Origin of the sequence: Micromonospora sp. NPDC047134 (assembly GCF_040643455.1) — a bacterium.
GTDB lineage: Bacteria > Actinomycetota > Actinomycetes > Mycobacteriales > Micromonosporaceae > Micromonospora.
On the sequence record NZ_JBEYUI010000020.1, the window covers coordinates 1 to 55998 of the forward strand.

The window sequence follows — 55998 nt, forward strand, 5'->3', positions numbered from 1 at the left end:
ATCTTTGTGTGAGAACTCAGATCATGGACAGGGTCCTCCCCATTCCGCTAGACCTCGACCACCACGAATCCCCCCCGATGGTCAAAACACGAGACGCGCCCGGCATCCGTACGGATGCCGGGCGCGAGGTTCGGGGCGGCTCAGACGGCGGCGATGAGCAACTCCGGCCGCTCGACACAGTCGGCGACGTGCCGCAGGAACCCACCGGCCACCCCACCGTCACAGACCCGGTGGTCGAAGGTGAGGCTGAGCTGGGTGACCTTGCGTACCGCCAGCTGACCGTCGACCACCCACGGCTTGTCGATGATCCGGCCCACCCCCAGCAAGGCCGCCTCCGGGTGGTTGATGATCGGCGTGGAGCCGTCGACACCGAACACCCCGTAGTTGTTCAGGGTGAAGGTGCCGCCGGTCAGTCGGGCCGGTGGCAGTTCACCGGCCCGGGCCGCCTTCGTGGTGGCGGCCAGTTCGGCGGCCAACTCGGCGGTGGTGAGCCGGTCGGCATCGCGGAGCACCGGGACCAGCAGCCCACGGTCGGTCTGGGCGGCGATGCCCAGATGCACCCCGGCGGACTGCACGATCCGCTGGCCCTCGGTGTCCACCCGGGCGTTGAGCTGCGGGTACCGACGCAGCCCGGAGAGGCAGATGCGGGCCAGCAGGGCCAGGATGCTCACCGGCTGCTCGGGCCGGGCGGCGTTGATCGCGGCCCGGGTCGCCAGCAGGGCGGTAGCGTCGGCGTCCACCCAGATGGTCACCTCGGGGATCTCCCGGCGGCTGCGGGAGAGCTTGTCGGCGATCGCCTTGCGGATGCCGGTCAGCGGGATGACCACGTCCCCGGCGCCGGTCGGGGACAGCCCGAGGTGCGCCGCCGGCTGCTCGCCGGTGCCGGTAGCCGAGGCCGTGCCGACGGGCGAGGCCGCAGCGATGGGCGAGGCCGCAGCGTCGGCGGCCGCCTCCACGTCCGCCCGCCGGATCACCCCGCCGGGCCCGCTGCCGCGTACCGTGGCCAGGTCCACCCCGCGCTCGCGGGCCAGCCGACGCACGATCGGCGAGATGACCAGGGCCGCGACCGACTGCGACGGCACGGGCGCGGCCACCGCAGCCGGGGCCGGAGCAACCGGTGCCGGGGCCACCGGGGCCGAAGCAGCCGGAGCCGGGGCGGCCGGAGTCGAAGCAGCCGGGGCGGAAGCCGGCGAGGCCAGCGACGCGACAGGGCGGGCCCGCCGACGGCGGCGTGCCCCGCCGTGGCCGGTGCCGTACCCGATGAGGACGTTGCCGGAACCGGCCCGCTCCTCCTCCCGGTAGACGGCGTGCCCGACGGGTTCGGCTGCGCCGTCCGCCGCCACGGTGATCAGCGGCTGGCCGACCGGGCGTACCTCGCCCTCCGCGCCGTGCAGGGCCACCACCCGGCCGGCGTACGGGCAGGGCACGTCCACGACGGCCTTGGCGGTCTCCACCTCGACCACGGTCTGGTCGACCGTGACCACGTCACCGACCGCTACCCGCCACTGCACGATCTCCGCCTCGGAGAGCCCCTCCCCCAGGTCGGGCAGAAGAAAGACCTGGTCGCTCATGCCGGCACCCCGTCGGTCAGCCACCGGGAGTCCGGCTGGTCGTCCCACTGGAGGCGGGCCACGGCGTCGAGCACCCGGTCGACCGAGGGCAGGTGGGTGTGCTCCAGCATCGGCGCGGGGTACGGGATGTCCAGCCCGGACACCCGCAGCACGGGCGCGTGCAGGGCGTGGAAGCAGCGCTCCTGCACCCGGGCGGCGATCTCCGCGCCCACCCCGGCGAAGCCCTGCGCCTCCTGCACCACCACACACCGGCCGGTCCGGCGCACCGAGGCGGCGATGGTGGCGTCGTCGAAGGGCACGATGGTGCGTACGTCGACCACCTCCAGGTCCCAGCCCTCCTCCTTGGCGGCCTCGGCGGCCTCCAGGGCGACCGGCACCGCCGGGCCGTAGGCGACCAGGGTGGCGTCGCGGCCGGGCCGGCGGACGACCGCCCGACCGAAGGGCTCGGTACGCGCCGAGAGGTCCGCCTCGCCGCTGGCGAAGTAGAGCTTCTTCGGCTCCATGAAGACCACCGGGTCCGGGTCGTCGATCGCCTCCCGCAGCAGGGAGTACGCGTCGGCGACCGTCGCCGGGGTGACCACCTTCAGACCCGGGGTGTGGGCGTAGTACGCCTCGGAGGAGTCACAGTGGTGCTCCACCCCACCGATGCCCCCGGCGTACGGCACCCGGATGACCATCGGCACGCTGAGCGCCCCCCGGGTGCGGTTGCGCATCTTCGCCACATGGGAGGCGATCTGCTCGAAGGCCGGGTAGGCGAAGGCGTCGAACTGCATCTCGACCACCGGGCGCAGCCCGGACATGGCCAGCCCGACGGCGAACCCGACGATGCCGGCCTCGGCCAGCGGGGTGTCGAAGCAGCGCTTGTCGCCGAAGCGGGCCTGGAGGCCGTCGGTGATCCGGAAGACCCCGCCCAACTGGCCGACGTCCTCGCCGAAGACGACTACCCGCTCGTCGTCGAGCATCGCGTCGGCCAGGGCGGCGTTGAGGGCCTTCGCCATCGTCATGGTGGCCATCAGGCGTCCTCCTCCTGGCTCGCGGCCAACTCGGCGCGGACCTGTTCCCGCTGCTCCACCAACTGTGGGGTGGGCTCGGCGTAGACGTGCTCGAAGAGGCTCAGCGGGTCGACCGTGGGCTGGGCGTTCATCCGCTCGCGCAGCCGTGCGGCGTACGCCTCGGCCTCCTCGGCGATCTCGGCGACGGCGGCGTCGTCGAGCGCCTTCCGGGCGCGCAGGTAGCTCTCCAGCCGGGCGATCGGGTCCCGGTCGCGCCAGGCCTCGACCTCCTCGGCGTCGCGGTAGCGGGTCTGGTCGTCGGCGTTGGTGTGCGGCTCCATCCGGTAGGTGTGCGCCTCCACCAGGTACGGGCCCTTGCCGGCCCGGGCGTGGGCGACCGCCCGGTTCAGCACGGCCAGCACCGCCACCGGGTCGTTGCCGTCGACCTGCTCGCTCGGCACCCCGTAGCCGACGCCCTTGTAGGCCAGGGTCGGGGCGGCGGTCTGCCGGGACAGCGGGACACTGATCGCGTACCGGTTGTTCTGCACGAAGTAGACGACCGGCGCCTTGAACACCGCGGCGAAGTTGACCCCCTCGTGGAAGTCGCCCTCGCTGGTGGCGCCGTCACCGATGTAGACGAACGCTACCGTGTCGCGACCCTGGTACGACTCGCCGTAGGCCAGGCCGGCGGCGTGCACGCACTGGGTGGCCAGGGGGGTGCACTGCGGGGCGGTACGCACCACGGTGGGGTCGTACCCGCAGTGCCAGTCGCCGCGCAGCAGGGTGAGCACCTCGACCGGGTCGATGCCCCGGGCGGTCAGCGCCATCGACTCGCGGTAGGTGGGGAACACCCAGTCGTCCTCGCGCAGGGCGAGGACCCCGCCGACCTGGCAGGCCTCCTGACCTCGGGAGGAGGGGTAGACGGCCAGCCGGCCCTGCTTGGTCAGCGCGGTGGCCTGCGCGTCGAAGCGTCGGCCGATCACCATCCGCCGGTACATCTCGCGCAGCGCCTCGACGGGCGGCTCGGGATAGTCGGGGTGGGCCGGCAGCGGGGTGCCGTCGGAGTTCAGCAGCCGGACCGGTTCGGCCTGCGGCATCAGGCCGGCGGACGGGTCCGGTGCGGCCGGGGTGGCCGGCCGGCGCTTTCGCGGGGATGCCCTGCGCGCCGTCTGGGGGGTCGTCGTCACGGCGGAACCTCCTGGACATGTGGTGGCCCTATGCTCCTGTGGTCGGATGATTGACTCAAGATCCCCGGAGAACGCGGGATGATTGGCACCTCAGGGAGGCTGGTGTGGGCCAGGAGACCGTCAAGGGCCCGGCCGTGACGAGCGCCACGGGACGTTCGGCACAACTGGACGAGGTGGACCGTCGGCTGCTGGACGAACTGACCCGCGACGGGCGGATCTCCATCCGTACCCTGGCCGAGCGGGTGCACGTGTCCCGGACCAACGCGTACGCCCGGGTGGAGCGGCTGGTCCGGGACGGGGTGATCACCGGGTTCACCGCTCGGGTAGCCCCCGAACCGGCCGGGTTGGGCACCTCGGCGTACATCGCCCTGACCATCCGGCAGAACACCTGGCGGGAGGTCTCCGCGGAGCTGGCCCGGGTGCGCTACGTCGAGCATGTGGCGCTGCTCAGCGGCGAGCACGACGTGCTGGCCCTGGTCCGTGCGCCGGACAACGCCACCCTGCGGGACGTGGTGCTGGACCGGGTGCAGCGCATCTCCGGGGTGCTGTCCACCCGCAGCTGGCTGGTCTTCGAGGAGTACGCCGGGGTCAACAGCCCCTGGTCGTAGCTCACCGCTGCGGTGGCGCCGCCAGCCCTTCCCGGTCGGCCAGTTCCAGCAGGGGTTCCAGACCGAATCGCCGGCCGTCCAACCCGGCGTGCGGGTCGCCGCGTTCGGCGAACCGGCCCGGCATGCTCAGCACGTCGAAGTCCTCCGGCCGGACCTGGTCCAACTCGGCCCAGTCCAGCGGCGCGGACACCAGGGCCTGCGGGGTCGGCCGGATCGAGTACGCCGAGGTCATGGTGTGATCCCGGGCCATCTGGTTGTAGTCGATGAAGATCGGCCGGTCCCGCTGCTCCCGCCACCAGGTGGTGGTGACCAGGTCGGGGCGGCGGCGCTGCATCTCGCGGCCCAGCGCCAGCACGGCTCGGCGGCAGTCGCCGAAGCTCCACCGGGGTTCGATGGAGAGGTAGACGTGCAGGCCACGCCCGCCGGTGGTCTTGGGGTAGCCGACCAGGCCCAACTCTTCCAGGAAGGCGCGTACCTCCTGGGCCACCGGCACCACCTGGTCGAACCCGATCCCGGGCATCGGGTCCAGGTCGATGCGCAACTGGTCGGGTCGCTCGACGTCGGCGCGGGTCACCGGCCACGGATGGAACCGCAGGGTGCCCAGGTTGACCGCCCAGATCACCACGGCCAACTCCCCCGGTGCCACCTCGTCCGCGGTCCGGCCGCTGGGGAAGGTCAGATGGGCGGTGCCCACCCAGTCGGGCGCCCCGGCGGGCACCCGCTTCTGATAGAAGGCGTCCCCCCGGTTGCTCTGCCGGGTGGCGACGGTCGCCCCCTCGAACACCCCCCGGGGCCACCGTTCCAGCATGGTCGGCCGGTCCCGCAACGCCCGCAGGATGCCCTCACCCACGGCCAGGAAGTAGCGCACCACGTCCAGCTTGGTCAGTCCCCGCTCCGGGAAGTACGGCTTGTCCGGGCTGGAGACGCGCACCACCCGCTGCCCCACCTGGATCTCCTCGGCCGCGCGTGCCATGGACCCCACCCTAGGGGCGGTGTCGGCCGGATGCGGCGCAACAGCACCTGGGCTGTAACGCCACAAATCGACAGGGCGCTTGTGGTCTTGAAGGGCGGGCAAGCCATCCGCCGCCGGGCCGCCTCCCACCAGGAGCCCGCCCGGCGGGTAACACCCTGGGGAGGGGAGTGAACATGCTCCGTCGTACGGCACTCGCCGTGGCGGCCGTCGTGGCCCTCGGTGCCGGTGTCACCGGCACCGCCACCGGCACGGCCACCGCCTCGGCCACCGACGCCGAGGCCACCTACCTGGTGCTCGCACCCCAGGGCGGCACAGTCGACCGGGCGCTGGCGCGGGTGGCCGCCGCCGACGGGCGGGTGGTGGCCGACTACCGGCAGATCGGGGTGCTGATCGTCCGCTCGGCCAACCGTGACTTCGTCGTCGACGCCGCCGGGGCGGGGATCGAGTCCGTGGCCCCCACCGCCGGGCTGGGTACCGTCCTGGACGAGGGCCACACCGTGGAGCTGACCGAGGCCGAGGCGGCGGCCCCGACGGCCGACCCGGGCGCCGAGCCCCTCTTCGACCGGCAGTGGGCCATGCCGATGATCGACCTGCCGCGGGCCCACACGGTCACCACCGGCAGCGTCGAGGTGGTGGTGGGGGTGTTGGACAGCGGCATCTCCAGCAGCCACCCCGACCTGGCCACCCAGATCGCCCGGGACAAGAGCGTCTCCTGCCTCGGTGGGGTGGCCGACCCCAGCGAGGCGGCCTGGAATCCCACCACCTCCGACCACGGCACCCATGTGGCCGGGATCATCGCCGCCGCCCGCAACGGGGTAGGGGTTACCGGGGTGGCCCCCGGGGTCAAGGTGGCCGCGGTGAAGGTCGTCGACAACGAGGGCTACATCTATCCGGAGGCCGCGGTCTGCGGCTTCATGTGGGCCGCCGAGCAGGGCATGCAGCTGACCAACAACAGCTACTACCTGGACCCGTGGGAGCTGAACTGCCGCAACGATCCCCGCCAGCGCCCGGTGTGGCAGGCCGTGCAGCGGGCCCTGCGCTACTCGCAGAGCAAGGGGGTGCTGCATGTGGCCTCCGCCGGCAACGCCAACTACGACCTGGCCCACCGGTTCGTCGACTCCGGCAGCCCGAACAACGGCATACCGGAGGTACGCCAGATCACCGGCGCCTGCCTCGTGCTGCCCGCCCAGGCCCCGGGGGTGGTGACCGTCGCCGCGGTCGGGCCGACCGGAGCCAAGAGCTACTACTCCTCGTACGGCCAGGGGGTCATCGATGTGACCGCCCCCGGCGGGGACAGCCGGATCCGTACCCAGGGCCTGGTCCCGACCACCACGGACGCCATCCTGTCGACCACCTACAATACGGTGACCCGGACCGACGGCTGGGGGTGGAAGCAGGGCACCTCGATGTCCGCTCCGCATGTCACCGGGGTGGCGGCCCTGGCCCGGTCGGTGCACCCCGGCCTGAACCCCGGGCAGTTGTCGGCGCTGCTGGAGCGCACCGCCGTGCCCCAGACCTGCCCGGCGGGCCGCTACGACCCGGTGCCGCTGCTGCCGAGCCAGGCCGACTACTCGGCCACCTGCCAGGGCGGTACCCGCAACGGCTTTCACGGTGCCGGCCTGGTCAACGCCGACCGGGCGGTGCGGTGACCTCGGGTGGGCTGCCGCACCCGGGACCGGACCCCACCGAGGGCCGACATCACACCGGGTAGGATCGGCGCGGGCCGTGACTGGCGCGTGGGGATGGAGCACCATCGGGAAGCGGTCCCGTCACAACGACGCACGCCGAGCGCCTGGGCCTTCCGCACCGTCGTCAGGAGGTCGCATGTCGCCCAACGCCGAGTCCACCGCCTTCCGCAGCGCCCTGGAGGTCATCCGCTCCGTGGAGCCGCGCGTCGCCGACGCGATCGGCGCGGAGCTGGCCGACCAGCGCGAGTCGCTCAAGCTGATCGCCAGCGAGAACTACGCCTCGCCGGCCACCCTGCTGGCGATGGGCAACTGGTTCAGCGACAAGTACGCCGAGGGCACGGTGGGCCGCCGGTTCTACGCCGGCTGCCAGAACGTCGACACGGTCGAGGCGCTGGCCGCCGAGCACGCCCGGGAGCTGTTCGGCGCGGCGCACGCCTACGTGCAGCCGCATTCGGGCATCGACGCCAACCTGGTGGCGTTCTGGGCGATCCTGGCCGACCGGGTGGAGGCCCCCGCGCTGAAGCGGGCCCAGGCCCGGCACGTCAACGACCTCACCGAGGCCGACTGGTTCGCCCTGCGCCGGGAGCTGGGCGACCAGCGGATGCTCGGCATGTCCCTGGACGCCGGTGGGCACCTCACCCACGGCTTCCGCCCGAACATCTCCGGCAAGATGTTCGACCAGCGCAGCTACGGCACCGACCCGGCGACCGGCCTGGTCGACTACGACAAGGTCGCCGAGGTGGCCCGGGAGTTCCGGCCGTTGGTGCTGGTGGCCGGCTACTCGGCGTACCCCCGGAAGGTCAACTTCCGGATCATGCGGGAGATCGCCGACTCCGTCGGGGCCACCTTCATGGTCGACATGGCCCACTTCGCCGGCCTGGTGGCGGGCAAGGTCTTCACCGGTGACTTCGACCCGGTGCCACACGCGCACATCGTCACCACCACCACCCACAAGTCGCTGCGGGGTCCGCGCGGTGGCATGGTGCTCTGCGGCCCGGAACTGGCCGAGCAGGTGGACCGGGGCTGCCCGATGGTGCTCGGCGGCCCGCTGCCGCACGTGATGGCCGCCAAGGCGGTCGCGCTGGCCGAGGCCCGCCGCCCCGACTTCGCCGACTACGCCCAGCGCATCGTCGACAACGCCCAGGCCCTGGCCGAGGGCCTGCTGCGCCGGGGCGCGAAGCTGGTCACCGGGGGCACGGACAACCACCTGGTGCTCATCGACGTCACCGGGTACGGGCTGACCGGCCGGCAGGCCGAGCAGGCCCTGCTGGACTCGGGCATCGTCACCAACCGCAACGCGGTGCCCCAGGACCCCAACGGGGCCTGGTACACCTCCGGCATCCGGATCGGCACCCCGGCCCTGACCACCCGTGGGCTCGGCACCGCGGAGATGGACGGCACCGCCGAGCTGATCCACACCGTGCTCAGCCAGACCAGCGCCGGGGCCAACCCGGACGGCACGGCCTCGAAGGCGAAGTACGTCCTCGACCCGGCCCTGGCGGACAAGGTCAGCCGGCAGGCCAGCGAGCTGCTCGCCGGTTTCCCGCTGTACCCCAGCGTCGACCTGGGCTGACCGACACATCTTTCCGGCCGGTCCGGCGCCCTGCGGCGCCGGGCCGGCCGCTCTGCACTGCCGCCTGCCGCTTACCCGCCGGGTCAGGGCACGGCTCAGTTCAGCGGGCGCTTGAGGTGGTAGCGGTGGACCTCGGTACTGCCCTGCACGTTGTTCACGTCCTCGGCGGCCGTGACGAGTTCCCAGCCCTCCCGGCCTACCCGGTTGAGATGGGCGACCGCGGTGTCACCGTAGGCGGTGACATCCTTGCGTGACCCGTCGGGGCCGTACCAGACGAACGTGACGTGAAAGTTCCGGCCCTGCCCCTGATAGCGGCGGACCAACAAGGCGTACTCCCAGGCAACCATGCGATCCATTATGACTGTCCATCCAGGACCAGAACACGGGGGCCGTCACAGGTTGCAAACAGGTGAACGCGCTACGTCAACCCTCCGGTGAGAATCCCGCTGACCGCTGGGCCGATCGGTCGACGTCATCGGCACACTCCCGATCCGTCCGCTCACCCTCCGATCGGGACCGGGGTCTGGGCGTGGACGTGGAACCGCAGGGAACGGGCGTCGGTGAAGCACTCGCGCATCGGCCGGACCAGATCCCGGTGCTCCGGGCTGCGTTCCCAGGCCTCGAAGTCGGCCAGGCTGGCCCACTCGCTGGTGATCAGCCACTGCTCCGGGTCGGTGGCCGAGCGGCACACCTGGTCTACCAGGTGCCCCGGCACCCCGTCGGCGACCAGGTGCCGTACCCCCTCGTAGGCCCGCAGGAAGTCCTCGGTGCGCTCGGTGGGCACCCGGACGAGGAAGACGACCCGTCCTCGTGTCATGGTTGGTCCTCTCCGGTCGGGCCGGTGCCGCGCAGCACCAGCGCGCTGTTGAAACCGTCGAAGCCCCGCGCGCAGACCAGGCCCACCCGGGTACGGGGACGACGGGGCTCACGCAGGAAGTCCAGTTCGCAGCCCTCGGCCACCTGCTCCGGGCCGGCCGAGGGAGGCAGGGTGTCCTGGGCGAAGGCGAGCAGGAGGGTGGCCACGTCCAGGGCCGAGCCGCCCTGGTGGGCCCGCCCGGTGAGGGTCTTGTGGGTGCTGACCGGTGGTGCCGTACCGGTGAAGACCGCGCGCAGTGCGGTGGCCTCGGCCCGGTCGTAGCGGGCCACCCCCAGGGCGTCCGGCACCACCAGGTCCACCTCGTGCGGCTCGACCCCGGCCCGGCCCAGGGCCAGCCGCATGGCGCGGGCGTACTGGTGGGGGTCACCGGCACTGTCGGCGGTGGTGTGGGCCGCGTCGTGGGTGGCACCCCAGCCGGTCACCTCGGCGTAGCCGCGCACCCCCCGGGCCCGGGCGTGCTCGTACTCCTCGACGACGAAGACGGCACCTCCCTCGGCGGGCAGGTAGCCGCTGGTCGCGGAGTCGAAGGGCAGGTAGGCCCGCCGCGGGTCGTCCGCCCCGCTGAGCAGGCCGGAGCGCAGTTGGCAGGCCAGGGCGTACGGGCTGAGCGGGCATTCGGTCGCCCCGGCCAGCACCACCCGGGCCCCCCGGCGGATGGTGCGTACCGCCTGGGCCAGGCTGTCCAGGCCGCCGGCCGACTCGGTCACCAGCACCCCGCAGGGACCCTTGGCCTGGTGCGCGATGGACAGTTGTCCCACGCTGGCCGCGTAGAACCAGGCGATCGACTGGTACGCCCCGACCGTGCGGCTCGGCGAGGACCAGAGCCGCTGCAACTCCCGCTGGCCGAACAGGTTCCCGCCGGAGGAACTGGCCAGGGTGACCGCCCAGCCGTACGGGTCCAGCGGACGCTCGGGCAGGCCGGCGTCCGCCAGGGCCAGTCGGGTGGCCACGAATCCCAGGTGGGTCCAGCGGTCGGTCTGCACCAGCACCCGGTTGTCGATGTAGCGGGCCGGTTCGAAGTCCGGCACCTCACCGGCCAGTCGGGTCGGGTACCCGGCGGCGTCGAACAGGGTGATCGGGCCGGTACGCCGTTGACCGGAGAGCACCGTACGCCAGTGGGCCTGCTTGCCGATCCCGCTGGGGGCGACCACCCCGATGCCGGTCACCACCGCCCGGCGACGCTGCTCGCTCACCGGGTCCCCTGCCGGGCCAGCCGACGGAACAGCATCGCCGACTGGAACCCGCCGAAGCCGCTGCCGACCGACAGGGCCACCTCCACCGGCACCTCCCGCGCCTCGTTGGGCACGTAGTCCAGGTCGCACTCCGGGTCCCGGGTGGTCCAGTTGGCGGTGGGGGGCACCACTCCGTACTCGATGGCCAGGGCGCAGGCGGCCATCTCGATGGAGCCGATCGCACCCAGGGAGTGTCCGACCATCGACTTGATGGAGCTGATCGGCACCCGGTACGCCGCCGACCCCAGGGCCCGTTTGAAGGCGGCCGTCTCGTGCCGGTCGTTCTGCCGGGTGCCGGAGCCGTGCGCGCTGATGTAGGAGACCTCCTGGGGGGCGATCGCGGCCTGACGCAGGGTGTCACCGATGGCCAGGGCCATCTCCACCCCGTCGGGGCGCAGCCCGGTCATGTGGTACCCGTTGCTGCGGCTGGCGTAGCCGGCCACCTCGCAGTAGATGTGCGCGCCGCGGCGCCGGGCGTGCCCGGCCTCCTCCAACACCAGCACGGCGGCCCCCTCGGCCAGCACGAAGCCGTGCCGGTCGGCGTCGAAGGGCCGGGAGGCGTGCGCCGGGTCGTCGTTGTCCGGGCTGGTGGCCCCGATGGCGTCGAAGGAGGCCACGGTGACCGGGGAGATGGGCGAGTCGGCGGCGCCGGCCAGCACGATGTCCGCCTCCCCGTCGACGATCAGCTGGTGGGCGTAGCCGATCGCGTCGATGCCGGAGGTGCAGCCGGTGGAGACCACCTGGGCCGGGCCGTGCAGGCCGTGGGCGCAGGCCACGTCGGCGGCCAGGCTGCTCGGCACCAGCGCCTGGTACAGGTACGGGCCGCCGAGGGCGGCGTCGACCAGCCAGTGTCGACCGCTGTCGCTGACGGTCACGTACTCCTGTTCCAGGGCCATGGTGCCGCCGACGGCGGTGCCGAGGACCACCCCGGCCCGGTCCCGCTGCGCGTCGGTGAGGGTCAGGCCGCTGTCGGCGACCCCCTCGGCGGCGCAGGCCAGCGCGAACTGCACGTACCGGTCGGCGCGTCCCCGCTGGGCCAGGGTGAGTCCGGCGGCGTCCGGATCGAAGTCGCACTCGGCGGCGATCTGCGAGCGGAAGGGGGTCGGGTCGAAGAAGCTGATCCGGCGGGTGGCGGTGCGCCCCTCGGTGATGGTCTTCCAGAACCGGTCCCGGGTCACCCCGCCGGGGGCCACCACCCCGATCCCGGTCACCACGGTCTGCCGGCCGGTCACGACCCGTCCCGCTGCTCGACCAGCTCGGTGTCGACATGGCCGAGTTCCGGGCGGGGGGCCAAGGGGCCCAGGTGGAAGACCACCTCGGCGGGGAGGTCACCGGTGTTGCGCAGCCGGTGACGGACGTTGCGGGCCACGAACAGGGCCTCACCGGCGGTCAGGGTTACCGGTTCGTCGTCGAGGTCGACCGTGATCGCACCCCGGACGACATAGAGGAACTCCTCGCTGTACGGGTGGTAGTGCTCCGCTATCCGCTCCCCCGGCGCCATGCTCGCCACCCCCATGAAGCCGGAGGTGGCCCCGACCGTACGCGGGCCCAGCAGCACCCGCAGTTCGCCACCGCGACGGCGGTCCGCGGGCACGTCCCGCGCGGCCACCAGGGCCAGGTCACGCATCGTCGCCTCCCGTGGACCGGGCCTCGGCCAGCCGTTCGATCCGCTCCTTGATGACGGCGAGCTGCACCTGGCTGTTGGCGTTGATCCGCTCGGTCATCCCGGCGTTGTCCAGCGGCGCGGTCGGCTTCATCGCGAAGTCCTGCACCCAGGTCATCCGTACCCCCTGCGGTTCCTCGGTGTAGATCCAGTGGATGCGCATGTACTCGAAGGGGCCGGTCTCCACCCGCTGGGCCCGCACCTGCCGGGTGGCCCGGTCGGGGGTGCGTTCGCTGACCCAGCTCCAGGCCACCCCGTTCTCGTCGGGGTGCATGGTCAGCCGGAACCGCACGGTGTCGCCCTCGGTGCCGAGGATCTCGGCCCGGGCGTACTCGGTGAACAGGTCGGGCCAGCCGGCCACGTCGTTGGTGACGGACCAGACCAGCTCCAGGGGGGCGGCGATGACGATGCTGTTCTCGGTGTGCCCGGGCGGGGCGGTGCCCCGGGAGACCAGGTCGGCCACGGCCGGAATACTCAGCCGGGCGGCCTGCTCGGGGATGCGTACCCGCCACCGGTCGGCGACGACGGCGGTCAGTTCCAGCAACGCGAGGGAGTCCATCCCCAGTTCCTCCAGGGAGGCGGCCGGCTCACGGGCGGCCGCCGCCGGATCCAGCCCGCAGTTGGTCACCAGGATGTCGGTGATCTCCTCGGTCAGCGAGCCGCCATCAGTGACGGTCATGGTCCCTCCTCGGTTCGGCGTCGAAGCGGTAGAAGCAGCGGGCCATCGCGTCCCGAGGCGAACGCCAGTCCGGCAGGTACGGCGTGACGTACGGGCGCAGTCGGGTGCTGATCCGGAGGAACTCCGGATGCTCCCGGGCCGCCTCGACCGCGCCGTCGCCCGGCGTGTCGGTCTCCAACAGGTGCACGTACAGGTCGTGCAGCCGGTACAGCGACCGGTGTGAGACCCCGATGAGGTGGGGCAGTTCGGTCGTGTCGGATTCGGCGAAGATCTCGGCGACCAGTTTCTCGGCGGTCGGGACCACCTTCGCCACGATCAGCGTTCGGTCCATGTCGGCTCCTCCCCCACCGCCCGGTGTCCCGGTCGACTGGGCACACCTTGCGGATCAGGCCGTCACCCCGGCGTCAACGGCACCCCCCACCGACCCCGGCCTTCGTGACGCTGCGTTGACGCATCCGATGGCCCTGACTGTGCAGCCTCAGCCCGAAGATCTCTGCGATTTGCCAGTTCAGAGCCATTCTCAGAGACGACCCATGAGTTGCCCGACCAACACAGTCATTGACCCAGAGTAACCGCTATTGATAGCCTTCACGACGGTCCGACCCGGCTTCGCGCAGGCCCGTGGCGCGATGTTCGCAGTCGACAGTGGCGTCGCGGCGGCCACGCCGGGGCAACGGCCAGACCCGCAGACCACCCGTTGTGCAGGGGGTGCCCGTGGCCGATTCGCCCACGCCGACCACCGGGAAGCCCCGGAACGCGCAGATCCGACTGCATCTGCTCGGCGGTTTCCGGCTGACCCACGACGGGTCCCCGGTGGTGGTGCCGCGTGGCCTGCAACGGGTGATCGCGCTGATCGGGCTGCGCCCCGCCACGACCCGCACCCATCTGGCCGGTCTGCTGTGGCCGGAGAACACGGAGGAGCGGGCTCTGTCCTCGTTGCGCACCGCGCTGTGGCGACTGCGCCAGGACCCGTACTGCCCGTTGACCACCAGCGCGGACACGGTGCGTCTCGATCCGGCCGTACAGGTCGATGTCGACCGACTGGTCGACGTCGCCGCCCGGGTACGCGACGGACAGACCCCGACCGACGCGGCGGACAGTCTCGCCGCCGGCCGGCACGACCTGCTGCCCGGCTGGTACGACGACTGGGTGTCGACCGACCGGGAACGGTTGCGCCAACTCAGACTGCACATGCTGGAGCAGGTGGCCGGCCACCACCTGCGGGCCGGACGACACGGGGAGGCGCTGGACGCGGCCCTGGAGGCGATGGCCGCGGAGCCCTTGCGGGAGACCCCGCACCGGCTCATCGTGCGGATCCACCTGGCCGAGGGCAACGCCTTCGAGGCGGTGCACGCCTACTACGTCTACCGGGACCTGCTGCTGCGCGAGCTGCGGCTGGAGCCCTCCCCGGCGATGAGCGCCCTGCTCGACGAGACCCTGGAACCGATCCGGCGGGCCAGTCAGGCGGCCTCGGGGCCCTGCCGGCACCCGGCCATCCGGCCGACCCACCGGGGTGGCTGATCAGATGGCCCGACGTCACCGGATCGACCGCCGACGTTGACGGCCAGGTGACAGTCCCACCGGCAATGTGGCAGCTGTGCCCGGCCAGGCGGTCGGTGCGCGACCACCGGTGAGAGGGGACCGATGAGCAGTCGACTCGTTATCGTCAGCAGGATAATCCCGGGCGCGGAGGGGCGGGTGGCCCAGATCTTCACCGAGTCCGACGCGACCGAACTGCCCGGCCTGACCGGGATACGCCATCGGTCCCTGTACTGCCTGCACGACCTGTGCGTACACCTGATGGAGACCGACGACGTGGGGGCCGACGCCCTGGCCACGGCCCGCAACCACCCCCTCTTCCGCCAGGTCAACGAGCGGCTGTCCGCGCACACCTCGCCGTACCTGCCGACCTGGCGCTCACCCCGCGACGCCATCGCCAACTGCTTCTACCGCTGGGACAGCGTGGAGGTCCCGGCTCCCCGCCCGGCCAGCTGACCGGGCGCCGCCATGACCAACCGGACACCGCATGTCCTGATCATCGGGGCGGGCACCGGCGGACTCTGCCTGGCGCACGGGCTCCGTCGCGCCGGCATCAGCGTCGAGGTGTACGAGCGCCACCGCACCCGGGCGGACGGGCTGCTCGGCTACCGGGTGGGGATCGGCCCTACCGGCAGCCGATCGCTCCGTGACTGCCTGCCCCCGGAGCTGTTCGCCGTCTACCTGGCCACCTGCGCCCGGTCCCCGCGCTACTTCAACGTGGTGGACCAGCGGTTGCGGCCCACGGCCTCCTTCCCGCTGCGCCCGGACACCCATCCGGTCGACACGGAACGGTCCGTGGCGCGGATGACCCTGCGCCAGGTGCTGCTGACCGGACTGGAGGACGTGGTGCGTTTCGACCGCACCTTCACCCGCTACGACCAGCACGACGACGGCCACGTCACCGCCCACTTCGCCGACGGCGGCAGCGCCACCGGTGACCTGCTGGTGGCCGCGGACGGCACCCATTCCGCGGTACGCCGGCAGTACCTGCCGCACGCGGTGATCCGGGACGCCGGCACCATCAACATCGCCACCCGGATTCCGCTGACGGACGACACCCGGGCCCTGCTGTCCCCGGCGGTACAGCGGGGCATCACCCTGATCTTCGGCTCCGGCGGGGTGATGGGGGTGCTGCACGTGATGGAGTTCAAGTGGGACGCCGAGGGTCGACTCAAGCCGGAGATCGACCCGGCCGACGCGGCGTTGCTGGCCGACTGGCCCGGACTGCGGCACGACAGCACCCGCGACAACATCAACCTGGTGGTCTGGAGCACGGCCCGACGCTTCCCGGAGGACGTGCTGGATCGCCGAGGGTCGGAGTTGATCCAGGTGGCCCTGGACCTGACCACCAACTGGCATCCCCACCTGCGCGAGTTGTTCAGTCGGGCCGACCCCGACAGCGCTCTGCCGATCCGGGTGTCCACCTCGGAACCGGTGCCGCCCTGGCACAGCAGCACGGTGACCCTGCTAGGAGATGCCATCCACACCATGACCCCGGGCCGGGGGGTGGGGGCCAACACCGCGCTGCGGGACGCCAACCTGCTGCGCCGTCAACTGATGCTGGCCGCCGCCGGGGAGAAGTCCCTGACCCAGGCGGTGGCCGACTACGAGGCGGCGATGGTGCCGTACGGCTTCGCCCGGGTGGCCGACTCGCTGGCCCGCAGCGGCACCAGCGGGGACGACCGGATGTACAAGCCGGTCTTCGGTCGGGTGGCCCTGCTCGGCGCGCGGGGATACTTCCGGGTCACCAGCCGGGTGCCCCGGCTGCGACGCAAGTTCGTCGACGACTTCTACAGCTATCGCGGCGAGGAGGACTGAGCGACACATCGACACGTACCCCCGGTGCCCGAGGACGGGCACCGGGGGTCGACCGCTTCTCCACCCTCAGTTCCTCCCTCGGTACCCCCGGTAGCCCACTGTGGACCGGTATACGGACTGTTACCTGGCCTGCCTGTCGCCCGCGTCGTTGGTATGCGAAGCTTCGGCGTGTTTTTCTCGCGACGATCCGGACATGAACTTCAGGGAGGTTTGCCGTGATCGACTCCTTCGGCAGGTGGCTGATACTGCTCGTGGTGCTGCTGGTCGGCCTGGCAGCGGGTTGGGTGGTGCTGCGGAACCGGCGTGACGAACCCCCCTCGGCGAGCCCCACGACCGACCCGGCCTCCGGCCAGCCTGCCGCGGCCGAGCAGTCCAGCCCGAGCGGACAGCTCGCGTCGTCGGAGCCACCACCCAGCGTGTCCGCCGACCCGGTGGCCACCACCGCGGCCGACACCTCCCCCGCGACCAGTGACGACTCGAAGGCCACCCCGGCCGACAGCACGGCCACGATCGCCGAGCCGATCGCCACGATCGACGCCCCCGAGCCGACCGCCACGATCGACATCCCGGCCCCCCGCGCCACGACGGATGCCCCGGAGTCCGCCGCCACCGAGGACACCCCCGACCCGGTCGCAGTCACGGACACCCCGGAATCCGCCGCCACCCCGGAACCGGAACCGGCCCCGGCCACGGACACCGCCGAACCGGTCACCGTCACGGACACCCCCGAACCGGCTCTCGCCAGCACGGACGGCACGGAGCCGGCCGCCCCGGCGGTCAGCACCGCCGTGGCCGCCCCGCCGCAGCGGCGCAAGGCCGCCACCAAGGCCAGCAGCCCGAGCCCTGAGGCCGCGGCACCGGTGGCCGGGGACGACTTCCGGCGCATCCAGGGGGTCGGGCCGAAGATGGCCGCCGCCCTGCACGACGCGGGCATCCGGACCTACCGGCAGTTGGCGGAGTTGGACGAGGACACGCTGCGGAACACCATCAAGGGGGCCGGGCTGCGGGCCACCGCAAGCCTGCCCACCTGGCCCCAGCAGGCGAAGATCCTGGCCGCCCAGTCCGAGCCGACCGCCTGAGGGCACCCGCTGCCCGGCGTTCCGCCCGGGAAGAAGGACCACACCGCCGGTGCGGCGGCGCTGAATCACGGCGCCGCCGCACCGGCTTTTCGCGTACCGACGCTGGCCTCGACGTGGTGGTCGCGGCCCGCCCTCGTTAGCCGGAGAGCGCGGTTGGGTACATGGGCCGACACCCTGGCCATCACCCCCGACCGTGGAGGAAGTCATGCGCGGCACGTCGATATTCGGAGTCCTCGTGGTGATCTGGCTCGTCATCGGTGCGATCGCGGCCGGCCAGCGTGGCTACTACAGCGACGAGGAGACCAACTGCGCCGAGGTCGGCACCATCCTGGTGACCATCGCCGCCGGTCCGCTGAACTACGTAGGTGCCAACCCGAAGGTCGACTGCGAGTTGCCCGAGCCCTCGCAGTGACCGGATACGACGACGCCGCGTCCGGCCTCGTACCCTCCGATCGTCACGGATCGGGGCGGCGGGAGGCCGGGCGCAGCGTCGTCGTGGGTGGCGCTCAGCGGAAGCAGGACGCCACGAGAACCTTGCTGCCCAGGCAGTTGGTGGGGCCGTTCTCGACGATGACACTGTCATCGTCGATCTTGATCCGGGCCCGCTCGGCCAGGATTCCACCGGCCTTGACGGTGGACCGGTTGTCGACCAGCAGGCTGCGGTACACCGAGCCGGAGCCGGCCGTGATGAAGAGGCCGGCACCCTGTGACTTCTTGCCGACCGCCTCGTTGCCCCTGACCTCCGTGCCGCGTACCAGCAGGTTGGACTTGGCGGCGTAGACCCCGCCGCCGTTGCCGCGGGTGATGTTGCCGGTGATCACGCTGTCGTCGATCGGCAGCAGCCCCTGCACGGAGGAGATGCCGCCCCCGGCGACGGTGGCCAGGTTGTCCCGCACGGTCAGTTGCCCGAGCACCAGCACCGCGTCGGAGTTGGCCAGGCCGCCGCCGGTCTCGGCGCTGTTGCCGGCGACCAGGCTGTCGAAGACCTTGGTACGCGCCGAGAAGCTGGCCAGCCCGCCGCCCTGGCCGGCGTTGTTGCGGACGAAGGTGGAGGAGTAGACGTCCCCGGCGGCCCGGAAGTTGGCCAGTCCGCCGCCGTAGCTGACCGCGCTGTTGCGCCGGAACTCGGTCCGGTGCATGGTCATCACCCCACCGTTGAGCAGGCCCCCGCCCTTGCCCTGGGCGCCGGCGGCCCGGTTGCCGACCAGGGTGCTGTCGCTGATGCGCAGGTTGCCGTCGTTGAAGATGCCCCCGCCGCCACCCTCGGCCGACAGGGAGGTGCTGTTGGCGACCGTGACCCCTTCGACCACGGCGGTGGCACCGTGCACGATGTGGATGGCACCCCCCTCCGCCTTGGACCGGCCGTTGAGCAAGGTCACGTCGCGCAGGGTGAGTTCGCCGCCGTCGCGGACGGTGAAGAAGCGGAAGTCCTTCGCCTGGGCCCCCCGGGTGATGGTCGCCCCGGAGCCCTCGATGGTGATCGCGTGGTAGATCACCGGCAGTCCGGCGGTGTCGTGGGCCGGGTTGCGGGGCGGGGCCTCGGCGTCGCCGGGGTTCTCCGCGGCGTCGGCCGCCTCGCGGGCGTCCCGGATCCCCCCGTCGTACTCGTCGGGCTGCGCGAAGGCGTGGGTCAGGGTGTAGGTGCACCGCTCGGTCAGCCGCAGCAGGCCGCCCCCCTCGGCGTTGACCCGGACCAGGGCGGCGATCAGCCGGGCGGAGTCACAGGGCACCTGCACCGGCTTGTGCCGCGCGGGCCGTCCGTTGGCGGCGGGTGGCCGGGCGCTGGGATCCTCGTTCCGGCCTTCGGGGGAGGCGTTGTCCGGGCGCTGCCACCTGCCTCCCCGCTCGGCCGGTTCGGTGTCCCGGTGCGGCCCCTGGTCGGCCGGTTCGGTGTCCCGGTGCGGCCCCTGGTCGGCCGTCAGGGCGGCCGGTCGGGCCAGGTCCGGGGCCGGTAGGGGCCGGTCGGGGGGCGAGGCGGCGGCGCCGCCGAGGCCCGCCACCGCGGCCACCAGGCTGCCGGCGGCCAGCCCACCGGCCAGGGACCAGTGCGATCGCCGCCCGCGGCGGGCCGGTTGTCGGCCCCCAAGGTACGTGGACATGAGGTTCCTGCCTCTCGTGTGTGCGAAACAGAGGCCGCACCGAATCGGGCGCGGAGTGGCTGACCTCGCGACAGCCACCAGAGGCAACGTACGACCCCAAAGGGTCGAAATCCGGCATAGGTGAATAAGTACTCCTTTCGTCTTCATATCCGCCGTCATCGGCCCGGACCCGGCCGGTCACCGAGCTGGACCAGCCGGTCAACCGCCGACGTGGATGCCGGGGCGGCGCGCCGGGTCCGGCTCGGACTTGCGCAGGATCTCCCGGACCACCGGCGGGGTGTCCCCGCGCCCCAGAATCAGATACCGCAGCAGGTGGGCGATCGGATTGCCCTCGGACCACTCGAAGTGCGCGTGCGGGCGTACCCCGGTGGCGTCGCGCAGCGCCAGCAGGATCGCGGCGATGGCGTTGGGCACCGCCGGGCTGCCGGCGCGCAGCACCCGGTAGCCACCCACCTCGACCCCCCGCACCCGCAGTACGTGCCGGAAATCGGAGGGGTCCACCACGTCGATCTCCAGGAACAGCACGTCGGTGGCGCCCGGCACCGGGTTCTGCCCCCGCTGGGCCCGCTCCTTGATGGTGTACTCCTTGACCGCCCCGCTGCGCCGCTTGTGGGCGATCACGTGCAGCCGACCGTCGTTGGCCACCGAGTCGGCGATGAACCGCCGCGCCGCCTCGTCGAACTCCACCCGCTCCGCCCGCAGCTCCGTGGTCCGGCTGACCCGCGACACCAGGGACACCGCGATGATGCCGAGGATGAACAGCCCCGAGATGGCGATCCCGTCCGGCTTGGTCAGCACGTTCTCGGCCAGCGCGTACAGCAGGACCAGGGTGAGCAGGGTGAAGCCGACGGCGACGGCCCGCTGTCGGCGACCGACCGCGGCGATCGCCACCGCCACCGCGGCGGAGACCATCATGGCCAGGATCCCGGTGGCGTACGCCCCCGCCTGGGCGTCCACGTCGGCCCGGAAGACGACCGTCAGGCCGATGCAGATCAGGGTGTAGACGATGACCACCGGCCGGACCGCCCGGGCCCAGTCCGGAGCCATCCCGTACGACGGCAGATAGCGCGGCACGATGTTGATCAGGCCGGCCATCGCCGAGGCCCCGGCGAACCACAGGATCAGCACGCTGCTGAAGTCGTACACCGTGCCGAAGGCCTCCCCGACCTGCTCGTGGGCCAGGTAGGCCAGCGCCCGCCCGTTGGCGGCCCCGCCCGGCGCGAACTCCTCGGGTGGGATCAGCAGGGTGGTGACGAAGGTGGTCGACAGCAGATACACCGACATGATCAGGGCGGCGGCGGTGAGCAGGCGCCGGGTGTTGCGGATCCGGGCGGCCAGCCGGGCCGCCGGGTCCGGCCCCTCCCCGGCGACCAGGGGCATCATGCTCACCCCGGTCTCGAAGCCGGAGAGCCCCAGCACCAGCAGCGGAAACGCCAACGCCGCGGTCAACAGGACCTGGCCCGGGCCACCCCCGGCGGTCACCGCCCCGGTCCACTCGGTCAGCACCTGGGGATCTGCGGCGATCTCGCCCAGGCTGACGACCACGATCACCGCGTTCAGCGCCAGGAAGACCGCGACCAGGGGTACGGCGACCGCCACCGCCTCCCGGAAGCCGAGCAGGAACACCCCGCCCAGGATCAGCAGCAGCACCACGGTCACCACGACCGCGACCGTGCTGCCGCTGAAGGCCTCCGGCAGGTAGGGGTTCTGCAGCATGTGCACGGTGGCGTCGGCCGAGGAGAGGGTGATCGTGATGATCCACGAGGTGGCCACAAAGCCGAGCAGGACCAGTACGAAGATCTTGCCCCGCCAGAACGGCAGCAACCGTTCCAGCATGGCCACCGAGCCTTGGCCGTGCGGGCTGTCCCCGGCCACCCGGCGGTACATCGGCAGCATGCCGAACAGGGTCAGCGCCACGATCAGCAGGGTCGCCACCGGGGACAGCGCCCCGGCGGCCAGCGCCGCGATGCCGGGCAGGTACGACAGGGTGGAGAAGTAGTCGACCCCGGTCAGGCACATCACCCGCCACCAGGAGTGCGCCCGGGCCTGCCCCTCGGCGGTCTCCGGGCCGATCGGCTGCACCCGGTGCACGAGCAGCCAGCGACGCAACCGGCTCTGCGGTACGGCGGAACCGGGCTGGCGGATCGCCACCTGCTCGGGCACGGCTACCCGTCGCCCGGCCCCCTCCCCCGGTCGGGTCGGGTCGCGGGCGGCCCGCAGGGCGGGCTCAGGGGTGCCGGCGGCGGCCCTGCCCCGACGTTCCCGGCCACCCCGCCCTCTGCTCCCGTCCCCCATGGCCCCGCCCGCCCTCTCCCCACTCGCTGCCCCGACCGTAGGCGGTCGTCGACCACCACCTCGCCGGAACGGTCAAAGCGGGTCGGTACCCCCCTCGGGTACCGGGGTGAGGGCCCGGGCCAGGGCCTGCGGATCCGCGACGGTCACCGTCACCGCCGGGTGCCGCAGCCACCGGCCCGGCAGCAGGGCCGGCACCGGTCGCCCGAACCGTACGCAGACCCCCTGGGCGGTGCTGCTGCCGAAGGTGACCCCGATGTCGGAGGCCGACAGGTGCGGGCCGATGGCCCGCCACCAGCGGTACGGGCCGGTCGTCCGGACCCCCCACACGTTGTCCCGGCTGGTCCGCAGCCGCCAGGGACCGAACCGCACCGTCAGGTTCTCCGGGTCGACCTGCACCCAGGCGGTCGAGGGTCGGACCCCGAGCAGCGCCAGCAGGGGTCGCCACAGCGGATCGAAGCGGAAGCCGAAGCGCTGCCCGATCATCCGCGTCCTCCCCGGCCGACTCGGTCCCCCGGGCGGGCGGGACGGTTCGGGGCGGCCGGGCGAGGCCTGGGCCGGGTCGCGGGACGGCGCCGAGAAGCAGGGGTCATGGTCGCGGCGTACCCGTGAGGGGCCGACCGACACCCCCCCCGGGCCGGTCGACCCCGCACGCCCCCGGTGGTCCCGGTGGCGGACCGCCCCCGCGCTCCGCCCCACCGGGCGGGCGCGGGGACCCCCGCCCCCCGGCTACTGCAGAAGCGCCCCCAGGGGCGACAGCAGCAACCGGCCGAGCGCGGCGGCCGTCTCGTCGAGCCGCTTGCGTTCGCGTTCGTGTTGGCGCGGATCGTGGCGGCACCGCCAGATCCGCTGCGCGTTGCGCCAGGCGACGTCCCGGGTGTAGCCGATCAGTTCGCCCTGGTACCAGTCGTCGATCTCCCCGTTGAGCATGTCGATCAGCAGTTGCCAGCGCTCCAGGTAGCCCCGACGCAGGCTGGGGATCTTGTCCGCGAAGATCTTGTTGATCTCCAGGTAGTCGCGGTGCTGGTCGCTACCGTCGACCGGCTCGGACTCCAGGTGGTCGAAGGTGGTGACCAGGGCGAACGGCAAGTCGAAGTTGATGTGGGCGTTGACTCCGGCCGCCGCCGAGGGCAGCGGGCGGGCGTCCGGGCCCTGCATCCGCTCGAACAGGCAGGACCAGGCCTTGGGCGTACCCGGACTGGACTCGGTCCACAGCCGCAGCGCGTCGAAGTACCGGGCGGCGAACTCCACGTCCAGCCGGGCCAGGAAGGCCGGGTCGACGAACCGGTCGGCGTACAGGCCGTCCAGCACGCTGGTGGTGATGGTCAGGTACAGCTTGTTGAAGTCGGCCAGCGGGCAACTGTCCAGCAGCGGAGGCATCCGGACCAGCAGATCCTGCAACTTGGTCAGGTGGTCGACCACCGCCGGCACGTCCGCCGGGTGGTCGGCGAGCAGGTCCACGATGTCCCCGTGCACCGGCCCCCAGACCCGCTCACTCATGTCCCCTCCGCCCTGCTCGCCGCCCTGGTGCCGTGCGGCGCCAGGCTCAGCCTTTCAGGCGGATCACCCCGGTCACATCAGTAGAACTACGTATCCGAGACCTGCCCGCGACTACGTAGGTAGCTGGTGCTCGCCTGCACCCGGGTCCGGACCTGGAGCTTGTCGAAGATGTGCGAGACGTGCACCCCGATGGTGCGTTCGCTGATGAACAGCCGCTGGCCGATCTCCCGGTTGGTCAGCCCCTCGGCCATCGCGGCCAGCACCTCCAGCTCGCGGGGGGTCAGGGCGGCCAGAGCCGCGTCGCCCGGCCCGGCCGGGGACGGGTCGGGATCCTCAAGGGTCACCCGGGCCCGACCGGCCAGGGTACGGATCTCCTCGGTCAACGGCACCGCGCCGAGCCCCTGGGCCATCTCGTACGCCTGCCGCAGCAGCTTGCCCGCGGTCGCGGTACGCCGCCGACGGGTCAGCAACGCATCCGCCTGACGCAGTCGGGCGTACGCCGCCGGATAGGGATGGTTGCGCTGGTCCCACTCCGCAGCGGCCCGGGCCCACAGGTCCGGATCGGCCACCTCCAGCCGGCTGATCTCGGCGGCGCAGAGCACCAGATAACCGGAGATCACGTCGCGTACCTGCTGGGCCGCGCGCTCGCTCCGCTCGGCCACCCGGTCGGCGATCTGCCGCAACCGGCGCACCGCCTCATCGTCGACCGGCACCCGGTCGACCTTCGCCTCCGCCTCGGCACGCAGGCCGTGCCAGACCAGCACGACGAGGATGACCAGGTCGTCGGAGCGGGTCTCGGTCAACCCCCGCTGCACCGCGTGCCGGGCGACATCATGGCGGCGCTGCCACATGGCCAGCCCGGCCCGCAGGGTGAGCAGCGGAAAGACGTGTCGGGCACCCCCACCGGCCAGCATGGTGGCCACCGCGTCCAGGTCCCGGTCGGCCGCCTCGATGTCGCCGCAGCCGACCGAGAGACGGCAGCGGGCCAGCAGCAACTCCACCGCGTCGGTCCCGCTGGGGCGGTGCCGCAGGGCCGCGGCGACCACCTCCGCCGCCTCGGCCCACTGCCCCACCCGGAACAGCCCGTTGGTGGCGATGGCCAGCAGCCGGGTCGCGTAGCTGCGCCCCAACCCCAGCTCGGCCACCCGCTCGGCGCCCCGGCGGGCCACCACCACCCCCTCCTCCAGGCGGTTCAGCGGCCCGGTGAGCAACTCCGCCAGATGCAGGTAGGCCAGGGCGACGTCCTCCGGACGGCCGGCGGTCTCGGCGGTCGCCAGGGCCCGGCGCAGCACCGCCAACCCGGCGTCCGGATCCTGGCGGTACGCCTCGGAGAAACCCAGCGCCATGCTGGCCAGCACCAGCTCGGTGGTGGCCTGACCGGCGTGCTCGGCCAGGCTCAACGCCTCCTTGGCCCACTGGCCGGCGTCGGCGTACCGGCCCAGTTGCAGCAGCAGCTCGGCCAGGCGCGCGGCGGCCGTGGCCCGCTGCCGAGGGCTGCAGTCGGCGGCGTCCAGGGCACGCTGGTACTCCGCCTCGGCCAACGCCGAGCGACCCGCTGCGGCCAGGTAACGGGCCCGACGGATGTGCAGCTCACACTCGGGACGGTCGGTGTCGATCTCGGCCAGTCGTTCGAGCAGGGTCAGCGCGCGGGCGTACTCACCGCAGTGGTGGGCCGCTTCCGCCGCGTGCCCCAACAGCACCGCCCGCTCGGCATCGGGCAGGTCCTGGGACAGTTCCACCGCTACCGACCAGTGCCGGTGCGCCTCCGCGTAGCCGTACAGCCGCTCCGCCTCCTGGGCCGCGGCCATGGCCGCCGGCAGGGCCCGCTGTGGCTCGCCGGCCAACCGCCAGTGGTGGGCCAGCCGGGCCTGGTGCAACTCCCCCGGCGCCCCGGTCAGGGCCTCCGCGTAGCGGCGGTGCAGCACGGCCCGCTCGGCGGGCAGCAACTCGTCCTCCAGCACCTCGGCCACGAGGCGGTGCCGCAGGCGGTAGCCGTCCTGGGAGCCGACCACCAACCGGTGGGCCACGGTGGCCCGGACCGCCTCCAACAGCTCCTCTTCGGGCAGTCCCAGCACCTGGGCCAGCAGCCAGTGCTCGACCGGCTCCACCCCGACGGACACCGCGTGCACGACCCGGTGCGCCGGCTGAGGCAGCGCGTCCACCCGGGCCAGGAAGACCTCCCGCAGGGTGTCGGAGAGCCCGTCGCGGCCGTCGCGCAGATCGCGGGCCAGTTCCTCGACGACGAAGGGGTTGCCGCCGCTGCGCCGACACAACCGCTCCACCGCCTCGGGGGGCAGCGGCCGGCCCACCACCGCGGCGGCCAGTTGCTCGGCGGCGGCCCGGTCCAGCGGGGCCAGGTCCAGCACCTGCACCGACCGCAGCCGACGCAGCTCGGTGAGCACCCGACGCAGCGGATGCGCACCCTGCAGGGACTCCGAACGCACCGCCGCCAGCACCGACAGCTGAAGGTCACCGAGACCGGCCAGCAGGTACAGCAGCAACTGCCGGGTGGTCCGGTCCACCCATTGCAGGTCGTCGAGGACCAGCACCACCGGTCGGCCGTCGGCGATCACGCTGAGCCCTCGGGCGACCCGCTCCAGCAGGGCCCCCGCGCCGTCCGGGCCCGCGGCCTCGTCGGCGAACATCGCCAGCAGCGCCCGGACCGAGGCGGCGGCGGCCGGGGACAGGTCGGCGTCGAGGCGGCGCAACGCCTGCCGGAGCGGGTGCAGGGGCGAGGCGTCGCCGATGTCCAGACAGGAGCCGGTGAGCACCAGGGCACCCGCCTCGCCCAGCCGTCGGCCGAGTTCGCGCAGCAGCCGGGTCTTGCCAACCCCACTCTCACCGGTGAGGAAGACGGCGGCCGTGCCGGCCGGCGGCACGTCGTCGAGCAGCGCGGCCCGGGTCGCCGCCACCAGGTCGGCCCGACCGACGAGCGGTGTGCTGTCCACGTCGCTGGCCATGGCTCGCAGCCTAGTCACAGCCGCCGGTCGCCCTCTACCACCGCGGGAGCCTGCTCACCGCCCGCCTCCACATTGCGACCGACCGGTTTACGCAGGTCGGACATACGTCGTTCTGCCGATCCGCCGGTCAGACCCGCGATGGCAGTCTCCCCGGCAACGTCGACCCACATCTGCAGGAGAGGCGGGTGCGTCTCGATGCCCATGTCCACCATCGTCCGCGTATGCGGGTCGACCAGCCGAAGGCCCTGGTCGACGACCGAGGAGCGGCGGATCGTCACCGTGCTCTTCGTCGACATCGTCGGCTCCACCGAGCTGGTCGGCCGACTTGATCCGGAGGAGATCCGCACCCTGCAACGGGTCTACTTCGGCACGGTCGCCCGGATACTGCGCCGCTGGGACGGCGCGGTCGAGAAGTACGTCGGCGACGCCGTGATGGCCCTGTTCGGGGCACGGCACGGGGACGGGTGGCAGGCGTACCGGGCGGTGCGGGCCGGCCTGGAGATCCAGCAGGCCCTGGACCGCCGTAGCTCCACCCTGGCCTCCGGCCTGCGGGTGCGGGTAGGGGTGGCCACCGGCGAGGCGGTGGTGGACCTGGGGATCCGGCACGACGGTGGGCACGGGGTGGCCAGTGGCGCGGTGACCACCCTGGCCGCGCGGTTGCAGGGGTACGCGCCTCCCGGTGGGGTGGCGCTCTGCCCGGCCACCCACCGGGCGGTGCACGGCCTGATCGCCCAGCAGCCGGCCCCGGCGGTGACCGTGGCCGGCCGGGCCGCCCCGATCGAGATCTGGCACGCCACCGGCACCCTGCGTCCCACCCCACCCCCGGCCGAGGTGCCCCTGTTGGGCCGGGTCCGGGAGCTGGCCACCGCCCAGGACCACCTGACCCGGGCGGTACGCGGACACGGCCCCCGGGGCCTGCTGCTGACCGGTGCGCGCGGGTCCGGCCGCAGCCGGTTGCTGGGTGAGCTGGTCCGCCGGGTCACCACGGTGGACGGCAGGCCGATCCGCTGGTGCGTGACGGCCTGTCCCCCGTACCCGGACGGTCCCCTGACCCCGGTGGTGGACCTGCTGCGCGGGCTGGCCGGGGTCCGGGACACCGACGACCCCGCGACCGTACGCCACCGCCTGTCCACCGCCCTGCACGGTCAGGTGTCGCCGCAGCGCCTGGCGGCTACGGCGGAGGCGGTGACCGGGGCAGCCGGCAGCACCGGGGCCCGGGCGGCGGCCTGCTGGCGGGAGGTGCTGCTGGACCTGGCCCGACGACAACCCGTGGTGGTGGCCGTCGACGATCTCGACCGGGCCGCACCGGCCCTGCGACACCAACTGGATCTGCTGCTGGACCAGGCCTCGGCCGGGGGTCTGCCGTTGGCGCTGGTGGCGACCGGCACCGAGCAGGTGACCGGGCGGGCCCGGGTGCGGTTGCGTGCCCTGGACCCGGTGACCACCGGCCGGCTGCTGCGTCGACTGCTGCGCCGGGCGGGACGGCCGATCGCCCTGGTCCCGCACCTGATCCCCCTGGTCGGCGGCAACCCCGGACACGCGGTCGCGTACGTGGAGGCCCTGGACTCCGACACCTCGGCCCCGGCCGTACCGGAGAGCGTGCGGAGGGTGGTCGACGCCCGGCTGGACCGGCTCGACGATCCCCTGCGGGTGGCCCTGCTGGCCGCCACCGTCTCGACCCACCGCTCGGCGGCCCGGCTGGCGCACACGGTGGGTTGGTCGGTGCGGCGGGCCCAGGGGGCGCTGTGTGCCCTGGCCGTGGCGGGGCTGCTCGTGGCCCTGCCGACCGGCGGGTACCGGTTGGCCGATCCCGTGCTGGGTGAGGTCGCCGCCGCCCGGCTGACCCGCAGGCTGCGGGCCACCTTCGCCCGCCGGGCCGCCACGGCCACCGTGGACCAGCCGGAGGAGGGGTACCGGCCGACACCCTCCTCGGTCGCCACCCCCGCCCGGCGGTGGCGGTCCGGCAGTGGTCCGCGGGCAGCCGGTGCCGCACCGGCCCGGCCGGGTGGATCAGCCTGGCTGGCCGGCGACCGCCCCGGCGCTGTCCTGCCTCGGCACCGACGCGTCGTCGCCGACCGCAGTCGGGCCCAGGGCTCGGCTGTGGCCCCGGAACTCGGCCACCACCTGCCCGTTCGCGCGGGTCACCGTGACGTCGTAGATCCCGCTGCGCCCGTACCGGGTGCGCTCGGTGGCACGGGCCAGCAGCAGGTCACCCTCGAAGGCCGGGCGGACGAAGGTGATCTCGCCACCGGCGGCCACGGTCACCGGTCCGTGACTGTTGCAGGCCAGGGCGAAGGCGGTGTCGGCGAGCAGGAACACGAAGCCGCCGTGGGCGATGCGGTGTCCATTGACCATCTCGGGGGTGATCCGCATCCGGGCCACCGCGGCACCCTGCGCCGCCGTGATCAACTCAATGCCGAGCCGGTTCGAGGCGACATCGGCTTCGAACATCTCATGCGCGGCGGTGCGCTGCGGTTCCACCTGACTCCTGAGGCCGTGCGGTCGGGCGGACCCCGCCCGGGGACGACCATGTTATCGCCGGTGGCAGGGGCCGCCGGCACCCGCCGACGGCCCCAGGATCAGCGCCCTGCCACCTGGCCGCCCTCTCCGCCGCCGACTTCACCGAGGTCGGCATCCTCTGGCGGGCCGGCCCCGACGCCGCCGTGGTCGCCGTCCGCTGACCCACCGATCCTGGTACGAAAGCGCCCCGGCAGCGGCGGTTTCGTACCAGGATCTCGACTCAGCGGGGCGGGCGGGCGGCGGGGACCAGGGCCAGGGTGGGCAGCAGGAGGATCGGCACGACCAGCAGGGCGTGCAGGGTGCCCACCCGGTCGCCGAGCAGGCCCAGCAGGGGTGGCCCGGCCAGGAAGGCGGTGTAGCCGATCACCGCCACCACACTGACCCGGACGTGGGCGTGTTCCTCCTCGTCGGCGGCGGCGCTCATGCCGACCGGGAAGCCCAGCGAGGCCCCCAGGCCCCACAGCAGCACCCCGAACACCGCGACCGGGCCGGAGCCGGCCAGCACCGCCAGGGCGGCCCCGACGATGGCGAGCCCGATGGTGGCGGTCAGCACCGGCCCTCGCCCCCACCGGTCCAGGGCCACCGTGCCGAGGGTGCGACCCACCGTCATGCCGACCACGAAGAGGCCGAAGACCGCCGCTCCGGCCGCCTCGCTGAAGCCGTACCCGTCGATGAAGGCCACCGCCAGCCAGTCGTTGGCGCTGCCCTCGGCGAAGGCCACCGCCAGCACCAGCAGACCGATGAGCAGGGTGCGGGGCTCCCGCCAGGCGGCGAACAGGCGGCGGCGACGGTCCGCCGGAGTGCTGGGCTGCGCCTCCGGCTCGACCGCCAGGAAGGCCCGCGCCCCGAACAGGGTGCCGACGAGCACCAGGGCGGCCAGGACGCTGAGGTGTGCCCCGATCGGCACCCCCAGCCGGGCCGCCAGCGCCCCGATCCCGGCACCGGCCACCCCACCCAGGCTCCAGGCGGCGTGGAAGCGGGGCAGCACCGTACGCCCCAGCCGCCGTTCGACGGCCGCGCCCTCGATGTTCATCGCCACATCGCAGCTGCCGGAGCCGTACCCGAGGCCGAACAGGCCCACGGCCACTCCGGCCAACGAACCGAGCACGCTTGCCGACACCCCGGCGATGGCCAACCCGACCGTCAGGATCAGGGTGGACAGCATCACCGCGCGGGCCGTGCCGAGGCGCTGGGTGACCAGGCCGGCGGTAGGCATGGCCACGATGGAGCCGGCGGACATGGCCAGCAGGAGCAACCCCAGGCGCCCGGGGGTCAGGTCCAGACCGTCGCGGACCGCCGGCACCCGGGCGAACCAGGTGGCCACGGCCAGCCCGTTGAGGGCGAACACCACGGCGACACCGTTGCGGGCGGCCAGCACGGCGCGGGACGGGCCGGAACCGACCGGCGGGGCCGTGGGGATGGCGCTGGGATCCACGTGTTCGCGTTCCTCTCCTGGTGCTGACCTTCGCCACGATCCCACACCTGGGAGCGCTACCAGAACAATCCTCCCCGGTCCTTACCGACCAGCCCTGCGGCGAGGCATGATGCGCTCGAGACACCAGCACGACACCAGCACGACGGCACCGGACAGGCAACGGGGAGCACATCATGACGACAACACGACGGCAGGCCACCCTGGAGGATGTCGCCCGTGCGGCCGGGGTGTCCCGGTCGACGGCCTCGCGGGTCCTCGCCGAGAGCGGCTTCGCCTCACCGATCGCCCGACAGCGGGTGCGCGACGCCGCCGACCGGCTCGGCTATGTGCCCAACCCGGCGGCCAGGGCGCTGGTCCGGGGTGCCGGCGTACGCCTGCTGGTGGCGGTGGCCGGCGCCTCGCCGACTGTGCTCGACGACAGCTACCTGGACCAGGTGGTCAGCAGCACCGCGCAGGTCTGCGCCCCGTACGGGCTGGGGGTGACGGTGGCGTGGGTGCCGCTGGACCAACCGGGACAGCTCGCCCGGCTGGCCGACGATCGTGCGGTGGCCGGTCTGCTGCTGGTCAACACCACGGAAGCGTTGCTCGATGTGGTGCCGCGCCGTCTGCACGGGCGGACCGCCTCGATCGGCATCGGTTCGACGGCCGTACCCTCGGTGGACATCGACAACGGCGGCGGCACCAGCGCGATCGTCCGCCACCTGTACGCCGCCGGCCGTCGGCGGATCGCGATGGTGACCGGCCCGGCCTGGCTGGCCTGTTCCCACCGCTCTGTAGAGGCTTACCGGGACGTGCTGCGGGCGGCCGGCCTGCCGATCCGGGAGGTGGCCGGGGACTTCAGCGTGGCGCGCGGCCGGCAGGCCGCCCGGGAGGTGCTGCACCGCTGGCCGGACACCGACGCGATCGTCGGGGTCAGCGACGCGACCGCGCTGGGGGTGATCGACCAGTTACGGGTCGACGGGGTACGGGTGCCCGCCGACATCGCGGTGACCGGGTTCGACGACATCCCGCTGGCCTCGGTGACCGCCCTGACCACGGCGAGCCATCCGGTGCGGCGGATCGCCAAGGCGGCCGCGAGCATGGTGCTGGAGCAGCGTCCGGCACCGCCGGTGACCCTGTTCCCGTCGTCGCTGGTGCTACGCGAAACCGCCTGAGCCTCGGCACACCGCTCAGCTGGTGAGGGCCCGCAGCAGGTCACGGACGGCGGCGCCGAGCTCGGCGCGGCTGGCCTCGGTACCCGGCGGGGGCGCGTCGAGCGCGCCGGCACCGACCAACCGGTCGAAGAGCAGCCCGTCGACGAACGCGACGAACTGACGGCCCTGCCGGCGTGGATCCGGGGCGCCGGCCCGGGTCAGCAGGTCCTCCGCCTGAGCCCGCAGCACCGTGCCGTGTCCCAGGATCGTCCGCAGCTTCGGCCGGTACCCGACCGGACGGCCCTGCGCAGCATGGCACGTCATGCCGACTGGCGACCTCCGGCGATCACCTGAGCCCCGAACCCTTCAGAATATCGATTCATGCGCCTTGCGCCCTCGGCTGAATGTGACTGACCATCGGTAAGATCGGCGACTTGCTTATGACTGATCGCTGACTGATGGCTCGGCCGGAAAGCGCACACACTGTGCCCATGAGAAGTAGGAGAGGGCGCAGCAGGACACTCCAGGGTGTCGCGTGCCTGGTCCTGCTGGCGGCCCTTTCCGGCTGCATGCAACTCAATATCGGGCTGACCGTCAAGGCGGACGACACGGTCAGCGGGCAACTCCTGCTGACCGCCGAGCGCAAGGTCCTGACCTGGAACAACCAGACCGTCGAGCAGGGGTTCGCCGACCTTCGGCAGAACATCCCCGCGCTGCCGCCCGGCCCCGAAACGCCGTATGCGACCGACACCCACTTCGGTTTTCAGATCAACTACCGGAATGTGCCGCTCGATCAATTCGACAGCGAAAGCCTGCGCATCGTCCGGGCGAACGACCGATACGTCTTCACCCTGCCGCTTGATCCGAAAAAGTACGGCGGGAAAGTGGCCGAGCAGGACCCGGAGAATCAAGCCAGATTCATGTCGTTGATGTCTTTCGAGATCGCCGTGACCTTCCCCGGCCGCGTTCTCGACGTCAACGCCGGCGGCCAGGTCAACGACCGGACGGTGACCTGGCGGGTCAACCCCAACGAGCCCAAGCCGGCCGAACTACGTGCCGTGGCCGAGGCGCCACCCCGACCCTCCGCCGCCGCGGACACCGACGCCACCGGCGGGCTGCCGTGGCTGCTCATCGCCGCCGGCGCGGTGGTGCTGCTGCTCGGCGCCCTGCTGGTCGTCCTGCTGCTGCGCCGCCGCGCAACCGGCGACTCGACCACGGCCACCGAAGCCACCCGCAGTGGGGCCGGCGAAGTGACCACGGCCACCGACGGCGGTGGGGCCGGTGACGCCACCACGGCCGTCGAACCCACTGACGGTGCGCCCGCAGCCACTCCGGCCGCGCCGCGCACCACGATTCCCGGTCCGCCGGGTGCCGGCTGACCTGGCCGGCTGCCGCCCGCCCGGACGGACGGACGGACACTCTCCTCCCCACCCCGCACCACCCGATCGAAGGGAGATCGGCGATGAACGATCTCTTCACCTGGGCCGCGCTGGGCAGCCTAACCGGCGCGAGCGCCGCTACCCTGCTCACCACGAACGTCATCGGGGGCCTGATCGGCCCCAGCGCCGACACAGCGCGCAAGTGGATAGCGCTGGGCATCGCGCTCGCGCTGTCGTACCTCACCGCGGCCTTCGCCACCGACGCAGGCTCGGAGAAGTGGATCATCGCGTTCTTCAACGGGCTGGTCATCTTCTCCGCCGCCCTCGGCATCAACCAGTTGCCCCCCGGCAACCGGCAGGCGACCCCGATCCAACTGGCGCAGGGCAACGAGCCCCGCTTCATCCGCTCCTGGGCCTGAACGGAGCAGGGTCATGGTCTTCGGCATCATCAGCGCCGCCGTGCACGTCGCCGCCGGGGCGGTGTTCGGTCACCTCGTCGGCGGCATCGTCGGGCTGCTCGTCGGCGCCACCCTGGGCCTGCTGGTCGGTGGGGTCTTCGGCTGGGCGATCGCGTCGGCCCAGGTCTACGGACCGGACCCGCGAGGGGTGTTCCTGTTCGTGGTCGACCACACCTGGAGCCTGCCGAACACCGGCGTCGGCGCGCTCTACCTCGCCGTACACCTGCTGTTCGGTCATTCCCTGGACCGCACCACCTCCGCGCACAGTTGCCGGGTGAACGTCCTGGAGGGGGTCTCCCCCCGGTACGCCACCACCCTCGGCACGGTCTGCGCCGGGTCCGGGCCGGGCATCCAGCGGCACGAGGACGTGCACATCTTCCAGGCCCGGCTGCTCGGGCCGCTCTACATCCCGCTGGTCGTGGCCAACTACGTGCTGTTCACCATCGCCCCGGTGTGGCTGCTCTACCACGACCACGCGGGCGCGCCGATCAACCGGTTCACCCGGTACTTCGAGATCGGGGTCTACCCGCACGTGTGGAACGAGGCCATCGCGTACCGCATTCAGGGGACCCCACCGCGATGAGCGGGCCCGGTCCGATCGAAGGCGCCACAGCCGACCTGGCGGGGTGGCTGACCGGGGCGGCGGGCGACGCCGTCGCGGTCGGCCCACCCGGGCCGGACAGCGACCCGACCGGGCTGACCCTCTGGCCGCTGGAGCTGCGACCGGCCCGGCAGACCCGGGGCACCGGTGCATCGGAGCCCTACCGGTTCACCGTCCGCTACCTGCTCGCTGCGGGTGGGCCGCAGGCCCTGGCGGCGCTGGACCGGGTGCTGGTGGCGACCACCACGAGCGGCCACACCCTGACACTGGAGGCCGGCGACCCGGCACTGTGGACGACCTTCGGTACCCCGCCCCGACCGGCGCTGCTGATCGACGTGCCGGTCCAGGTCACCCCGGAGCGCCGGCCGGCCGCGCCGGTCCTGCACCCCCTGCGGCTGCGCCAACTGGACATGCTGACCTTCGACGGCCGGGTGGTCGGCCCGGCCGCGCAGCCACTTGCGGCCATGCGGGTAGAGGTCGTCGGTCAGGCGTACGCGACCCGCACCGACTCCGCCGGCCGGTTCCGGATCGTCGGGGTACCCCACGACCCCGAGAGCCCCGGCCCGGTACGGCTGCGACTCACCGGCCGGGGTCAGGTGCTCACCGCCGAGGTCGACCCGACCGAACCCGACATCGTCATCGTCTGCGCCCCACCGGCCCACTGATCCACCGACACCCGATTCCGGGAGGACCGATGCCCACCTACTTCTCACCCGGCATCTACGTCGAGGAGGTGCCTGGTGCCGCGCGACCGATCGGACCGGTCGGTACCAGCACCGCCGCCTTCGTCGGTGTCGCGCCGCGCCGCACCGCACACCTCGGCGAGGCCCTCGCCGTGAACAACTGGACGGACTTCCTGCGCCTGTACGCCGACGGCGACGAGTTGGAGAGCACCCCGCTGGCCCGGGCCGTCTTCGGTTTCCTGGACAACGGCGGTACCCGCTGCTGGGTGGTCAACGTCGGGGAGGGTGGCGCGGTCACCGGCACCGGCCGCAAACGGGCCGGCCTGGACCTGCTGGAGGCCGTCGACGAGGTCTCCATCGTGGCCACACCCGGCTTCCACGACCCGGTGGCGTACGAGGCCCTGCTCAGCCTGGCCGAACGTACTCGCACCATGGTGGCCATCTGCGACCCCCCGCCGGACGTCGAGGACATCTCCACCCTGACCCGGGTCGCCACCCCCGGCTCCACCCGCCCGACCAAACCGAGCGACACCACCGACCCGGACACCCCGGCCGCCGGTGGGGACCCGGTGTCGCATCGTCCCCGGCAGTCGGACTACGCCGCCCTCTACTACCCCTGGCTGCGGGTACGCGATCCGCTCTCCGGTGAGCTGGTGCTCACCCCGCCGAGCGGGCACGTGGCCGGCATCTGGGCCCGCACGGACGCCCTGCGCGGGGTGCACAAGGCACCGGCCAACGAGCCGGTACGCGGCGCGGTCGACCTGGGTCACCTGGTCACCCGGGCCGAGCACGACGTGCTCAACCCCAAGGGGGTCAACGTGATCCGCTACTTCCCGGGCGAGGGCATCCGGGTCTGGGGCGCGCGTACCCTCGCCGCCGAGGCCAGCGAGTGGCGTTACCTGAACGTACGCCGACTCTCCATCGCCATCGAACAGGCCATCGCCAACGGCACCCGCTGGATGGTGTTCGAGCCGAACGACTTCACCCTGTGGCGCTCGATCCGTCGGGACATCGGCGCCTTCCTGACCCGGGTCTGGCGCGACGGGGCCCTGCTGGGCCGTACGCCGGAGGAGGCGTTCTTCGTCAAGTGCGACGAGGAGACCAACCCGGCCGACGTCCGCGACGCCGGGATGGTGGTAGCCCACATCGGCATCGCCGTGGTGAAGCCGGCCGAATTCGTGGTGTTCAAGCTCAGCCAGTGGGCCGGTGGCACCGAGACCGAGACGATTGGAGGCTGACATGCCGACCACGGCCACACCCCAGCCGGGCGCCCCGGTCGACCCGTACCGCGCCTACAACTTCAAGCTGCTGGTCAACGGGGTCACCAACGGCCACTTCACCGAGGTCAGCGGCCTGGAGGTGAACATCGCGGCGGTACCGTACCGGGAGCAGGGCAACGACCGGATCCGGATGATCCCCGGCCAGGTCGAGTACGGCCCGGTCACTCTGCACTTCGGCCTCACCTCCTCCCGGGAGTTGTGGGACTGGGTGCACGCGGTGGCCCGTGGCACCGTCAATCGCCGCAACGTCTCCGTGGTGCTGCTGGACTCCGCCGGCACCGCCGAGGTGCTGCGCTGGAACCTGATCAACGCCTGGCCGACGAACTGGCGCGGCGCCCACCTGAACACCCTCAGCCAGGAGATCGCCATCGCGGCACTGACCCTGCGCTACGAGAGCCTGGAACTGGAGGCCGGCGGTGCCGCGCCGACGACCGCTTAGCCGGCTGGCCGACCTGCTGCGGTCCGCCGCACAGGCCGTGGACCGCTTCGCCGCCCCAGCCTCCCCCGCGAGGGCCCGGCCGGCAGCCGATGCCACGGACCGCCGTCCGGGCCAGCCACCGGAGCACTGGCTGCGGGTGGTCGAAGCACACGCCCCGGGCCTGCTGCGCGACCTGGCCCTCGACGGCCCGCCGCCGGCCACGCCGGTGTCGGCCAACGGCAGGTCGAACGCCGGCGACACCATCGTCTCGCCCCACGATCCGACCACTCTGAACCATGCCCCACCCCCACCCCTGGCCTCGGTTCCGGCCCCGGTCTCGGCCCCGGATCAGGCGTCGGGCCCGCGTCCGGGTCAGGCCTCGGCCCCACCCGCGGTTCCCGGGCTTACCTCCACCGCCCCCTTTGCTCTGCTTCAACCGACGCAACGGCCACCGGGCATTGCGTGGAGTGAAGCAGAGCAAAGGGGGGTGGGAGGAGTAGGCCGGGCCGCTCAGGGCGCCGCGGGAGGACGCAAGCCGGCGAGGGCTGTCGTGAGTCCGGTCGAGTTCGGTCGGGTCGGGCCGGAGGGCATCGACATGACCATGGCCCGGGATGGTGAAGCGATGCCGAGGTACGGCACAGACAGCATCGCAGGGGGCAGCATCTCCGAGGGCGGCACCGCAGTGGGCGGCGGATCGGGGGGCAGGAGCGCGGAGGGCGCCGGGGCGGGCCGCAGCGACGAGGACCGGGGAGAGTCACCTCGGGCGCTCGGCGGGCTGGATGGCAGCGGGGCAGCTCCGATCCCACGGCTGCCGGTAACGGGGCGACGGGTGGATACGTCAGATCGGCCGTCGTCGGCGCGGGCTCCGTTGGGTGCCGCGATCAGCCCTCGGCCGGGGACTGTCGCGTCGACCGGGCGCGGCGGACCTGGCGGGTGGGGTGAGGGCACCTACCCGGCCCGGGTCGGCCGCTGGCTTCGGGCGGTCGATGATCTGAGCACCGCGCAGGACAGGCAGCAGGTCGCCGACCCGCCCGTGACCGGGGGCCGACCAGGCGGTCGTGTCGTGGTCGGGGACGGGCTGTGGCCGGGCGCTGGGACACCAGGTGGCCTCGCAGGGACAACCGACGTCACCCGGCAGGCGGACGTCACCGGGCGGAGGGATGTCACCGGGCCGGCGGATGTCGCAGGGCGGGCCGATGCCACCCGGCAGGCCGATGCCCCCGGACGGACCGATGGCATGCGGTGGGCCGACGTCACGGCGCGGGCTGACGTCACGCGCTTGACCAGGGAAAAGCGCGGCAACAGCGACGGGGAGGGGCGCAGAGCCGGTGCCGAGCGGTTGACCGGGGACGGAGGGCCGTGGCCGGACCTCGATCGGACGGATCAGGCGGATCGGCCAGGTCGGGCGGGTCAGCGGCGGGTGGTGGCCGGGCCGTGGCCGAGGTTGCCCGATGACGCTCCGCTGTGGTCGGTGCCGGAGCCGGCCGGGGACGAGGTCGCGCACCGGGGTCGGCTCGACCGGGAACAGGCGGGTGAGTGATGGAACGGGTGGCCTTCCTCATCGACGCCACCGGCGAGCGGATCGACTGCCTGCTCAACCCGGAGAGTGTCGAGGTGACCCGGCTCGCCGGGGTACGCCGTCGGGGCACCGGCGGCACCCAGCTCACCGGGGCCGGTCGGGCCGACGATTCGTTGGTCTTCACCGGCGGTGGGCGTACCGAACTGGTCCTCGATCTGCTGTTCGACACCGATTTCGCCGAGGGTCAGGTGCGCCCCGCCGACGTGCGGGAACTGACCCGGCCGTTGTGGCTGCTGGCGGAGAACTCGGCGGTGGAGCACGGCTGGGTGCGGCCCCCGCTGGTCCGGCTGGTCTGGGGCAAGACCTGGAACGTGCCCGGGGTGATCGTCGCCGTGGCGGAACGGTTCGACGCCTTCACCGCCACCGGATCACCGCGTCGGTCCTGGCTGCGACTCAAGCTGGTCCGGGTCACCGAGGACGCCGACCGAGCCCGGGAGGGCTTCGCGGAGGAGTTGGCCGCCGCACAGACCCCGGCCGTCGCGCCGGGCACCACCGTGGTCGCTGCCGGTGACGGCAGCGGCTCGGCCGACTCCTCCGGCGTACGTTTCGATCTGCTCGCCCACGACGCGCTGGGGTCTCCGCTGCGGTGGCGGCTGCTGGCCGAACACAACCGGATCACCGACCCCCTGACCCTGCCCCCTGGCACCCCCCTGGCCGTGCCGCCGCTGCCCGAGACCACGGTCGCCGGAGGTGGGCGATGACCGATGTGGCGTCCCGGGCGCTGATCATGCTGATCGACGGGGTCGCGTTGTCCGAGGCGTTGCCCGGTCAACTGCGTACCGTCCGGGTGGCCGCCCGACTGAACCGCCCCACCCAGTGCGAGGCGGTGTTGACGACCGCCCCCGGTCCGGCGGCCCTGACCGGCCCGGTACGCCTCGGGGCCAGCCTGCAGGTCCGGCTCGACGGGCACCCGGAGACCCTGTTCAGCGGCGAGGTCACCGCCGTCGAGGTGGAGTACCACCCCGACGGCGGCGCCACCCTGCGGGTCCGGGGGTACGACCTGCTGCACCGGCTGCGCAAGCGGCAACGGTTGCGGGTCTTCGAGTCGGTCACCGCCGCCGACCTGGCCGGTGAACTCTGCGCCGATCTGGGGCTGCGGGTCGAGGCGGAGTCCGAGGGGCCCCGGCTGGAACGGCTGACCCACCACCACGCCAACGACCTGGACCTGCTGCTGGCGGTGGCCGGCCGGGCCGGGCTGCACCTGACCGTCCACGAGGGTGTGCTGCACCTGATGACCCTGCGGGGTCAGGGCGAGCCGGTCCCCCTGGCCCTCGGCCACCGGGTGCACGACCTGCGGCTGTCCGTCAACGCCGACACCGCCGCCGGGGAGAGCACCGCTCTGGGCTGGCACCCCCAGCGGGCCGAACCGATCGCGCAGAGCACCGCCACCGCGCGCTGCGGACGCCGTACCCCGGTCGAACCGGATCCGGCCGTGGTCGGCGCGGAGGGCGCCCGTACCGCGTTGGACCAGCCGGGGCGCAGCGACGACGAGATCGCCGCCCTCGCCCAGGCCCGCCTGGACCTGCGGGCCGCCGCCCTGGTCACCGCCGAAGGTACGGCCGAGGGTGACCCGGCCCTGCGGCCGGGCCGCCGGGTGCTCCTGGCCGGGGTCGCCGAGGCGGTCGCGGGCAGCTACGTCCTCACCGAGGTGGTGCACACCCTGGACGCCGACGGACATCTGACCCGGTTCTCCACCGCTCCCCCGCCACCACCGCCGGCCGGGCCGCCCGCACCGGCGGTGGTCACCCTGGGCACGGTCACCGATGTGGCCGACCCCGCCGGGCTGGGTCGGGTACGGGTGGAGTTGCCCGCCTACGGCGGGGCCGACGCCGGCTGGCTGGGGGTGCTCTGCCCCGGAGCGGGCCCGGGAAAGGGCCTGGTGGCGCTGCCCGACCCGCAGGACCGGGTGCTGGTGGCGCTGCCCGGCGGCGAGCCGGCCTCCGGTGTCGTCCTGGGCTCCCTGTTCGGGGCGGTCGAGCCGTACGACACCGGGGTCGACGAGGGCCGGGCCCGGCGGTGGTCACTGCGGACCGCCGGTGGGCAGCAGGTGGTCATCGACGACGTGGCCCGCAGTCTGCGGTTGAGCACGGAGGCCGGCAGCTGGTTGGAGTTGGCCCCCGAACTGGCCACCCTGCACGCCACCACCGACCTGGTGCTCTCCGCCCCAGGGCGGGCCATGGTGGTGCGGGCCCGCAGTGTCGACTTCCTGCACGCCGAGGCGGTCGAGGACCCGGACACCGCCGCCGAGCAGGCCCGCTCACTCGCCCGTGCCCACCACGACGGAGGCCGCTGATGCGCTGGATAACCCGCGACTCCGTGATCAGGTGCGACCACGACGGCCGGGTCCGCAACCAGCCCTCGCAGCGGTGGGTGACCCTGGCCGAGGTCCCCGCCCTGGTGGCCGACGACCCGTTGGGTCGGCCGATCGCCGCCTGCCCCAACTACGGCGCCACCGTGAAACCCTGCACGAAGACCGAATCGGTGGCGGTCGGCTACAGCCACTGGATCCGGGTCGACGGTCGACCGGTCGTGCTGTCCCACCTCGAGGGGTTCACCGACGGTAGTCCCCCGGGTCAGGTCACCTACCGGGTCCGCGATCCTCGGCAGCGGTTCGTGGGGGCCGACCGATGAGGGCGATCAGGTTCGTCGGTGCCGGCTTCGACCCGGGGCGGGGCGGCGGGCTGGGGCTCACCGCGGCCGGTGGGCTGGCCATGACCGACGGCGACGAGACCGTACGCCAGGCGTTGTTCCTGCTGCTGTCCACCACCCCGGGTGAGCGGCTGATGCGACCCGGCTACGGCTCCCGGGTGCACCGGCTGGTCTTCGCGCCGAACGACGACACCACGGCCGGTCTGGCCATCCACTACGTGCGGGCGGCCATCGCCCGCTGGGAGCCCCGCATCGACGTACTCGATGTCGACGCCGGTCCCGACCCGGAGGACGCCTGGCGGCTGGTGATCCGGCTGGACTACCGGATCCGGGCCAGCCTGGCCCCCGGTCACCTGGTCTTCTCCGTGGACCTGCTGCCGGTCGACGAGGAACCTTCCGCCGTACCCGGCCCCGAGGAGGGGCGATGACCCTGCCCGTGCCGCACCTGGACGACCGCAGCTTCCTGGACCTGGTCACCGAGGCCCGGGAGCGGATCCAGCAGTCCTGTCCCGGCTGGACCGACCTGTCCGCGCACGACCCCGGCATCGCCCTGCTGGAGGCGTTCGCGCACCTGACCGAGGTGATGATCTACCGGCTGAACCAGTTGCCGGAGAAGGCGTACGTGGCCTTCCTGAACCTGCTCGGGGTGACCCGGCACGCGCCGAGCGCGGCCTGGGCGCAGGTGCGTTTCACCCGGACCGGGTCGGACGAGACGCCGCTGCGGATCCCGGCCGGTACCCGGGTGGCCGCCGCCCGAAGTGCGGACCCCAGGCCGGTCGTCTTCGTCACCTGTGAACCGGCCTCGCTGGGGGTCGGCGAGCAGGAGGTGACCGTACGGATGCACCACTGCGAACTCGTCGAGGCGGAACTGCTGGGGGTGGGCACCGGGGCACCGGGGCAGGTGCTGCGGGCGGCGCGGGCACCGTTGGCGCGTACCGCCGAGGCCTGGGATCTGCTGCTCGGGGTGGAGGTGCCGGCCGGGTCGGTGGAGCTGGGGGCGGCGGCCCGGGAACACCAGGGCCGCATCTTCGAGGTCTGGCGGCCGGTGGACAGCTTCGCCGGTCTGGGTCCCCAGGACAAGGCGTACCTGGTGGACCGCTGCTCCGGCACGATCACCTTCGCCCCCGCCCTGGACCTGCGGACCACCGAACCGGGGTCGCTGCGCTTCGGCGACGGCCCGGTCGCGGCCGTGCCACCGGCCGGGCGGCAGGTGCGGCTGTGGTACCGCGCCGGGGGCGGACCGACCGGCAACGTGGCAGCCGGCACCCTGACCAGTCTGCGGGATCCGCTGCCCGGGGTGAAGGTGGTCAACCCGCTGCCGGCGGTCGGCGGCCGGGAGATGGAGAGCATGGAGTCGGTGCTGCTGCGCGGGCCGTACGCCTTCTTCGCCCAGCAGCGGGCGGTGACCGCCCGCGACTTCGAGGTGCTGGCCACGGCCGCCGGTCGGGTGGCGCGGGCCCGGGCCTTCACCCGGGCCGCCGTCTACAGCTTCGCCCGCCCGGGTGAGGTGGAGACCGTGCTGGTGCCGTACGTGCCGCCGCAGGCCCGGCCGGGCGGTGGGCTGCCGGTGCAGGTGCTGCGTGAACACGAGGTGGAGGAGACCCGGCTGCGGGTCGAGGCGGATCTGGAGCGGCGTCGGTCCCTGGGCACCACCTGCCGGGCCAGTTGGGCCCGGTACAAGGCGGTGTCGATCCGGGCCCGGGTGGTGGTCCGCGGGGAGGAGGACGTCGAGGCGGTCCGTCGACGCATCCACGACCGGCTGCACCAGACCCTGAGCCCGTTGCCCACCGCCCTGAACCCGACCGGGTGGGCCTTCGGCGAGCCGCTGCGGGCCTCCAATGTGTACCGGCTGCTGGAGCACGCCGAGCCGGGGGTGCGCTACGTCGAGTCGGTGCGGTTCGTGGTGGACGAGGCCCCGGACAACCAGGTGCGTACGCTGGCCGCCGACCAGTACCAGCCGAACACCTGGTACGCCGGCAGCGCCGAGGTGCTGTTCCGCTCCACCAACGCCGGTGCCGGCTGGGAGCCGGTCGGCCGCTTCACCGGGGAGACCGTGCAGCGGGTGGCCCCCGCTCCCGCCCCGGTCCGACCGGGCATCGTCGCCCGCCCCGGCTCGGTGGCGGTGGCCACCGTACGCACCGGTGGTGGTTCCCGGGTGCACCTGAGCACCGACCTGGGGGAAACCTGGTCCCTGCTGGCCGACCTGGAGGCCCGGATCAGCGACCTGGCCTGGATCGACCGGGACGGCGCCGGTGCCCTGCTGGTCGCCACGGACACCGGCCTGTACGAGGTGTCCCTGCTGCCCGGCGCGGTGCCGTTGCAGATCCTGGTCGACCCGGCCGACGCCGATCGGGGCTTCTACGCGGTGCGGGCCTTCGTCTCCGAACGGGGCGCCCCCGGGGTGGCGGTGGCGGCCCAGGCCGGGTTCGGGGTGTACCTGTCGGGCAACGCCGGCCGTCCGGGCAGCTTCACCCACGTCGGGCTGGCCAATGTGGACAACCGGGTGCTGGCCGTGCAGTACGACGGCCCGGCCACCCTGCTGTGGAGCGGCGCCGGTGAGCCGGATCCGAAGAAGCCCGGACAGGGCTGTTTCCGGGCCCGGCTGTTCGAGTCCGACGTCAAGTGGCAGGCGATGCAGGGCGGGTGGATCGGCGGCACCTGCCGGGACCTGGCCTTCAGCGGCAGTGTGGCGTTGGCGGCCACCCAGAGCGGCGGGGTGCTGCGGCTGGACACCCTGGCCGGCCAGCCGCAGTGGGCCTCCGTGTCGGTCAACTGCGGGCTGCCGCTACGCGACCGGACCCGGTTCATGCCGGTGGACGCGGTGGCCGCCGCCTCCGGGACCCCGCGACTGATCCTGGCCGGCGGGGAACGGGGGGTGTTCCGCAGCACCGAGGCGGTGGACTGGTCGGCCAGCGCCAACCAGGCCACGGCCGACGTGGTGACCGTGCCGGACACCTGGCTGCTCTGCTCCGGCGAGCACGACATAGAGGTGGTGCGCCACGATGCGGCGAGCGGGCATTGAGCGGCTGCTGCCCGCGGCGTACCAGCGGGCCTGCGTACCGGGCAGCGTGCTGTGGGCGCTGCTGGAGGTGATGGAGGGGCTGCACGCCCCGGACGAGGCCGTACTGGCCGAGGTCGAGGCCCTGTTCACGCCCTACCAGGCGCCCGGGGAGATGGTGGCGTACCTGGCCCGGTGGGTGGCGATGGACCATCTGGTCGCCGCCCCCCGGCGGGACGCTCCCCTGCTGCTGCCGCTGAGCCGACTGCGGGACCTGGTGGCGCACGGCGCCCGTCTGGCGGCCTGGCGGGGCACCCCGTACGGGCTGCGCACCGCCCTGGAACTGGCCACCGGGGTCACCGGTTTCGTCCTGGACGAGCCGGCCGACCGGCCCTTCCACGTGGTGGTCCGGGTGCCGGCGGACGCCGCCGGGCAGTTGGCCCTGATCGGTCGCATCGTCGAGGCGGAGAAGCCGGCCGCGGTCACCGCCGAGATCGTGGTCACCGCCGCCCCCGCGCCCGGCCGGGCGGTCGGCCGGGCCACCGTCGGACCCAGCCCAGCCGTCGCTGACCTTGTCGATCCTGCTCCGGAGGAGCCGTCATGAGCACCGAATGGACCGTCGTCGCCGCTGCCGAGCAGTTCACCCTGGACGCCCGCAACGCCGGGGAGTTGACCTTCACCGTCTCCAACCCGGGGCTCGCCCCGGACACGGTGGTGTTCGACGTGGCCCCCGGCGAGGGGACCCAGCGGGCCTGGTTCACGGTCACCGAACCCCAGCGGGTGGTGCCCGCGCAGGGCTCGGTGTCCTTCCTGGTACGCCTGGTGGTGCCGGCCGGGACTCCGCCTCGGCGCTACGACATGACCGGGTTCGCCTACTCGGCGAACACCGCCCCGGAGGAGAGTTCCCGCTCCAGCGGCCGGGTCACCTACGAGGTACGGGCGGTGGCGCCGCCCAAGCGTACGCCCTGGCCCTGGATCGCCGCCGCGGCGGCCCTGGTGCTCGTCGTCTCGGCCACGGTGGTGTTCCTGGTGACCCGGGGTGAGGATGCCCCGCCGCTGCCGCCCCGGGTGGTGACCGTCGAGGCGGAGACTCTGGTGCCCACCGCCGTCGTGGGGTCCCCGTCGAACTCCCCGGCGAGCGTCATCGTGCAGACCAGCTGCTGCCAGGTGGTCTGGTCGCAGGACGCCCAGTTGTTCTTCCTGGGCCGGGCGATCAACGACCGGGTGACCGTGCGGGTGGAACTGCCCGCCGAGGCCACCTGGCAGTTCTCCGCCGTGATGACCACCGCCCCCGACTACGCCAACGTGGCGTTCCTGGTCGACGGCCGGCAGGTCGGTGACCCGTTCATTGGCTTCACCCCGAAGGTGCGGATCACCGACTGGCTCGACGTGGCCCAGGTCCGCCTGGCCGCAGGCCCGCACGAGATCACCCTGGTGGTGATCGGCAAGACCCAGAGCACGGACCGCTACTTCGCCGGCATAGACACCATCCGCTTCACCGAACTCCCCCCATCCCCCCTCTGACCCCCACCCCCGCCAGCCCCTGTCGATCAAGAGGTCTGCGTCAGAAATCAGCGCCACCCAGACGCGCACTCCTTGATCAACAGGGCGAAGGGCGGGCGCGGGAGAGGGCGGCGAGGGAGGGGTTTTGGGGTGAGGGTGACGGGCCGGGTGGGTGAGAGGAGGGGGTTGGGGTGGGGGGACGGCAGAAGGTGTTGGTGGTGGGGGTCGGGGTGTTGCTGGTGGTGCTGTTCGTGGGGGTGGTGGGGGTCGGGCGGCAGGAGGGGGGTGATCCGGTGGGGCGGCATTCGCTGGTGGAGTTGCTGGGGCGAGTCGGGGGTGGAGCGGGTGCGGTCGACCCCGACAGTGTCCAGGCGGAGTGCGCCGAGGCGCCCGGTCGGCTGGCGGTGGTCGGCGACTGCGCGGTACGGGTAGCCGATCCGGGCGGGCTGCGGCTGCTGATCCTGCGCAGCCCCAGCGGGTTCGCCGTCGAGGCACCGGCCCCCGGCGGTGCCGACTTCACCCTGACCGACACGGTAACCCCGGCCGAGGACGGCACCGACGCGGTGGCCCGGATCGCGGTGGACCGCCCGAGCATCGTCATGCTGCGCTGCCCCACGGGCTGCGTGGTCACCGTCAGCCGGCAGTGAATCCTGAGGAGGACGGTGATGGGCGCGTTACGCAGGCCCTTCCTGCTGCTGGCCATGCTCGCCCTGGTGCTGGCGGTCGGCGTAGAGGTCGGTGCCGGGCTGCTGGTGGGCGGTTCGGACGCCGGGCCGGCGCTGGCCGGCGGCGCCGCCGAGCTGGGTGTCGAGGTCGGGGAGGTACGCGGGGTCAGCGAGCCCTCCGGGCGGGGCACCGGCTACCTGGCCCTGGTCGACGCGGCGGCCCTGTGGACCACCGGGCTGTTCTGCCTGGGTCTGGTGCTCCCCGAACGGATCCAGGGGCGGGTGCAGGGCATCGCCACCCTGATCTTCTCGATCATCCTGATCATCGTGGGGTTCCTGGCCCTGATGCTCGCCTTCATCGAGCTGACGATCATGGTTTCCCTGTTCCTGGCACCACCGTTCGGCACCCTGGCCTATCTGGCCCTGTGGGGTTTCTTCCCGGTGGGGGACGCGGCCGTACTGCTCGGCCTGGTACTGCTGCTCAAGCTGACCTGGGCCGGGCTGCTGCTGCTCGCCCAGCCCAAGTTCCTGCAGAACAAGGGCCTGGTGCTGCTGATCGGGACCAGCCTGCTCTGCCCGGTGGTGCTGGAGTTCCTGCACCGGCTGGTGCCGGTGATCCTGGTCAGCATCCTCGACAGCCTCGGCGCCCTGGTCTTCGCCGTGATCGCGATCATCTGGGCGGTGGTGCTGCTGATCGGCGCGATCCCGGCGATCGTCAAGGCCATCCGCGCCACCGCCGCCCTGCGCGCCGAGACCGACCCGCACCGCTAGCCCGGATACCGCAGAGTCGACTCCGCAGCCGGCTGGCGGTGACGGCGGCCGGGGCAGTCTGGGCAGCCCGCCCGCCGCGACCTCCGCCGGTCGCGGCCGCCGGATATGGTTGTGACGTGATCGGGCTCGCCATGCTCTGGTACCTCGTCGGTGTTCTCGCCGACGCGGGCGCCGGTGGCATGGTCACCGGCACCGCCGCGGCGACCGGGGCACTGCTGGCGGTCGTGCTAGCCGCGGTGAACCTGCTGCTGCGGGTGGTCACCCCGGCCAACCTGCGGGTCACCGGCCGGATGATGCGCGAACGCTGCCGCCGCACCGGCGTACCCCGGCATCGTGATCCGGACGCGGCCGGCCGCTCCCGCCCCCGCGCCCCGACGGCGACCTTCGCGGTCGCCTGAGCCTCAACCGCAGCCTCACCCGCTGCCGCTCGACGGCGACCGCACCTGACTGGTTCCTGCCCGTCTCCGGTCATCGTTCGAGAGGTGCACCATGTCCACTTCGCTGATTCCTGCCGGGTTCTCCGGCCGCCCCCTGGCCACCGGAGCCCCCCGGTGAGCACCATCTTCAGCCCACTGATGGCGTTGATCTACGCAGGCATCTCCGCCATCCTGCTGTTCTGGCACCGCGCCTGGCAGTTGGTCTTCGCCGACACACCCCGGTGGGGCACCGACTGGTCCTGGGTGCTCGGCATCGTCTTCCTGGTGCTCACCGTCCGGGTGGTCCTCTTCCCGATCTTCGTCAAGCAGATCAAGGCACAGCGGGCGATGCAGGCCCTCCAGCCCCAGATCAAGGCGCTTCAGGACAAACACCGGGACGACCGGGAGACCCTCCAGAAGGAGATCGTCGAGCTCTACCGGACCGAGCGGGCCAACCCCCTGACGGGCTGCCTGCCCATGCTGGTCCAGATCCCGGTCTTCCTGGGGCTGTTCCATGTGCTGCGGCACCTCAAGCCCTCCATGCCGGAGCACCTGAAGACCCTGTACGGCTGGACGGTCACCCAGTTCGACAGCGCCTCCTCGGCGACCCTGTTCGGCGCGCCCGTAGCGGCCAGTTTCCGCTCAGGCGCAGCGGAGTTGGCCGGGCTCGGGGCGGACGGGGTGACCGTCCGGGTGGTGGCGCTGATCCTGATCGCGATGATGGTCGTGACCACCTATCTGAGCAGTCGGCAGATGATCCTGCGGACCGGGTGGGCCGAGGAGCCGCAGCAGCGGCTGATGCAGCGGTTGATGCTCTACGGCATCCCGGCCTCGCTGCTCGTCTCCGGGCTGATCTTCCCGATCGGCGTGATCATCTACTGGGTCACCACGAACCTGTTCTCCCTGGGCCAGCAGACCTGGATGCTGCGCCGGTACCCACCCCCGCCCGCCACCGGCGCCGGATCGGCGCCGGCCGCCGGGACACCGAACGCCACCGCCGCCGAAACGGCACCGACCACCGCGACACCGGCCACCGGCGCCGCCGGGTCAACTCCGCCGACGGCCGGGCGCAGGCCGAACAAGCGCCGCTGACACGCCGGGGCCTGGTGCGGCCCGACCCTCGCGAGGGCGGTGCCGCACCAGGCTCCGAAGGACGGTCAGTGCAGGCGGGTGGTGGTCCAGCGGGGGGAGTCGTTGGTCACCGGGACGAGGTCACCGACCAGGGTGGTACGGGCCTGGGCGGCACGGTGGGCGCTGTTGCCGACCCAGATGTCGACCTCACCGGGCTCCACGACCCGGGTGAGGGTGCGGTCGGAGAAGGCCAGGCGGGTGGTGGGCACGGACAGCTCGACCGTGACGGACTCCCCCGGCTCCAGGTGGACCCGGCGGTACCCGAGCAGCTGCGCCACCGGCCGGGTGATCGAGGCCACCAGGTCGTGGCCGTAGAGCTGGACGACCTCCTCGCCGGCCACCGTGCCGGTGTTGGTGACCCGGACGCTCGCCCGGATCGTGCCGTCGGTGGGCACCGTGTCGGACACGGTCAGATCGGCGTACCCGAAGGTGGTGTACGACAGACCGTGGCCGAACGGGGCCACCGGCGCGGCCGACAGGTTCGTCACCTCGTTGCCCTCCCCCAGGGTGGGGTGCAGGTACGAGTACGGCTGCGCCCCGGCCGAGCCGGTCAGGCTCACCGGCAGGCGTCCCGAGGGGTTGACCCGCCCGGAGAGCACCCCGGCGATCGCCGAGGCCCCCTCCTCGCCCGGGAAGAAGGCCTGCACCACGGCCGCGCACCGGTCCATCGCCCACCCGAGGGCGTACGGCCGTCCGGTGAGCAGCACCAGCACGACCGGGGTGCCGGTGTCCAGCACCGCCTCGACGAGTTCCCGCTGCACCCCGGGCAGCTCCAGGTCGTCGCGGTCACAGCCCTCCCCGACGGTGCCGCGACCGAACAGGCCGGCGTGGTCACCGACGACCAGTACGGCGACCTCCGCCGCCGAGGCCGTGGCGACGGCCTCGGCGAACCCGGACCGGTCCTCGGTGTCCACCGCACAGCCCACCGCCGAAGTGACCTGCTCGGCGCCGAACTCCCCCCGCAGGGCCTGGAGCACGGTGGGCACCTCGATGCCGGTCTCCACCCCCGGGTGCTGGGCGAGGACGTGGTTGAGGAAGGAGTAGCAGCCGAACAGGGCCGCCTCCCGGTCGGCGTTCGGGCCGATCACCGCCACCCGGCGCCCGGCCGGCAGCGGCAGCACCCCCTGGTTGGCGACCAGGATGATGGACTTCTCCGCCAACCGGCGGGCGATCGCCCGATGCTCCGGCGAGTCCAGGTCGACCGGCTCGACCGGCTCGTCGTCGAAGGTGGCGTCGAGTAGACCGAGTTCCAGCTTCTGCCGCAGCACCCGCAGCACCGACCGGTCGATCAGGGCCTCGTCGATCCGGCCGGACCGCACCGACTCGATCAGGGTCAGGTAGGCGTCCCCGGTCGGCAGCTCGACGTCGACCCCGGCGGTGAGGGCCAGCACGGCGGCCTCCGCGTGGTCGGAGGCGACATGGTGCAGCAGGTTCAGGAAGGCCACCCCGAAGTAGTCGGCCACCACCGTGCCGTCGAAGCCCCACCGGTCCCGGAGCAGTTCGGTGAGCAGGGTGGGGTCGGCGGCGACCGGCACGCCGTCGATCTCGGCGTACGAGTGCATGACCGACCGCACGTCGCCGTCCAGGACGGCCATCTCGAACGGCGGGAGGAACACGTCGGCGATCTCCCGGGGACCGGCGTGCACCGGGGCGAAGTTACGTCCGGCCCGGGAGCCGGAGTAGCCGACGAAGTGCTTCAGGGTGGCGTGCACCCCCTGGGACTGCAGACCCCGCACGTACGAGGTGCCGATGGTGCCGACCAGGTACGGGTCCTCGGCGATGCACTCGTCGACCCGGCCCCACCGCGCGTCCCGGATCACGTCCAGCACCGGGGAGAGGCCCTGATGGATGCCGAGGGTACGCATCACCGTCCCGACGGCCGCGGCCATCTCGGTGACCAGGTCGGGATCGAAGGCTGCGCCCCAGGCCAAGGGGGTGGGGAAGGTGGCCGCCTTCCAGGCCGACAACCCGGTCAGGCACTCCTCGTGCACGATCGCCGGAATGCCGAGCCGGGTGCCGGTGACCAGTTCCGACTGGAACTTCCGCAGCCAGGAGGCGCGGGCTACGGGGTCGACCGGACGGGTGCCGTAGGGCCGGGTCAGGTGACCCAGCCCGTGCCGGGAGAAGCTCTCCAGCCTGCCGACCTCGCCGAACTCGCCCTGCAAGGGGGCGACCGCCTCACCGTCCTCCTTCTCCCAGAACCCGACGAGCTGCGCGACCTTCTCCTCGATCGTCATCCGACCGAGCAGCTCGCGGATCCGCGACTCGCCGTCCGGCCCGTCCGGCCGATCGTGGCGTGGACCTGTTTGAGTCGGCGCCGACGCGCCCCCCACCTGACGGACCTCAGTCATGCTGTGCCTTCCGTTTCTGGTGCTCGTGCGGCTGCCGCTCAGCCCTTGACCGCACCTTGCAGGCCTCCGACGATCTGTTTCTCGGCGAAGGTGAAGAACAGGAGGGCGGGCAGCATCGCCAGGGAGGTGAAGGCGAGGATGCCGGCCGTGTCGGAGCTGTACTGGCTGGAGAACTGCTGCACGCCAAGCGGCAGGGTGTGCAGGTTGGCGTCACCGAGGACGAGCAGCGGCAGGAGGAAGGCGTTCCAACTGGTGACGAACGCCAGGATCCCGACGGTGACCAGGGCCGGCCGCGACAGCGGCAACATGATGCGCCAGAGGAAACCGAGCCGCCCGGTGCCGTCGATGGCCGCCGCGTCCTCCAGTTCACGCGGGATGGCCGTCAGGAACGGGCGCAGGATGACGATCGTCAGCGGCAGCGAGAAGGCCACCTGCGGCAGGATCACCGCGTAGTACGAGTTGATCAGGTTGAGGTCGCGCAGCATGAGGTACAGCGGCAGGATCGCCGCCCCGGCCGGGAACAGCAGGCCCAGGGTGAAGAAGGTGTAGAGCACCTCACGACCCCGGAAGGTGTACCGGGCCAGCACGAACGCGGCGGAGACCCCCAGGGCCACCACCCCGAGGGTGGTGCCCAGGGACACCACCGCGCTGTTGAAGGCCTGACGCCAGAAGTTGCTCTGGGTCAGCACCCGGACGTAGTTGTCGATGACCCATGGGTCGGGCATGCCGGCCGGGTTCGCGACGATCTGCGGGGTGGTCCGGAAACCACCGATCACCACGTAGATCACCGGCGTGATCGACACAGCCGCGACCGCCAGCGCCAAGGCGTAGGTCAGGGGGTTGCCCCAGGACACCGGCCGGCGCTTGGCGGGCGTCAGAACGGTGTTCGCGGTCGTCACGTCACTTTGCCCTTCTGGTGGTGATGGCGCCCTCGATGTCTCGCCGGAGCAGGAAGCGCTGGAAAATGATCGCCGCCACGAACGAGATGACGAACAGGATCACCGCGATCGCGTTGCCGTAGCCCCAGAGCCGAGCGAAGAATCCATTGTCCACCATGTATGTAGCCATGGTTGCCGATGCACCAAGCGAGCGTACCGCCGGCACCGAGGTCACCCAGATCACGTCGAAGACCTGCAACGAGCCGATCATGGACAGGAACATCCAGATGCGGATCGTCGGGCCCAGCAACGGCAGGGTGACATGACGCTGGATCTGCCACCAGCTCGCCCCGTCGATCTCGGCGGCCTCGTTCAATTCCTGCGGCACATTGGACAGACCGGCCAGCAGCAGGATGATGGCGAAGCCGACATACTTCCAGGTCAGGACGAACAGCAGGGTCCAGATAACGATATCGAGATCGGCAAGCCAAGCCTGGACCAGACCGCCCAACCCGAGTGAGCGCAGCAGCGCGTCGAAGCTGCCGTTCTCCGTCAGGATCAGCTTCCACATGATGCCGACGGTGACCTCGGCCAGCACGTACGGCACGAAGGCCAGCAGGCGGAACACCGTACGGCCCCGGAAGTGGCGGTTGAGCAACAGGGCCACGCCCAACGCGATGGGGCCCTGGATGATCAGGGACCCGAACACGATGAGGGCGTTGTTGCGCAACGCGTCCAGGAAGATCGGGTCCTGGAAGGCCATCACGTAGTTGTCGAAGCCGATGTACTCCGTGGGCGGTCCTACTCCACGCCAGCGGAACAGGCTGTAGTAGAAGGCGAAGCCCATCGGCACCAGGACGAACATCACGTACACGATGATCGCCGGGGTGGTGAGACCGATGATCTCGTACCACTTGCGTCGCGTCTCGGCGGCCCGGCTGGACTTGCGGTTGGCGGGCCGGAGCCCCGCCGGCGGCGCGGACACGCCGCCGGCGGGGTTCAGGGTCTGGTTCGTGGACGTCACTTGCGAGCGGCCGACTTCATCGCGTCGACGACCTGCTGCGGCGTCCCGTTGCCCGCGAAGATGGCGACGATCGCGTCGTTCATCGCGTTGCCGACGGTGCTACCGAAGGCGGTGTCCAGCCAGAGCTGAACGTAGGTCGCGCCGGTGGTGGCCTCCAGGATGGAGCGCAGCGCCGGATCGGTCACGCCGGCCTCGGAGCCCTTGGCCACCGGCAGACCGGTGCCGGTCTCCGCGTAACCCTTCTGGACCTCGGGGCTGACGATGTACTTCAGGAACTCGACACACTCCGCCGGGGCGTTCTTGGCGCAGGCGAACCCGTCACCGCCACCGAGGGCGGCCTTCGGGTCACCGGGCGAACCACTGATCGCCGGAACCGGGAACCAGCCGATGAACTTGTTCAACGCCTCCTTGTCCTCGGCGACGTTGTCCAGGGTGCCCTTGTTCCAGTCACCCATCAGCTCCATCGCGGCCTTGCCGTTGGCCAGCATGCCGTTGGCGCTGGTCGGGTCGTTCTGCCCCGGGGTGGCGATGAAGTTGTTCTGGAACGGCTTGGTGTCGATGAAGGACTTCAGGTCCTCGCCGGCCTTGACGAAGCAAGGGTCCTCGAAGTCCAGGTCCTTGGCGGCCTTCTTCAGGGTGTCGACGGAGCAGGCCCGCAGCGCGAAGTTGTACCACCAGTGGGCGGCCGGCCACTTGTCACCGGCGCCGACCGCGATCGGCACGACGTTGATCGCCTTGAGCTTGGTGACGGCCTCGTTGAGTTCCTCGAACGTGGTCGGCGGAGCCGCGATGCCGGCCCGGGCGAACATGTCCTTGTTGTACCAGATGCCCTCGATACCCATCCGGTACGGCAGCCCGTACTGCCTGCCGTTCACCGCCCAGATCTCGGCGGAGCTGCCGATGTTGGCGACCTCGTCCTTGACCTGGTCGGTGATGTCCTTGAGGTAGTCGGCCTCGACCTGCTCGCGCATCTCACCGCCACCCCAGGCCTGGAAGATGTCCGGCGGGTCGTTGCTCAGCAGCGCGGCGGGCAGCCGGGTGCGCTGGAGTTGGTTGGTCTCGATCGCCTCGATCTCGATCGTCACCGTGGGGTGCAGGGCGTTGAAGTCCTTGGCGACCTTCGCCCAGTACTCCTTTCCGACCCCGTCCTCGCTGGCGTTGTGCCACCAGGTCAGGGTTACCGGGTTCTTGAACAGCTCGCTCTCGGCGGGCTCCTCGGACTCGCCCCCACTGCATCCGGTGGCGAGTAGTGCGGTGGTGATGGACAGCGCTAGGGCGGTTCGTACGCGGCGCTTTATAGCCATCGGTATCTCCTCGACTAGTCAGTCGCGGTGCTCGGCCTGCGGGGGAGTTTTACAGCCGTGTAACCGAGTGTCAATCGGTGTCGATAACGTTTTCGATACGCCACTCATCGAACCCCGTCCGCCCTCTATCATCGTCGGCGTGGCGTTCCCGCAGCGTGTCAACATGTCGGACGTGGCCCGCGCGGCCGGCGTCTCCGTGGCAACTGTATCCAAGGTGGTGAATGGCAGGTACGGCGTGGCGCAGGCTACCGTCGAGCGGGTTCAGCAGGTCATCCATCAACTCGGGTACGAGGCCAGCCTCGGCGCGCAGAGCCTGCGCAGCCACCGGACGAACGTCCTGGGCATCCTGGTCGCGGAGTTCGAACCCTTCTCCACCGAACTGCTCAAGGGGGCCTCGGCGGGGGTGACCGGCACCGGCTACCAGTTGCTCGCCTACTCCAGCGGCGATGTCGCCGGTACGGCCGTCGGTTGGGAGCGGCGATCGCTGGCGCGGCTGTCCGGAACCCTGATCGACGGGGCCGTGATCGTCACCCCGACGGTGGTGGAGACCAAACAGGGTTTCCATGTCGTGGCCGTCGACCCGCACACCGGCCCCTCGGGTCTGCCCACGGTCGACTCCGACAACTTCGCCGGGGCCGTACTGGCTACCAACTACCTGCTCTCCCTGGGGCATCGTCGGATCGGGCACATCAGTGGACGGGCCGATCTGGAGTCCTCCCGGCTGCGTGAGGCGGGCTTCCGGCAGGCCATGGCCGATGCGGGCGTGACAGTGGACGAGCGGCTGGTACGGGTCGGTGGGTTCCGCATCGAGAGCGCCGCCGGGACGGCCGCCGAACTGCTCGCCCTGCCGGACCGACCGACTGCGGTCTTCGCCGGTAACGACCTGTCCGCGATCTCCACGATCGATGTCGCCCGGAGCATGGGGCTGTCGGTCCCGGACGACCTGTCCGTGATCGGCTTCGACAACGTTCCGGAGTCCGCCCTGGTCAACCCGCCGCTGACCACGATCATGCAGCCGATACAACGGATGGGTGCCGAGGCGCTGCGCCTGCTGGTGGATCTGATCGCCGGGGTGGAGCGCGACATCCACATCCGGCTGCCCACCGAGCTCGTCGTCCGCGCCTCCTGCCGATCCCTGCCGGACTGAAAACGGGGGCGATCCGCCGGTTCTCACACCATCTGAGGGGACGTATTTCCGGGTCGGTCACCGGCTCTTGAAGGACGTCACGGCGCCGACACAGCACCGCAACGCGCTTGTCGGCGCACGCTCCGTCGATGGGAGAAACCCTGTCATGAGCAGTCTAGGAACACGGGTCCGCCGGGCCGCGATGGTCGGGCTGACCGCTGCGGCGTTGACCGGCCTGCTGGGCGCCAGCGCGGCGGCCGCGCCGTTCGAGGCGACCGCGCCCGCCGCGCTGACCAGCACCACCGACGTCTACATCAAGGACGTCACCGCCGATGTCGGGGTCCAACCGCACAACCTCAACCCGTTGTGGGCCAGCCCGGACATCAAGGTCTGCCCGAACCCCACCGAGTGTGCCGTCAGTCAGAACCCCGTCGTCGGGGTGACCAACTACATCTTCGTCAAGCTGCGTAACCCCGGGCCCTACGGCTCCGGGGTGGGTACCGGGACGCTGCAGGTCTACCGGACGACCCCCGGTGGTGGTGCGGTCTGGCCGACCCACTGGACCCAGATCGGGGCGGCCTACGTGACCGTGAACCCGGGGGTCACCACGGTCATCATCCCGTGGACCGGGGTACCCGGGCCGGGCCACTTCTGCCTGCTGGCCCGCTGGGTGTCCGCCACCGACCCGATGACCATCGATGGCCCGGACATCAGCCTCAACACCCGATACAACAACAACGTCGCGTGGCGCAATGTCGACTCGGTGCAGCTCGGCGCGGGTCAGACGACTCCGGCCGGGCGGCCCTTCGCCATCGGCAACTCGTTGCGGGTGCCCTCGCGCAACGAGGTGGTCTTCAACGCGGCCGAGCCGTTGCAGGCCATCGGCGGCCGGGTGGTCGTCGACCTCGGACCGGAGCTGTTCGAGCGGTGGCGGGCCGGTGGCGCGGTCGGCAACGGCGTACGGCCGATCGGCCGGACCCAGGTGGAGATCGTCGAGCCGACCCGGGCCAGCCTGGGCAACCTGCTGCTCAACCCCGGTGAGCGGGTGCAGTTCTCGCTGCTCTTCACGGCCGAGGTGGCCAGTGACCGGGAGATCGCGTTCAACGTGACCCAGTTCGGCCCGGACACCAGCGGGGCCAAGTCGACCGACCTGGGTGGTGTGCAGTACCTGATCAGCGCCGCCAAGCGCTGACTCCGGGGGTGTAGCGGGGGTCGTGGGCCGAACCGGCCCACGACCCCCGTGGCCCTGTCCGGCCGCGGCCCTTGTGGCCTCAGCGCAGACAGACCCAGTCGGTGACCACGGTGAACCCGCCGGCCTCGGCCCGCAGTCGGACCGGCCCGGGCGGCGGTACGCCGAGGGAGAAGA

Annotated in this window: 53 protein-coding genes, 2 pseudogenes and 1 riboswitch (1 of these 56 only partly in view); of the genes and pseudogenes, 30 read left to right on the forward strand and 25 right to left on the reverse strand. The window is 72.2% G+C overall.

The window, feature by feature from the left end; translation table 11 throughout:
* Nucleotides 1-140: 140 nt before the first annotated feature.
* Genes ABZ795_RS21985 through pdhA form a run of 3 tightly spaced genes read right to left on the reverse strand, consistent with a single transcriptional unit; the run spans nucleotide 141 to nucleotide 3750 of the window.
* Nucleotides 141-1571 carry a dihydrolipoamide acetyltransferase family protein gene (locus ABZ795_RS21985; RefSeq protein WP_357531675.1) on the reverse strand — a complete coding sequence of 477 codons (1431 nt, stop codon included), beginning with the start codon at nucleotides 1569-1571 and terminating at the stop codon, nucleotides 141-143.
* On the reverse strand, nucleotides 1568-2584 hold the full coding sequence (locus ABZ795_RS21990; protein WP_357531676.1) for an alpha-ketoacid dehydrogenase subunit beta: 1017 nt from the start codon (nucleotides 2582-2584) through the stop codon (nucleotides 1568-1570). Before ABZ795_RS21990 ends, ABZ795_RS21985 begins: the two co-directional genes overlap by 4 nt.
* Nucleotides 2584-3750: a pyruvate dehydrogenase (acetyl-transferring) E1 component subunit alpha gene (gene pdhA, locus ABZ795_RS21995; protein ID WP_327025405.1), complete on the reverse strand. Its 1167-nt coding sequence runs from the start codon at nucleotides 3748-3750 to the stop codon at nucleotides 2584-2586. Before pdhA ends, ABZ795_RS21990 begins: the two co-directional genes overlap by 1 nt.
* Nucleotides 3751-3923: 173 nt before the next feature.
* Here pdhA and ABZ795_RS22000 point away from each other — a divergent pair, with 173 nt between their 5' ends.
* Nucleotides 3924-4358 (forward strand): Lrp/AsnC family transcriptional regulator, encoded by a 435-nt coding sequence (locus ABZ795_RS22000; RefSeq protein WP_327027089.1) that lies wholly within the window; start codon nucleotides 3924-3926, stop codon nucleotides 4356-4358.
* 1 nt (nucleotide 4359) lies between these two features.
* Here the strand turns inward: ABZ795_RS22000 and ABZ795_RS22005 are convergent, their stop codons facing one another.
* Nucleotides 4360-5331, reverse strand: coding sequence for a DNA primase small subunit domain-containing protein (locus tag ABZ795_RS22005; RefSeq protein ID WP_357531677.1), 972 nt, complete (start codon nucleotides 5329-5331; stop codon nucleotides 4360-4362).
* A gap of 173 nt (nucleotides 5332-5504) precedes the next feature.
* Here ABZ795_RS22005 and ABZ795_RS22010 point away from each other — a divergent pair, with 173 nt between their 5' ends.
* Both ABZ795_RS22010 and ABZ795_RS22015 read left to right on the forward strand, forming a co-directional pair.
* Nucleotides 5505-6980 (forward strand): S8 family serine peptidase, encoded by a 1476-nt coding sequence (locus ABZ795_RS22010; RefSeq protein ID WP_357531678.1) that lies wholly within the window; start codon nucleotides 5505-5507, stop codon nucleotides 6978-6980.
* A 66-nt stretch (nucleotides 6981-7046) separates the two neighbouring features.
* Nucleotides 7047-7136: riboswitch (ZMP/ZTP riboswitch) on the forward strand.
* A 19-nt stretch (nucleotides 7137-7155) separates the two neighbouring features.
* Nucleotides 7156-8592 (forward strand): glycine hydroxymethyltransferase, encoded by a 1437-nt coding sequence (locus ABZ795_RS22015; protein ID WP_357531679.1) that lies wholly within the window; start codon nucleotides 7156-7158, stop codon nucleotides 8590-8592.
* A 95-nt stretch (nucleotides 8593-8687) separates the two neighbouring features.
* On the opposite strand, the gene ABZ795_RS22020 is transcribed toward ABZ795_RS22015, so the two are convergent.
* The 7 genes from ABZ795_RS22020 to ABZ795_RS22050 form a co-directional block, all read right to left on the reverse strand.
* On the reverse strand, nucleotides 8688-8948 hold the full coding sequence (locus tag ABZ795_RS22020; RefSeq protein WP_013734497.1) for a hypothetical protein: 261 nt from the start codon (nucleotides 8946-8948) through the stop codon (nucleotides 8688-8690).
* 143 nt (nucleotides 8949-9091) lie between these two features.
* Complete coding sequence (locus ABZ795_RS22025) at nucleotides 9092-9409, reverse strand: antibiotic biosynthesis monooxygenase family protein (RefSeq protein ID WP_357531680.1); 318 nt, start codon at nucleotides 9407-9409, stop codon at nucleotides 9092-9094.
* Nucleotides 9406-10662 carry a beta-ketoacyl synthase N-terminal-like domain-containing protein gene (locus ABZ795_RS22030; RefSeq protein WP_357531681.1) on the reverse strand — a complete coding sequence of 419 codons (1257 nt, stop codon included), beginning with the start codon at nucleotides 10660-10662 and terminating at the stop codon, nucleotides 9406-9408. The genes ABZ795_RS22025 and ABZ795_RS22030 overlap by 4 nt, the downstream gene beginning before the upstream one ends.
* Nucleotides 10659-11933: a beta-ketoacyl-[acyl-carrier-protein] synthase family protein gene (locus ABZ795_RS22035; protein ID WP_357531682.1), complete on the reverse strand. Its 1275-nt coding sequence runs from the start codon at nucleotides 11931-11933 to the stop codon at nucleotides 10659-10661. Before ABZ795_RS22035 ends, ABZ795_RS22030 begins: the two co-directional genes overlap by 4 nt.
* Nucleotides 11930-12328: a cupin domain-containing protein gene (locus ABZ795_RS22040; protein ID WP_327025398.1), complete on the reverse strand. Its 399-nt coding sequence runs from the start codon at nucleotides 12326-12328 to the stop codon at nucleotides 11930-11932. The genes ABZ795_RS22035 and ABZ795_RS22040 overlap by 4 nt, the downstream gene beginning before the upstream one ends.
* On the reverse strand, nucleotides 12321-13043 hold the full coding sequence (locus tag ABZ795_RS22045; RefSeq protein ID WP_327025397.1) for an SRPBCC family protein: 723 nt from the start codon (nucleotides 13041-13043) through the stop codon (nucleotides 12321-12323). Before ABZ795_RS22045 ends, ABZ795_RS22040 begins: the two co-directional genes overlap by 8 nt.
* Complete coding sequence (locus ABZ795_RS22050; protein WP_357531683.1) at nucleotides 13030-13374, reverse strand: TcmI family type II polyketide cyclase; 345 nt, start codon at nucleotides 13372-13374, stop codon at nucleotides 13030-13032. The genes ABZ795_RS22045 and ABZ795_RS22050 overlap by 14 nt, the downstream gene beginning before the upstream one ends.
* Nucleotides 13375-13757: 383 nt before the next feature.
* Here ABZ795_RS22050 and ABZ795_RS22055 point away from each other — a divergent pair, with 383 nt between their 5' ends.
* The 5 genes from ABZ795_RS22055 to ABZ795_RS22075 all read left to right on the forward strand — a co-directional run bounded on the left by ABZ795_RS22055 (nucleotide 13758) and on the right by ABZ795_RS22075 (nucleotide 17891).
* Entirely contained in the window at nucleotides 13758-14564 is an 807-nt protein-coding gene (locus ABZ795_RS22055) for a BTAD domain-containing putative transcriptional regulator (protein ID WP_357531684.1), read from the forward strand.
* Nucleotides 14565-14687: 123 nt separating this feature from the next.
* Entirely contained in the window at nucleotides 14688-15038 is a 351-nt protein-coding gene (locus ABZ795_RS22060; RefSeq protein WP_357531685.1) for a TcmI family type II polyketide cyclase, read from the forward strand.
* A 12-nt stretch (nucleotides 15039-15050) separates the two neighbouring features.
* Nucleotides 15051-16400, forward strand: coding sequence for an FAD-dependent monooxygenase (locus ABZ795_RS22065; RefSeq protein WP_357531686.1), 1350 nt, complete (start codon nucleotides 15051-15053; stop codon nucleotides 16398-16400).
* Between the two features lie 215 nt (nucleotides 16401-16615).
* The gene (locus ABZ795_RS22070; RefSeq protein WP_357531687.1) at nucleotides 16616-17479 is read left to right on the forward strand and encodes a helix-hairpin-helix domain-containing protein; all 864 of its coding nucleotides are present in this window, start codon (nucleotides 16616-16618) and stop codon (nucleotides 17477-17479) included.
* A gap of 205 nt (nucleotides 17480-17684) precedes the next feature.
* On the forward strand, nucleotides 17685-17891 hold the full coding sequence (locus tag ABZ795_RS22075; RefSeq protein ID WP_327025391.1) for a hypothetical protein: 207 nt from the start codon (nucleotides 17685-17687) through the stop codon (nucleotides 17889-17891).
* Between the two features lie 94 nt (nucleotides 17892-17985).
* Here the strand turns inward: ABZ795_RS22075 and ABZ795_RS22080 are convergent, their stop codons facing one another.
* The 6 genes from ABZ795_RS22080 to ABZ795_RS22105 form a co-directional block, all read right to left on the reverse strand.
* Nucleotides 17986-19578: a hypothetical protein gene (locus tag ABZ795_RS22080; protein WP_357531688.1), complete on the reverse strand. Its 1593-nt coding sequence runs from the start codon at nucleotides 19576-19578 to the stop codon at nucleotides 17986-17988.
* Between the two features lie 198 nt (nucleotides 19579-19776).
* Nucleotides 19777-21873 carry an amino acid transporter gene (locus tag ABZ795_RS22085; protein ID WP_357531689.1) on the reverse strand — a complete coding sequence of 699 codons (2097 nt, stop codon included), beginning with the start codon at nucleotides 21871-21873 and terminating at the stop codon, nucleotides 19777-19779.
* 72 nt (nucleotides 21874-21945) lie between these two features.
* Entirely contained in the window at nucleotides 21946-22356 is a 411-nt protein-coding gene (locus ABZ795_RS22090; RefSeq protein ID WP_357531690.1) for a hypothetical protein, read from the reverse strand.
* 243 nt (nucleotides 22357-22599) lie between these two features.
* On the reverse strand, nucleotides 22600-23370 hold the full coding sequence (locus ABZ795_RS22095) for a DUF5995 family protein (protein ID WP_327025387.1): 771 nt from the start codon (nucleotides 23368-23370) through the stop codon (nucleotides 22600-22602).
* 86 nt (nucleotides 23371-23456) lie between these two features.
* Nucleotides 23457-26330, reverse strand: coding sequence for an AAA family ATPase (locus tag ABZ795_RS22100; RefSeq protein WP_357531691.1), 2874 nt, complete (start codon nucleotides 26328-26330; stop codon nucleotides 23457-23459).
* A 14-nt stretch (nucleotides 26331-26344) separates the two neighbouring features.
* Nucleotides 26345-26626: a hypothetical protein gene (locus ABZ795_RS22105; protein ID WP_357531754.1), complete on the reverse strand. Its 282-nt coding sequence runs from the start codon at nucleotides 26624-26626 to the stop codon at nucleotides 26345-26347.
* On the opposite strand from ABZ795_RS22105, the pseudogene ABZ795_RS22110 reads away from it, so the two are divergent.
* Nucleotides 26532-27692 (forward strand): annotated as a pseudogene (locus ABZ795_RS22110) (adenylate/guanylate cyclase domain-containing protein); the annotation flags it as partial. The gene ABZ795_RS22105 and the pseudogene ABZ795_RS22110 overlap by 95 nt on opposite strands.
* Nucleotides 27693-28418: 726 nt before the next feature.
* Here the strand turns inward: ABZ795_RS22110 and paaI are convergent.
* A pseudogene (paaI, locus tag ABZ795_RS22115) lies at nucleotides 28419-28781 on the reverse strand (hydroxyphenylacetyl-CoA thioesterase PaaI); the annotation flags it as partial.
* A 289-nt stretch (nucleotides 28782-29070) separates the two neighbouring features.
* Nucleotides 29071-30270, reverse strand: coding sequence for an MFS transporter (locus ABZ795_RS22120; protein WP_357531751.1), 1200 nt, complete (start codon nucleotides 30268-30270; stop codon nucleotides 29071-29073).
* Nucleotides 30271-30458: 188 nt separating this feature from the next.
* Here ABZ795_RS22120 and ABZ795_RS22125 point away from each other — a divergent pair, with 188 nt between their 5' ends.
* Nucleotides 30459-31439: a LacI family DNA-binding transcriptional regulator gene (locus ABZ795_RS22125; protein WP_357531692.1), complete on the forward strand. Its 981-nt coding sequence runs from the start codon at nucleotides 30459-30461 to the stop codon at nucleotides 31437-31439.
* A 15-nt stretch (nucleotides 31440-31454) separates the two neighbouring features.
* Here the strand turns inward: ABZ795_RS22125 and ABZ795_RS22130 are convergent, their stop codons facing one another.
* Nucleotides 31455-31742 carry a hypothetical protein gene (locus ABZ795_RS22130; protein WP_357531693.1) on the reverse strand — a complete coding sequence of 96 codons (288 nt, stop codon included), beginning with the start codon at nucleotides 31740-31742 and terminating at the stop codon, nucleotides 31455-31457.
* Between the two features lie 167 nt (nucleotides 31743-31909).
* Between ABZ795_RS22130 and ABZ795_RS22135 the strand changes: the two genes are divergently transcribed.
* The 18 genes from ABZ795_RS22135 (at nucleotide 31910) to yidC (ending at nucleotide 47910) form a co-directional block, all read left to right on the forward strand.
* Nucleotides 31910-32797, forward strand: coding sequence for a DUF3153 domain-containing protein (locus ABZ795_RS22135; protein ID WP_357531694.1), 888 nt, complete (start codon nucleotides 31910-31912; stop codon nucleotides 32795-32797).
* Between the two features lie 83 nt (nucleotides 32798-32880).
* Complete coding sequence (locus ABZ795_RS22140; protein WP_357531695.1) at nucleotides 32881-33216, forward strand: hypothetical protein; 336 nt, start codon at nucleotides 32881-32883, stop codon at nucleotides 33214-33216.
* 13 nt (nucleotides 33217-33229) lie between these two features.
* The gene (locus ABZ795_RS22145) at nucleotides 33230-33838 is read left to right on the forward strand and encodes a glycine zipper family protein (protein WP_357531696.1); all 609 of its coding nucleotides are present in this window, start codon (nucleotides 33230-33232) and stop codon (nucleotides 33836-33838) included.
* The gene (locus tag ABZ795_RS22150; RefSeq protein WP_357531697.1) at nucleotides 33835-34521 is read left to right on the forward strand and encodes a carboxypeptidase-like regulatory domain-containing protein; all 687 of its coding nucleotides are present in this window, start codon (nucleotides 33835-33837) and stop codon (nucleotides 34519-34521) included. The genes ABZ795_RS22145 and ABZ795_RS22150 overlap by 4 nt, the downstream gene beginning before the upstream one ends.
* 29 nt (nucleotides 34522-34550) lie before the next feature.
* Complete coding sequence (locus tag ABZ795_RS22155; RefSeq protein WP_357531698.1) at nucleotides 34551-35777, forward strand: phage tail sheath subtilisin-like domain-containing protein; 1227 nt, start codon at nucleotides 34551-34553, stop codon at nucleotides 35775-35777.
* 1 nt (nucleotide 35778) lies between these two features.
* Entirely contained in the window at nucleotides 35779-36258 is a 480-nt protein-coding gene (locus ABZ795_RS22160; protein ID WP_327025378.1) for a phage tail protein, read from the forward strand.
* A gap of 1258 nt (nucleotides 36259-37516) precedes the next feature.
* Nucleotides 37517-37777 carry a hypothetical protein gene (locus ABZ795_RS22165; RefSeq protein WP_357531699.1) on the forward strand — a complete coding sequence of 87 codons (261 nt, stop codon included), beginning with the start codon at nucleotides 37517-37519 and terminating at the stop codon, nucleotides 37775-37777.
* Nucleotides 37777-38517 (forward strand): hypothetical protein, encoded by a 741-nt coding sequence (locus ABZ795_RS22170; protein ID WP_327027087.1) that lies wholly within the window; start codon nucleotides 37777-37779, stop codon nucleotides 38515-38517. The genes ABZ795_RS22165 and ABZ795_RS22170 overlap by 1 nt, the downstream gene beginning before the upstream one ends.
* Nucleotides 38514-40109 (forward strand): phage baseplate assembly protein V, encoded by a 1596-nt coding sequence (locus ABZ795_RS22175; RefSeq protein ID WP_357531700.1) that lies wholly within the window; start codon nucleotides 38514-38516, stop codon nucleotides 40107-40109. Before ABZ795_RS22170 ends, ABZ795_RS22175 begins: the two co-directional genes overlap by 4 nt.
* The gene (locus ABZ795_RS22180) at nucleotides 40109-40447 is read left to right on the forward strand and encodes a hypothetical protein (protein WP_357531701.1); all 339 of its coding nucleotides are present in this window, start codon (nucleotides 40109-40111) and stop codon (nucleotides 40445-40447) included. The genes ABZ795_RS22175 and ABZ795_RS22180 overlap by 1 nt, the downstream gene beginning before the upstream one ends.
* Complete coding sequence (locus tag ABZ795_RS22185; RefSeq protein WP_357531702.1) at nucleotides 40444-40893, forward strand: GPW/gp25 family protein; 450 nt, start codon at nucleotides 40444-40446, stop codon at nucleotides 40891-40893. Before ABZ795_RS22180 ends, ABZ795_RS22185 begins: the two co-directional genes overlap by 4 nt.
* Entirely contained in the window at nucleotides 40890-43487 is a 2598-nt protein-coding gene (locus ABZ795_RS22190; protein WP_357531703.1) for a putative baseplate assembly protein, read from the forward strand. The genes ABZ795_RS22185 and ABZ795_RS22190 overlap by 4 nt, the downstream gene beginning before the upstream one ends.
* Complete coding sequence (locus ABZ795_RS22195; protein ID WP_327025373.1) at nucleotides 43468-44067, forward strand: phage tail protein; 600 nt, start codon at nucleotides 43468-43470, stop codon at nucleotides 44065-44067. The genes ABZ795_RS22190 and ABZ795_RS22195 overlap by 20 nt, the downstream gene beginning before the upstream one ends.
* Nucleotides 44064-44987, forward strand: a complete 924-nt coding sequence (locus ABZ795_RS22200; RefSeq protein ID WP_357531704.1) for a hypothetical protein — start codon at nucleotides 44064-44066, stop codon at nucleotides 44985-44987. Before ABZ795_RS22195 ends, ABZ795_RS22200 begins: the two co-directional genes overlap by 4 nt.
* Before the next feature lie 170 nt (nucleotides 44988-45157).
* A complete protein-coding gene (locus ABZ795_RS22205) occupies nucleotides 45158-45613 on the forward strand; it encodes a hypothetical protein (RefSeq protein WP_357531705.1) in 456 nt (151 codons plus the stop codon).
* Nucleotides 45614-45631: 18 nt separating this feature from the next.
* Nucleotides 45632-46402 (forward strand): hypothetical protein, encoded by a 771-nt coding sequence (locus ABZ795_RS22210; RefSeq protein ID WP_357531706.1) that lies wholly within the window; start codon nucleotides 45632-45634, stop codon nucleotides 46400-46402.
* 116 nt (nucleotides 46403-46518) lie between these two features.
* On the forward strand, nucleotides 46519-46800 hold the full coding sequence (locus tag ABZ795_RS22215; protein ID WP_357531707.1) for a DUF6412 domain-containing protein: 282 nt from the start codon (nucleotides 46519-46521) through the stop codon (nucleotides 46798-46800).
* Between the two features lie 177 nt (nucleotides 46801-46977).
* The gene (gene yidC / locus ABZ795_RS22220; protein ID WP_357531752.1) at nucleotides 46978-47910 is read left to right on the forward strand and encodes a membrane protein insertase YidC; all 933 of its coding nucleotides are present in this window, start codon (nucleotides 46978-46980) and stop codon (nucleotides 47908-47910) included.
* A gap of 65 nt (nucleotides 47911-47975) precedes the next feature.
* Here yidC and ABZ795_RS22225 read toward each other — a convergent pair whose 3' ends face one another.
* The 4 genes from ABZ795_RS22225 to ABZ795_RS22240 form a co-directional block, all read right to left on the reverse strand.
* Nucleotides 47976-50186, reverse strand: a complete 2211-nt coding sequence (locus ABZ795_RS22225; RefSeq protein ID WP_357531708.1) for a glycoside hydrolase family 3 N-terminal domain-containing protein — start codon at nucleotides 50184-50186, stop codon at nucleotides 47976-47978.
* 152 nt (nucleotides 50187-50338) lie between these two features.
* A complete protein-coding gene (locus tag ABZ795_RS22230) occupies nucleotides 50339-51199 on the reverse strand; it encodes a carbohydrate ABC transporter permease (protein WP_327025367.1) in 861 nt (286 codons plus the stop codon).
* A gap of 1 nt (nucleotide 51200) precedes the next feature.
* Entirely contained in the window at nucleotides 51201-52202 is a 1002-nt protein-coding gene (locus ABZ795_RS22235; protein WP_357531709.1) for a sugar ABC transporter permease, read from the reverse strand.
* Nucleotides 52199-53506 (reverse strand): extracellular solute-binding protein, encoded by a 1308-nt coding sequence (locus ABZ795_RS22240; RefSeq protein ID WP_357531710.1) that lies wholly within the window; start codon nucleotides 53504-53506, stop codon nucleotides 52199-52201. Before ABZ795_RS22240 ends, ABZ795_RS22235 begins: the two co-directional genes overlap by 4 nt.
* 139 nt (nucleotides 53507-53645) lie before the next feature.
* On the opposite strand from ABZ795_RS22240, the gene ABZ795_RS22245 reads away from it, so the two are divergent.
* Both ABZ795_RS22245 and ABZ795_RS22250 read left to right on the forward strand, forming a co-directional pair.
* Complete coding sequence (locus ABZ795_RS22245) at nucleotides 53646-54653, forward strand: LacI family DNA-binding transcriptional regulator (protein WP_327025364.1); 1008 nt, start codon at nucleotides 53646-53648, stop codon at nucleotides 54651-54653.
* A 145-nt stretch (nucleotides 54654-54798) separates the two neighbouring features.
* A complete protein-coding gene (locus ABZ795_RS22250) occupies nucleotides 54799-55824 on the forward strand; it encodes a hypothetical protein (RefSeq protein ID WP_357531711.1) in 1026 nt (341 codons plus the stop codon).
* A 79-nt stretch (nucleotides 55825-55903) separates the two neighbouring features.
* Here the strand turns inward: ABZ795_RS22250 and ABZ795_RS22255 are convergent, their stop codons facing one another.
* Nucleotides 55904-55998, reverse strand: the final stretch of a protein-coding gene (locus ABZ795_RS22255; RefSeq protein ID WP_327025362.1) for a carboxypeptidase-like regulatory domain-containing protein. Its footprint extends 370 nt past the window's final position; 95 of the gene's 465 nt are visible here — the last part of the coding sequence; its start codon lies beyond the right edge, outside the window; its stop codon occupies nucleotides 55904-55906.

Coding starts and splice junctions, on each gene's coding strand:
- ABZ795_RS21985 (WP_357531675.1), bottom strand. CDS start 1,571: ATGAGCGACCAGGTCTTTCTTCTGCCCGACCTGGGGGAGGGGCTCTCC.
- ABZ795_RS21990 (WP_357531676.1), bottom strand. CDS start 2,584: ATGGCCACCATGACGATGGCGAAGGCCCTCAACGCCGCCCTGGCCGAC.
- ABZ795_RS22005 (WP_357531677.1), bottom strand. CDS start 5,331: ATGGCACGCGCGGCCGAGGAGATCCAGGTGGGGCAGCGGGTGGTGCGC.
- ABZ795_RS22010 (WP_357531678.1), top strand. CDS start 5,505: ATGCTCCGTCGTACGGCACTCGCCGTGGCGGCCGTCGTGGCCCTCGGT.
- ABZ795_RS22015 (WP_357531679.1), top strand. CDS start 7,156: ATGTCGCCCAACGCCGAGTCCACCGCCTTCCGCAGCGCCCTGGAGGTC.
- ABZ795_RS22020 (WP_013734497.1), bottom strand. CDS start 8,948: ATGGATCGCATGGTTGCCTGGGAGTACGCCTTGTTGGTCCGCCGCTAT.
- ABZ795_RS22025 (WP_357531680.1), bottom strand. CDS start 9,409: ATGACACGAGGACGGGTCGTCTTCCTCGTCCGGGTGCCCACCGAGCGC.
- ABZ795_RS22040 (WP_327025398.1), bottom strand. CDS start 12,328: ATGCGTGACCTGGCCCTGGTGGCCGCGCGGGACGTGCCCGCGGACCGC.
- ABZ795_RS22045 (WP_327025397.1), bottom strand. CDS start 13,043: ATGACCGTCACTGATGGCGGCTCGCTGACCGAGGAGATCACCGACATC.
- ABZ795_RS22050 (WP_357531683.1), bottom strand. CDS start 13,374: ATGGACCGAACGCTGATCGTGGCGAAGGTGGTCCCGACCGCCGAGAAA.
- ABZ795_RS22060 (WP_357531685.1), top strand. CDS start 14,688: ATGAGCAGTCGACTCGTTATCGTCAGCAGGATAATCCCGGGCGCGGAG.
- ABZ795_RS22065 (WP_357531686.1), top strand. CDS start 15,051: ATGACCAACCGGACACCGCATGTCCTGATCATCGGGGCGGGCACCGGC.
- ABZ795_RS22075 (WP_327025391.1), top strand. CDS start 17,685: ATGCGCGGCACGTCGATATTCGGAGTCCTCGTGGTGATCTGGCTCGTC.
- ABZ795_RS22080 (WP_357531688.1), bottom strand. CDS start 19,578: ATGTCCACGTACCTTGGGGGCCGACAACCGGCCCGCCGCGGGCGGCGA.
- ABZ795_RS22085 (WP_357531689.1), bottom strand. CDS start 21,873: ATGGGGGACGGGAGCAGAGGGCGGGGTGGCCGGGAACGTCGGGGCAGG.
- ABZ795_RS22090 (WP_357531690.1), bottom strand. CDS start 22,356: ATGATCGGGCAGCGCTTCGGCTTCCGCTTCGATCCGCTGTGGCGACCC.
- ABZ795_RS22095 (WP_327025387.1), bottom strand. CDS start 23,370: ATGAGTGAGCGGGTCTGGGGGCCGGTGCACGGGGACATCGTGGACCTG.
- ABZ795_RS22100 (WP_357531691.1), bottom strand. CDS start 26,330: ATGGCCAGCGACGTGGACAGCACACCGCTCGTCGGTCGGGCCGACCTG.
- ABZ795_RS22105 (WP_357531754.1), bottom strand. CDS start 26,626: ATGTCGACGAAGAGCACGGTGACGATCCGCCGCTCCTCGGTCGTCGAC.
- ABZ795_RS22125 (WP_357531692.1), top strand. CDS start 30,459: ATGACGACAACACGACGGCAGGCCACCCTGGAGGATGTCGCCCGTGCG.
- ABZ795_RS22130 (WP_357531693.1), bottom strand. CDS start 31,742: ATGACGTGCCATGCTGCGCAGGGCCGTCCGGTCGGGTACCGGCCGAAG.
- ABZ795_RS22135 (WP_357531694.1), top strand. CDS start 31,910: ATGAGAAGTAGGAGAGGGCGCAGCAGGACACTCCAGGGTGTCGCGTGC.
- ABZ795_RS22140 (WP_357531695.1), top strand. CDS start 32,881: ATGAACGATCTCTTCACCTGGGCCGCGCTGGGCAGCCTAACCGGCGCG.
- ABZ795_RS22145 (WP_357531696.1), top strand. CDS start 33,230: ATGGTCTTCGGCATCATCAGCGCCGCCGTGCACGTCGCCGCCGGGGCG.
- ABZ795_RS22150 (WP_357531697.1), top strand. CDS start 33,835: ATGAGCGGGCCCGGTCCGATCGAAGGCGCCACAGCCGACCTGGCGGGG.
- ABZ795_RS22155 (WP_357531698.1), top strand. CDS start 34,551: ATGCCCACCTACTTCTCACCCGGCATCTACGTCGAGGAGGTGCCTGGT.
- ABZ795_RS22160 (WP_327025378.1), top strand. CDS start 35,779: ATGCCGACCACGGCCACACCCCAGCCGGGCGCCCCGGTCGACCCGTAC.
- ABZ795_RS22170 (WP_327027087.1), top strand. CDS start 37,777: ATGGAACGGGTGGCCTTCCTCATCGACGCCACCGGCGAGCGGATCGAC.
- ABZ795_RS22175 (WP_357531700.1), top strand. CDS start 38,514: ATGACCGATGTGGCGTCCCGGGCGCTGATCATGCTGATCGACGGGGTC.
- ABZ795_RS22180 (WP_357531701.1), top strand. CDS start 40,109: ATGCGCTGGATAACCCGCGACTCCGTGATCAGGTGCGACCACGACGGC.
- ABZ795_RS22185 (WP_357531702.1), top strand. CDS start 40,444: ATGAGGGCGATCAGGTTCGTCGGTGCCGGCTTCGACCCGGGGCGGGGC.
- ABZ795_RS22190 (WP_357531703.1), top strand. CDS start 40,890: ATGACCCTGCCCGTGCCGCACCTGGACGACCGCAGCTTCCTGGACCTG.
- ABZ795_RS22195 (WP_327025373.1), top strand. CDS start 43,468: ATGCGGCGAGCGGGCATTGAGCGGCTGCTGCCCGCGGCGTACCAGCGG.
- ABZ795_RS22200 (WP_357531704.1), top strand. CDS start 44,064: ATGAGCACCGAATGGACCGTCGTCGCCGCTGCCGAGCAGTTCACCCTG.
- ABZ795_RS22210 (WP_357531706.1), top strand. CDS start 45,632: ATGGGCGCGTTACGCAGGCCCTTCCTGCTGCTGGCCATGCTCGCCCTG.
- yidC (WP_357531752.1), top strand. CDS start 46,978: ATGGCGTTGATCTACGCAGGCATCTCCGCCATCCTGCTGTTCTGGCAC.
- ABZ795_RS22225 (WP_357531708.1), bottom strand. CDS start 50,186: ATGACGATCGAGGAGAAGGTCGCGCAGCTCGTCGGGTTCTGGGAGAAG.
- ABZ795_RS22240 (WP_357531710.1), bottom strand. CDS start 53,506: ATGGCTATAAAGCGCCGCGTACGAACCGCCCTAGCGCTGTCCATCACC.
- ABZ795_RS22250 (WP_357531711.1), top strand. CDS start 54,799: ATGAGCAGTCTAGGAACACGGGTCCGCCGGGCCGCGATGGTCGGGCTG.